Genomic DNA, 57,671 nt, shown 5'->3' on the forward strand with positions numbered 1-57,671 from the left:
AGCGGATGGCCGAAGAACTGACGGTGTATCTGAGCCGGATGGGAATCCGTTGCAACTACATTCATAGCGATGTGGATACCTTGGAACGTATTAAGATTATGGACGATTTGCGGAAGGGCTTGTTTGATGTACTGATTGGTGTGAACCTGCTGCGTGAAGGCTTAGACCTTCCCGAAGTATCTCTGGTTGCCATACTGGATGCAGACAAGGAGGGCTTTTTGCGCTCGCATCGCTCCCTGACCCAGACAGCTGGGCGTGCAGCCCGTAACATCAACGGAAAAGTAATCTTCTATGCCGATAAGATAACAGACAGCATGCGGCTGACGATGGATGAAACCACCCGTCGGCGCGAGAAGCAGCTGGCATACAACGAAAAGCACGGTATAACGCCTACGCAGGTTATGAAAGCGGGTGTATCTTTGGTGGCCGAAAAAGAAATGGCCGAAAGCCAACATGCTTATATAGAGCCGGAAGTAGGCTTGGTTGCAGACCCGATTGTACAGTATATGAGCCGTCCGCAACTGGAAAAAGCCATCGAACAAACCAAGAAGCAAATGATGGATGCCGCCAAGAAACTGGAGTTTATAGAAGCAGCTCAATACCGGGACGAATTAATCAAACTGGAGGATTTGCTGAATTTAAAATCATAAGCGCATGAGACAGACTATATTAATGGGGATCTACTTGTTGTTTGCCTGCTTGACACAAGGACAAGTTCAGCTAACGGATCGTATCTATACTAGCCCGGAAGACTGGGCGGTTTTCGACCGCTATCTTGCAGCCATGAAGGATAAGAAGTCTCTCCCAATGAACGAGTTGGTGGCCGAAACGACAAAATTCTTCCTAGGTACTCCCTATGTTGCCGCTACTCTGGAAGCCGAACCGGAAGGTTTGGTGGTTAATCTTCGGGAGATGGATTGCGCTACCCTGGTAGACAATGTGATAGCTCTGTCAAGAACCTTGAAGGAAACTGCTCCTTCCTTTGATAGCTTTTGCCGTAACTTACAGGAAATCCGCTATCGCAACGGCAAGCTGGATGGCTATACGAGTCGCTTGCATTATACGTCCGACTGGGTGTATGAAAACGACAAACGGCATATTGTACAGGATATCAGTAAAGAAGCGGGAGGTAGCCCTATCACATTCAGCCTGAATTTTATGTCTACCCATCCCGATAGCTATAAGCAGCTGAAAGCAACTCCGGCTCTCGTTGGAGAAATTGCCAAAAAAGAGGCGGAAATCAATGCCAGGAAGAACTATTACTATATTCCAGAGGCAGATATAGCACGTTGTGGCAATAATATGCAGTCGGGCGATATGGTTTGTTTCACTACTTCTATCAAGGGCTTGGATACATCGCATGTAGGCTTTATCTACCGGGATGGTAAGCGTCTGACGTTTATTCATGCTTCTTCACTTGAAAAGAAGGTGATTATTGATAAAGCAACATTAGACGAATACGTACGGAAGGGGAAAAGCCGCACCGGTATTATGCTGGCACGCCCGCTGGCTCCATGTCATTGAAATAGTTCGAAGGCAAAGCGAAAACCAAAACTCTGGTATTTATCCTTTTCAAAACCGGCAAAGATGGCAATATTGAAGATATGATTGCCCAATCCATAGCCTATTTCTGTGTAACTGGGTAGGGCAGGTGTCCATAGTTGGCTGAGGTACAGCCGTTCGCAAAACACATACTTGGAGATAGCTTTCCTATGGAAGCGCAGGAATATAAAGGGGCTTTGATACATAAAATGTGTCTGTAAATACTTGTCTGCCGCATTAAACCACTCCCTGCCCAACAGATTGAATATCCCGCCTATCTGGTCGTCCCAGGTATCGGGGAAGTTCCGCCGGGTAAAGTAACGGAAATCGGCAAAGTAAGTAGACTTCTGGCGCGTATACATACCGGAACTGATATGATAATTCAATTTACGTAGAAAACCTAGCGACACACTCTGATGTATATCGGCTTCTATCCGCTCAAAATCTCCTTCGCTCCTCCACACATTGGGGATGGCTTTGGCATATTCTATGGAGATGGTAGGATAGTACGAATGCAGGTATTCCTTCCGCTTTCCATCCATCCGGTAATACTGCCGGGGCGTGTAGGACAGGGCTATGGAAGGGGTGAAATCGTTGTATTCGCTGTTGATGATATCCGATACCTCTGGCGGGACATTCAGGTCGTATCTCTTTTCCGTAGGCCGGCGGTTGTTGTATGTAATACCAGTGGTGAGCAATAGGCCGTTGGCAATCTCTATTCTATTGTTCAATTCCCAGTAATAATGCTTAAAGTATTGCAGCCCGAGGTCGTCGTAGTCGAAGATGGAGTCTTTCAGCTGCTCATTGATGTTACTCATCATCTGGTGAGAGTAGGTCTGGTTTCCATTCCCTACCAAGAAGCTCAAGGTTCCCATTCTTTGGGGACAATATTCCCAGTCGGCTGTCAATTTAAAGTACACCTCTTTCCGCTTGAATACAAACCCTATTTCCGGACGTAGGCGTAGCTGGCTGTCGTTCTTGTATGTCTTGTAGAACCTGACACGCTGCCGATAGGTTATCCCGTTAAACTTAGAGTAACCAAGCTGGAAGGGATTCAGCAAGCCGGAATAGCGGAGACGTGCCGATTTGAAATTCAGGTTTATCGAACTGGTCAGCTTTTCCGTTAGTTTCAGATAGCGCTGTTCCTGATTGATGCTACTATCGGGATTGGCTGCTTGTAGCCTTTTATCGGTGACATTTTCGTATAGTTTGTTTTCTTCCGGGCTTAGCGGAATGTCGCGTTTGTGTTGCCAATAGGTGGTATCCACGATAATCGGAACGGTATCGGAAGAGAGCTTGAAGTGGTTGGTAAGGTCCAGGCTCGACTTTCTTCTCTTTTTGCTTTCAGGCTCTAAAGACCAGACGATGGATTTATAATTGAACTTGGAGTGATAGCTTGTAACAACGGCATTCCCCAGTATATGGTAGCGGATGAAAATATCGGCAGATTCCGGCAGGTTGAACCTGTTGAGCCCTCGTCCATAGGTCATTTCGAGGTTGAAATCGGCAAAGGCGAAGCGTCCGCTCATGTCTATCTTATCGATGGTCCATGCTTCGTCGATAACATAGAGGTCGCCACTTATTAATTTCTGACTTAAGTATTTGGGTAGGAAACGTATACGGTATATTTTCACACCTGTCGTATCTGCAACGTCCATCAGTTTAAAATCGTAATAATTGAAGGCGTTTTTAGCAACTGGCATAAGTATGGCGTCGTCGTAAGCGGTAGAAGCATAGACGTTCAGGTTCAGGAAGAGAAAGGCTTCCTGTTGCTTCTTGCTGTTGGGGATGCTGCTACCGTTGATAGCCTTGAAGTTATGAGAGAATAAATTAGGTGGTTCATATTTGGATTCGCTAACCATTTCGAATACCATATCACTTTGCCTTCTGTTCACCGGAAACAGGTGGTGTGCCAAGCGAATCAGTACATTTTGCTTCAATATTTCGGTACGTCCCTTAATGTATATTTCTGACTCAACACTTGAGAGTAAATTCTGGTATCTTTCCGCGTTTTGTATGACCATTCCCATAATAGAATCGGCCTGTTCACGAGTATGTTTCTGGTTTATGGCTTGCACAGAAATACTCATGAAGATAAAGAAAAGGACTAATATTGTTTTATTTTCTTTCAAAACGGTACTGCTTCTTCTTTACAAAATTAGTGAATAATCTGCTGAAAATGCCCTGAAGTTGCTTGAAATCTTGCTTAGACTGCTTTTTGTTGTGGGAATTGTTTCTTTATCTAAAGAAAAATAATATATTTGTGCTTCATAAGTATGTTATATAGCAGTAGACGTGGTAAAGCATCAGAAAGAAGAAATCGATATTTCTGCGAGTTTGGCAGAGGTTTGGCGAGTGTTGACTGACAAAGAGCGGGAAATACTCCGGAATAATGCATCAATCCAGCACTTCAAGCGGAATGAATTGATTTATTTTGAAGGTGACGAACCTAGTGATATGATGTGTTTACTGAAGGGAAAAGTTAAGATATTTAAAGAAGGAGTAGGTGGCAGAAGCCAGATAATAAGGATGATAAAGCCTATTCAGTATTTTGGTTACCGGGCTTATTTCGCTCAGGAAAATTACCTGACAAATGCTTCAGCTTTTGAAGCCTCTACTGTTTGTCTGATCCCTATGACTATTGTAATGGACCTGCTGAAAGGAAACTCCAATCTGGCTATGTTCTTTATTCGCCAGCTATCCGTAGACTTAGGAGTTGCCGATGAACGGACGGTTAATCTTACCCAAAAGCATATCCGTGGTCGCCTGGCAGAATCCTTGTTGTTCCTGAAAGACAGCTATGGACTGGAAGAAGACGGAGCAACCCTAAGTATTTATCTGGCGCGTGAAGACCTGGCCAACTTATCCAACATGACTACTTCCAATGCCATACGTACACTCTCTACTTTTGCCGCCGAGCGCATTATCGCCCTCGACGGACGAAAAATAAAGCTGATAGACGAAGACCGTTTACGCAAAATCAGTAAGCTTGGATAGCCTCCCTGATACGTACCAATTTAATCAATAAATTTTCCAGTAAATCAAGGCGTAGCATATTTGCTCCGTCTGATTTGGCTTTGCCTGGCTCAGGATGCGTTTCTATGAATAAGCCATCGGCACCAACAACAATAGCTGCTTTGGCAATAGTTTCTATCAATTCCGGTAGTCCGCCTGTTACACCGCTCGTTTGGTTAGGCTGTTGCAGCGAATGTGTGACATCCATAACCACCGGAAATCCAAATGTTTTCATCTGAGGGATTCCCCGGTAATCGACTACCAGGTCTGTGTAGCCGAATGTAGTTCCCCTTTCAGTAATCATTACATTTTTGTTTCCTGCATCCACCACTTTCTGAACGGCATACTGCATAGCTGCCGGAGCCAGGAATTGTCCTTTCTTTATGTTGACAATCTTATCTGTTTTGGCGGCAGCAATCAGCAGGTCAGTCTGCCTACACAGAAAGGCCGGTATCTGAAGTACATCTACGTATTCAGCTGCCATGGCCGCTTCCTGCGATTCGTGGATGTCCGTCACGGTAGGAATATGGAAGGTTTCGCTTACTTTGCGAAGTATTTTCAAGGCTTTTTCATCGCCGATACCTGTAAAAGAGTCGATGCGTGAACGGTTTGCTTTCCGGTACGAACCTTTAAAGATGAAAGGAATATCCAGTCGGCTTGTTATTTCTACTATTTTTTCTGCTATCTGCAAAGCCATCTCTTCACCTTCTATCACACATGGCCCTGCCATCAGAAAGAAGTTCTTATTATTCGTATAATTCTCTATTGTTATCATGGGTTTAATAATTTTTCGGTGAATGCTATTTTTTCTTCTGTGGGGAGGGTGGCGTCCATCCAGTGGATGGTGAAGCCGCGTCGTTCCATTCCCCGGAACCAGGTCATCTGCCGTTTGGCAAATTGGTGGATCGCTATTTCCAGTTGGGAAACCATATCTTCGTATGATAGTTTGCCTGTTACATATAGGGTGAGGTATTTGTATTCCAGTCCGTAGTAGATCAGGTCTTCCGGGTCTACGCCTGTTGCCAGGATGTTCCGGACTTCTTCTACCATCCCTTCGTCCAGCCTTGTGCGCAAACGCTTGGAAATCTTTTCGCGCCGGAGTTCACGGTCGATGTTGATCCCGATAATCAGGCTGTGGATCGGATCGTATTCGTTGATAGCCGGAGCTTCTTTTTTATAATATTCCTCTATCTCTATGGCGCGGATGGCTCGTTGAGCAGTGTCTACATCTGTCTTGTTGTGCAGCACCTTGTATCCGGCCAATATGGCTTCCAGCTCTTTCAGAGACTTATCTTTCAGGGATTGGCGTAATTCTGGATTTTCTGGAACATCCAACAGTTTGAATCCCTTCAGCACCGCTTCGATATACATACCGGTACCTCCGCACAGGATCGGCAGTTTAGCTTTCGCTTTTATCTCCTCATACACACGGAAGAAATCATGCTGAAACTCAAATACATTATACTTATCTCCCGGTTTGCGGATGTCTATCAGATGGTAGGGGATCTCTTTTCCGTCTACCGTATAATCAAACAGGTCTTTTCCGGTCCCTATATCCATACTTTGGTATACCTGCCGGGAGTCTGCACTGATGATCTCCGTATCCAGCCGGGCAGCCAAAGCCGTAGCAAAGGTTGTCTTGCCGGATGCCGTAGGGCCTAAAACCGTAATGAGTTGATATGCTTCCATCGGGAAGCAAAGATAGTAAATTCTACATAAAAAAGACAGTCAGGCTACGTGCTCCCTGGGCGCCCCGCACCATTACAGCTCCGATATCTGCTGTGGCAGAGGGGCCAAGCATGAAACAGCCATAGTTGTCTTTTTCCAGTTCAACACGTGTATAGGCTTCATACATGTCGCGAACCAGTTCTTCCGGCTTCAATAGGATGATAAGATGCTGTGACAGAAAACCCAATGCATTTACCACCAGGTCTTGTTCCCTAATCCAGACCATCCCGGTTTCTGATACACCGAAAGAGGCGCGGATGATACCTACGTCTACATCAGCTGTATCGTGCGGATCTGTTATCTTATTAATGTCTTTGTTTCCTTCTATTTCAGAGGTTGCAGAGCAGATAACCTTGGCTTCGGGATGTAGTTGCTTTATTCTTGTTTCAGCTTCCGAAGGGTTATCTATTTCATACCAAAGGCCAGCCGCAGCTTCCAGGTTTTCCTTGAATTCTTCCAGTATAGGCTTGTTACTCTTTGGAAAGGCTGGAATGGCGGGGTAGGGGTGTTTCCCGGTAGGCGTATTCTTCTTTATAGATGCCAGTATATATTCCTTTGTACTACTCATTTGTCTCTTCTTTTTTTCTGTTTTTCAAATACCATTCTCTGAATGTTTCTTTTGCGAATACAGGCATTGTTCTGCTTCTGCCCCACGGATTGATCATTTTATTGTACATCACAAAGTCGGGTATGACGGGGAGTACTTTTTCTGCCATTATTTCAGCAGTCCTGAATAATGGAGGATGAGCAAAGACTTTGCCTGCTGCTGAAAAAGCAAGCCTGCGTTCAATCGGCAGGTATTTCTTTTCTGCCATTATTTCCCGCCATTTGTAAATCTGATCTGCTATATCAATTTTTACAGGACATACCTCTGAACAAGAACCACATAAGGTGGAATGAAAGGGCAGCTCACTGTATCGGCGTGCATCGAAAGTAGGGTCCAGGATAATACCGATAGGCCCTGAGTAGGTCGCCTGATAGGCTAAACCTCCGCTACGGCGATATACCGGGCATGTGTTCATACAAGCTCCGCAACGAATACACTTTAATGAATGCCAGAAGTCTTTCATTCCGAGACGTTTGCTTCTCCCGTTATCTGTCAGTATGATATGCAATTCACCTCCTTTTCGCGGACCGCTAAAGTGAGATGTATATTGCGTGGCAACTGTTCCCAGAGCGCTTCGTGACAATAAACGGATAAAAATGCCCAAGTCTTCTACCTTTGGCAATATTTTTTCAATGCCAATACTGGCTATATGAAGCGGAGGGAGCGATGCCCCGATATCAGCATTCCCTTCGTTGGTGCAAACCACAAACGAACCTGTTTCTGCTATGGCAAAATTTGCTCCTGTCATTCCTGCACCGGCTCGTAGAAAGCGTTCGCGCGCATTGTTGCGCATTGCTTCCGTCAACGAATGAGGGTCTGTATCGTTCGGGTCTGTGCCGATTGTCCGGGCAAAAAGTGCAGCAATATCTTCTGTTGTTTTTTCGATGGCAGGCATGACGATATGTGCCGGAGCCTGATGATCGAGTTGCTGGATACGTTCTCCCAGGTCAGACTCGGTTACGATGATACCCCTGTCTTCCAGGAAAGGAACCATGCCGCATTCTTCCTGCAACATCGACTTACTTTTAATTACTTCCGTTATCCGCTTGTCCTGGAGGATACTATAAACGATTTGATTATGCTCGGCGGCATCCCTTGCCCAATGAACAATGGCTCCCCGCTTGGTAGCATTCTTTTCAAACATATCCAGGTAATAATCCAGGTGAGAGAGGGAATGTTCTTTAATTTGCGAAGCTATGTTTCTAAGCTCTTCCCATTCAGGAATTTCTGCGGCTATTTTATCTCGCTTAACCCTGGCATTCCAAAGGTTTTTATCATGCATTTTCTCATGAACATCATCTTTGTTAATGAAGTCTGACGAGTTTTTAACAATATCTACTTTTTTACTCATGCTTCCTGGGTTTTATAGGGTCCGCCATTTAATACTTGTGCTACATGTATAAATGGTAAACGGATAATGCCATTCTTAAGCGCAATGCCCTGCTGGTGCATCAGGCACGACATATCGGGGGATACAACATATTCGGCTCCATTGGCAATATAGTCTGATACTTTATCTTTTCCCATCTTGGCGCTTACGGCTTCGTCTGTTACACAAAATGTTCCGCCAAATCCGCAGCATTCGTCCGGGCGATCTAATTCTACAATTTGGATGCCTGCTACCATATTCAACAGATTCGCTGTTTTATTGAATGGTTTCCCCATTATTTCAGACGGTTTAGCGATGCCAAGTCCCCGAATAGAGCTACAACTGTTATGGATCGCTATTTTATATGGGAATTGGGTTTCCGGGAAAGATTTTACTTTTAATATGTCGTGCAGGAATTCTACCAGTTCGTAGGTGTTTTCTCTTACGTGTTTTACGTCTTCGTTCTGTTCCAGTTTGTCATAATGAACACGTACCTGCTTGGTGCAACTACCGGCGGGGCATACGATGTAATCGAAATTCTTGAAGTTGTCTACAAATAACATTTCTGCCTCTCGCGCACTCTTGTTATCGCCTTCGTTTGACATCGGTTGCCCACAACAGGTTTGTGTGAGTGGAAACCCCACATCAACGCCCAACTTCTCTAATAATTCTAATGTTGCAATACCTACTTCGGGATAAATTGCGTCGATGTAGCATGGTATAAATAGTCCTACTTTCATTGATATATATTGTTAGTATTATAGCCCTTAACGTTTTATATAAACAATAGTAGGAGGAAGAAAGTTTAAATTTGTGGCAGATAGCACAAAAAAAGGCTTCCCGAACCGGAAAGCCTTTTTTATTATTGTTTATCGGAAATTATCCGTTTACTTTTGACATGTGAGCGATCAAGTCAAGAACCTTGCTTGAATAACCCCATTCGTTGTCATACCAAGAAACAACTTTTACGAATTTGTCAGTCAAAGCGATACCTGCTTTAGCATCGAAGATAGATGTGCGAGCGTCGCCGATGAAGTCTGAAGAAACTACGTCATCTTCAGTGTATCCAAGGATACCTTTCAATTCGTTTTCAGAAGCTGATTTCATAGCTGCTTTGATTTCGTCGTAAGAAGCAGACTTAGCCAGGTTTACTGTCAAGTCAACTACAGAAACGTCCAAAGTAGGAACGCGGAAAGACATACCTGTCAATTTACCGTTCAATGCAGGGATTACTTTACCTACAGCTTTAGCAGCACCTGTAGAAGAAGGAATGATGTTACCTGCAGCAGCACGACCACCTCTCCAGTCTTTTACTGAAGGACCGTCAACTGTCTTCTGAGTAGCAGTTGTAGCGTGAACAGTTGTCATCAAACCGTCAGTGATACCGAACTTGTCGTTCAATACTTTAGCGATAGGAGCCAAACAGTTAGTAGTACAAGAAGCGTTAGAAACGAACTGAGTACCTTTAACATAAGCGTCCAGGTTCACACCGCAAACGAACATAGGGGTATCGTCTTTAGATGGAGCAGACATTACAACATATTTAGCGCCGGCGTCGATATGGCCTTGAGCTTTGTCTTTTGAAAGGAACAAACCAGTTGATTCTACAACGTATTCTGCACCTACAGCATTCCATTTCAAATCAGCAGGATTCTTTTCAGCAGTTACACGGATAGAATTACCGTTTACTACCAAGTTGCCATCCTTAATATCAATTGTGCCGTCGAACTGACCATGGATTGTGTCATATTTCAACATGTAAGCCATGTATTCAACACTGATCAGGTCATTGATACCAACTACCTGAATGTCATTTCTCTTCTGAGCAGCACGGAAAACCAAGCGTCCGATACGGCCGAAACCATTAATACCTACTTTAATCATTGTAATAAAACTTTTATTGGGTTTATTAAAAACATTAGTTAAATACTTATTTATCAACTCCACATATCAACATCCACAAGGGGTGGCACAAGAAACTAAAAACATCAACAGGAGAAAAAGAGTAATTAAAATCGTTGATCTATATTTCATCTTGCTTCATATTTACGCATGCAAATTTAAGTATGTTTTTTCTAAACTCCTTGTATTTGGACAGGAAAAATATGTTTTCTAACACAATTTAAATGTTAAAAATTACTTCTTGCCATTATTTTTCCCTTTTTTCTTCAAAAGACCATGGATTAGCATCGTCTGAATCTTGCCGATACCCCAGGTTACAAGTACCGGGCGGGCCAGGCTCCATAGGGTTGGCATCATACTTTTACCGATTGAAAGATAATCTGATAGGCTCAGACCGGGAGCCTCAGTTAAGGCCGGATTATTTGCGGATTGATTGTCTGTATCCAAACTTGTTTTGGTATGGGGGAATAATAGGGTAGAAACGCCCGACAAAAGCAGCCTTCCCGAATGTTCCTGCATGTATGCAAATGTTTCATTCAGCTTTTGTTCCTGTTCGAGGCATTGCCTTTTCAGCTCTTTTTTGTCAGCTGACAGCTTCTCCAGAGGGGTCTGTTTCTTTTGTGTCGTCATTGTTTTTATCCTCATTGGCCGTTAAAGCGGCTATTACTTCGTTCATCACTTTTCGGCGTATCTTGTGCCTGTTGGCTATAATGATCCATATCAGGATCATGTATACAATTGCGATGCATCCGAATCCCATCCCCAGCGAGTTAAACAGCTCGCCTAAAAAGAAACCGGCGGAAAGGAAAATAAATAGCAGGGCAAAAAAGGCCAGAAGTGTCAATATCAAGCCGTATGAGAGGACTGCCGAAACTTTGCCGGTGCCCTCATACGTGCTTAACTTGAACAGTTCAAATTTTAATTCCGCATACTTGATCGTATCATTTTTCAGTTCGCGGAATACTTGATTGGTATCTTTTTCCATTGCCGGGTTTATTCGGCGGTCAGATCGTCTACCTGGTTTGCCAGCTCTGCTTTTCCGGTTTTGTATTTGGAAACAGCCGTGTCAAAGCCTTCTTTTACTTTGCCTGCCACCTTGTTTAACTCGTCTAATATCTGTTCCTTTTTGTCCGTTGCGGCCAAATATCCAACAGCAGCGCCTACGGCGGCACCTACAACCAGGCCTAATAATAATTTAGAATCTACACTTTTCATAACTATATGGTTTAAATGTTTGTCTAAATATAACGCTTTTTACCCGGTGATAGTTTACTTCTGTGTTAACTTTTAGCGTTAAATAATGTTGTTATTTCTTCACTTTTATTGAAGCCCAGTTATTTCGCTCTGTGTGAGATACTAAAGAGAGCCCGTTTTGGGTGCAGGCAGCTTCAAGAGCGGGGATGTCTTCGGTGTAAAATCCGCTCATATAGAGGAGGGCTCCGGGCTTCATACAGGCGGCGTAGTGCGGTATGTCGTTCAATAGGATATTCCGGTTGATGTTGGCAAATACAATGTCAAAACTGCCGCAAGGCTGTATTTGTTCGGCTCCGCCCAGTAACACTTGTATGTCGTTTGTATTGTTCAGCCGGATGTTTTCCAGGGCATTGTTGTAGGCCCATTCGTCTATGTCAATGGCAACTACCCGTTTGGCTCCTTTCATGGCGGCAAGGATGGCCAGTACAGCGGTTCCACAGCCCATGTCGAGCAGCTCTTTACCCTCTAGGTCTAGCGCCAGCATCTCTTGCAGCATCAGGTAGGTTGTTTCATGATTACCGGTTCCGAAAGCCATCTTCGGATCTATCACAATGTCGTATGCATACGTTCCGGACACCTGATGGAAGGAGGCATGTATGATGCATTTCTCGTCGATGGCAATAGGTTTGAAGTAGTTTTTCTCCCATTCCTCGTTCCAGTCTTTGCTTTCAATCCGTTTTTCGGAGAAGTGGAACGACACATTTTCAAGCGGAAAGGCCGACAGCTTCTCTTCCAATGTAGCTTTATCATACAACTTTTCCTGAATATATGCCAGCAGGCCATTCTCTGTTTCCGTAAAGCTCTCAAAGCCAATCTCCCCCAGTTCAGCAGCCAATATGTCATTAATTATATCAGCTTGAGTAGGAGAGGTGTATGTAAATTCCAGTTCGTAATAATTCATCGCAACAGGTATTATGTTATTTTTATTCGGCAAAGGTAACTTAAATCTCCCTTATTCTTTCGCAGTTTCATCCCGATTACCCCTAAAAAAGATGCAGATATTAAGGGAAAAACAACCCCATTTAATTGTTTGCCGACATATGTCAGCAATTCTGCCGATAATTATCGACAATTCTGCCCATAACTATCAACAGGCTTGCCGATAATTATCGGCAACCAAAGGTGTCAAAACAAAAAAGAGACTTGAAAGCTTGTATATTACGAACAGAAGCTGTATTTTTGCACTCTGATTCCTTAAGGGTAAACAAGTTGATGTGAAAAAAGGAACATCCACCCCCGGAAATAACCTGTTAATAAAGAAAACAGATGTACGTAATTGTAGAGATTAACGGACAGCAATTCAAAGCTGAACAAGGCAAAAAGTTATTCGTTCACCACATTCAGAACGTAGAAGGTGGAGCCACTGTTGAATTTGAAAAAGTATTGTTGGTTGACAACAATGGAGCGGTAACTGTAGGTTTACCTACTATTGAAGGTGCGAAAGTAGTATGCGAAGTAGTATCTCCGCTGGTTAAAGGTGACAAAGTTTTGATCTTCCACAAAAAGAGAAGAAAAGGCTATCGTAAGTTAAACGGTCACCGTCAGCAGTTTACCGAAGTGAGAGTTAAAGAAATTGTTGCTTAACGTTTAAAGAAGTAGTAAAGAAATGGCACATAAAAAAGGTGTAGGTAGTTCAAAGAACGGCCGTGAATCACATAGCAAACGATTAGGAGTAAAGCTTTATGGAGGCGAGGTAGCCAAAGCTGGAAACATTCTTGTACGCCAGAGAGGTACCACTCATCACCCAGGTAAAAACGTAGGCATCGGTAAAGACCATACGTTATTTGCATTGGTAGACGGAGTAGTAACTTTCCGTAGAGGAAAAGAAAACAGATCATTTGTTTCTATCGAAGAAGTAGAGGCTCAAGCATAAGCCTTTAAACAGATATAATAAAGCAGGATTATCCTTCGAGGGTAATCCTGTTTTTTGTTTAGTGGAAAAGCCTTGTTATATTTATAGCCTGAAAAGACAATGTTATGAAGGAATTGGTTATTGAAACGAAGATTAGGGCATTTGCTGTTGCAGAGGTGCCGGAAGAGTATAAGATGTTATTACAGGCGGCGCTTGAGGCTACGGGGCGTGCGTATGCTCCGTATTCACGCTTTCAGGTGGGAGCGGCTGTTTTATTGTCGGATGGGAAGATTGTAGCGGGTAATAATCAAGAGAATGCGGCTTATCCGTCGGGACTTTGTGCAGAGCGGGTTGCCTTATTTAGTGCCGGAGCACAATATCCGGATCTTGCCGTAAAAGCTATTGCTATAGCTGCCGTTACGGAAGGAAGGCAAGTGGATATGATTACACCTTGCGGAGGCTGTCGGCAGGTGCTGCTGGAAGTAGAGAAGCGCTATCAGCACCCAGTAAACGTGTTGCTCTATGGCAAAGACACGGTTTATGTGGCTGATAGCGCTTCTGCTTTGCTTCCTCTCAGCTTTGATGGAAGCGATTTGCCGGAGCATTAAATCCAGCGAACGTATGCGAAGTCCATCCGGTGCGGCAGTTCCGGATTAACCGGATAGACACGGAGTCCTATTTTGTGGAAGCCGGCTTCCGGTGCAGAACATTTCAGTTCGAAATACAGCTTGTTGCCTTCTTCCTTTTTAAGAGTAAAGGGATGGACAGCAAATAATTCCTGGGCATTTGTTTCCGGATTATCTTTGGTTGCTACCATGTCGACACCTATCATTCCCCGGAGTTCTTTTTTGTCAATAACAACATTGCAGGTATATTCTTTTCCTACAAGCGGCAGGTTGACAGAGAAATCATCGTCTACAGCGATTGAGTCTACCTGGAAGCTGTCCCAATGTTCGGCCACTTCTTCTTTCCAGGCAGCAATCTCCCTTGCTTTAGAATAATTGTTATCCTTCAGGTGTGCCGAACGGGTTGCCAGTTTATTGTAGAATCGACTGATATAATCGTCCAGCATACGCTTCATGGTATAGTCGGGAGCAATCTGCGACATGGAGTTCTTGATATACTGAATCCACTCAGGAGAGAAGCCCTTGCTATTCTTTGCATAATAAAGAGGAATAATCTCATTCTCTAAGATATGGTAGATCGTTGCAGCGTCTAACTGGTCCTGATATTCCTGATTCTCGTAGGTACGTTTGTCAGTCAAGGCCCATCCGGCTCCTTCCTTGTAGCCTTCATACCACCAGCCGTCTAACACAGAAAAGTTCAGTACACCGTTCATTTCTGCTTTTTCTCCGGATGTACCGGATGCTTCCAGCGGGCGGGTAGGGGTGTTTAACCATACATCTACACCGGATATAAGGCGACGTGCCAGACGCATGTCATAATTTTCGAGGAATATGATTTTGCCTAAGAACTCGGGACGACGGGAAATCTCTACAATGTGCTTGATCAAGCCTTGTCCGCCACCATCTGCTGGGTGTGCTTTCCCTGTATAAATGAACTGTATCGGGTACTTTTCGTTGTTTACGATCTTAGACAGTCTCTCAAGGTCTGTAAACAGCAGATGTGCCCTTTTATAAGTAGCAAAGCGTCTGCCGAAACCGATCAGTAAGGCGTTGGGATTGATCTTATCTAGGATAGATACTACCTGTGAAGGATCTCCCTGGTTTTTCAACCAATTATCTCTGAAACGAATCTTGATATAATCTACCAGCTTATGTTTAAGAGCTTTGCGGATGTTCCATACTTCTTCGTCCGGGGCGCGTTGAATAGCTTCCCAGTAGTTTTTGTTTGATTGGTCTGAAATGAATTTAGGATCAAAGTGTTTGCTGAAGAAGCGCTTCCATTCCGTGGCAGCCCAGGTAGGCATGTGTACTCCGTTTGTAACCCAGCTAACGTGCAATTCATCGGGGAAGTATCCTTTCCAGACAGGGGCAAACATTTTCTGAGACACTTTCCCATGCAGCCAGCTAACGCCATTTGCTTCCTGACAGGTGTTCAATGCGAATACACTCATGGAGAACTTTTCGTTGGAGCCCGGGTTCTCGCGTCCCATGTCAATGAAGTCTTGCCAGCTGATTCCTAATTTAGCAGGAAACTCGCCCATGTATTTTCCAAACAGGCTTTCTTCAAAATAATCGTGCCCGGCAGGAACCGGGGTGTGTACCGTATATAAAGCAGAAGACCTTACTACTTCCAAGGCCTCGTTAAAGGACAGACCGTCTTCCTGTATGTAATCAACGAGTCGTTGCACGTTAATCAATGCAGCATGCCCTTCGTTGCAATGATAAATCTGTTTCTTTATACCCAGTTTCTTTAGCATCAGAATTCCGCCGATACCCAGCAGATATTCCTGTTTCATGCGGTTTTCCCAATCGCCGCCGTATAGCTGATGAGTGATTGAACGGTCCCATTCGCTGTTTTCTGGTATATCAGTATCCATCAGGTACAAAGAAATGCGTCCGACGCCTACTTTCCAGATGTGCGCATAAACGTTCCTTCCCGGATAGGGAACTTCCAGCAGCATAGGATCTCCTTTAGAGTCCATAACCTGAGTCAACGGAAGAGCGCCAAAGTTCTGAGCTTCGTAATTGGCAATCTGCTGTCCGTCCATAGACAAGGTTTGTGTAAAATAGCCATAGCGGTACAAGAAACCTACAGCCGTAAGGTCTATATTGCTGTCGCTGGCTTCTTTCAGATAGTCTCCGGCAAGTACGCCCAAGCCTCCTGAGTATATTTTAAGCACATTTGTCATTCCGTATTCCATACTAAAGTAGGCTACGGAAGGATGGGATTTATCTGGTTTTGTATCTATGTAATTTCTGAACTGGCTATATACGTCTTTTATTTCGGCCATCAGCTCTTTGTCTTTCAGTATTTCTTCCATTCGTTTAACTGAAAGGCTTTGAAGAAGAAGTACCGGATTACCTTCTGTTTTCTTCCAAAGGTTTTCATCTAGTTTACCAAACAATTTGGCTCCTTCATGATTCCAAACCCACCATATGTTAGCAGCTATTTCTCCCAGGGGTTCCAATTCTTTTGGAAGTGATGAGTGGGAGTATACTTCTTTCCATACAGGGCTGTTGGCATAATTCGCTTTAATTTTCATTATGAAGATTTTTATGTTTACTCTATTTGTTAATCAAAAAGTTGGAACAAAGATAGGATTATCTACTTAATGTGGGGAAAACTTTAACATTCTTTTCCCTACATTCTGTTCTTCGCATTTTTTAGCGCGATATCGAAAGCCTGTTGATAATGAGTGATAAATTTGCTCCATTCTGCCCGGAGTGCCAGCTTGTTGCAGCGCTCACGAATGGTCTTTAGCCCGGCTTTCTTCTCTCGGCATAATTCCAGGATGGATTGTTCGATAGCCTCGGCTACTTCAAAGTAATTGTAATCTGTCCGGTTGATAACCCGTACTCCCTGACTGATCTTTTCGCCTACCTTTTCTTTTCTGGCCCATAGCCCGAAACCGGCAAGATCTGTCGTTATGGTCGGTACGCCAAAGGCTACACTCTCCAGCGGCGTATAGCCCCACGGTTCGTAATAGGAAGGGTATATGGTTGCATCCATACCAATCAACAGGTCGTAGTAAGGCTTGTTGAAGATACCGTCGTTGCCGTTTAAATAACAGGGCACGAAGATAATCTTCATTTTGTCATCGGGATTATTCGTAAAGCCTTTTTGCTGTATGTAATTTAACACCTTGTCGCGTTCCATCTGGTTGAGCCAGTGAGTGCAGAAGGGCATCTGCATGGGCGTTTTCGTGTGTACGTCCAGTTCGATTGCAGCCTTCAGGTCTGCGCGAACGTCCTGTACCCAAGCCGGAACCATGATGAAAGCAATGACATCCCGTGTCAATTCTTCGGAGGTACGTAGTTTGTCCATTGCCTCGATAAACACGTCGATTCCCTTGTTTCTGTATTCATATCGTCCGCTGGTAGAAATCAGCAGGGCATTGGGGTGTATAGTCGTGCCTAGTAACTTTTCGGCAACGTTTATCAAGGTTTGCCGGGCTTCTTCCCGTTTGCTGGTATATTTGTCACCTTCCGGTACAAAGTCGCGCTCAAAGCCGTTGGGGGTAACAATGTCCGGAGCTTTGTCCAGCAGTTGTTTACATTCTATAGCTGTAATGTCACTTACTGTTGTAAAGCAATCTACATGTTTTGCGGCTTGTTTCTCCAGCGAATGCTTGGCTTCCATGTTTAGTTCCCTTGCCATCACGTCTCCGTTGTAGCTATCCATGTACGAGTAGAGCGGTTTGTCATTTCCGGCAATAGAGCGGCCAATGGATGTAGCATGCGTAGTAAAGATGGTGGCAACGGCAGGCAATTCCTTTTTCACGTATAAGGCTCCCATTCCCAGCATCCACTCGTTGAAAAGGGCTATCACCTTTTTGTCTTCCAGCTTATGGAATTTGTAGAAGCTCTCGATTACCTTTCCGGTAGCATAGGCAAACAGGCAGGAATCGTCGTAGTCGCCGTAAGCGCTCATGGAGTTTACGCCGAAGTGTTCCCACATTATATAATATAGCTCATTCCTTTTTTCAAGAAAGGGCTTAAAGTCTACTAATATCACAGGAGGAGTTCCCGGTATATCCCAGCGGCCGGTTTTAATCTCAAGCCCGTCTGCTTTTTGGGCATGCTTTCTCCAGGCGGCAAATATCTTTTTATCTTCAATAAAGTCAGGAGCCTTTACATCCCTCCATATATCCGGGCCAATAAAAATAACTTTGTCCGGGTATATTTCTTGCAAGGTCCGGGCTTTTGTAGATAAAACGGTGTAAATACCTCCCACTTTGTTACAAACCTCCCAGCTACTTTCAAAAATATACTCGGGAGCGACATTGATCTCTTTCATACAATTAATTTACATTTCGAGATTACAAATATAAGGCATCCCCGACAATTTTTAATGGTGAAATGACAAACAAAATGAAAATGCTTTTCCTGATATCGATATAATCTATAAAAATGTGTAGTTTTGTATGATATTTAAAAAATAAAATATGGCTAAGAGAAGAATATTAAAAAAGAATATAGGCTATATCACCGGTGATTTATACACCGAAGTATTGGTTTGTAAAATACTGCTGCCTGATGTTGACCAGGAAAAGGTGGAACAATTATTGAAAAGGATATCAGAAATGTATGAAACCTTTATCCGCCGTGCGCATCACCTGGACGCAAAAGATAATAAGGTACTGGTGAAGAAATATTACCAGAAGTTATTTTCAGACTTTGAAAAGGATACAGATTCTATTATAGAGGAAATAGAAGCCATGCGCAAGGAAAAGTCGGCATGAAGAAAGCATTGTGTAAATGGCTTTTGAACATAGCCGGCTGGAAAATAGGCTCTTTAGGAGAAGACGTTTCCAAATGTGTTATTTGCGTAGCTCCTCACACTAGCAACTGGGACTTTGTAATAGGGAAGCTTTTCTACGGTGCAGTAGAACGCAAGGCCTGTTTTCTGATTAAAAAAGAATGGTTCTTTTTCCCGTTTAATTTTCTTTTTGGCTCTATGGGAGGCATACCGGTAGACAGGAGAAAGAATACGTCGGTAACCGACCAGATGGCAGAAGAGTTTGCCAAACGGAAAACGTTTCACTTGGCCATTACTCCGGAAGGAACGAGAAAAAAAGCTTCCGACTGGAAAAAAGGCTTTTATTATATAGCAGTAAAAGCGGAGGTGCCGATTCTATTGGCTTACATCGACTATAAAAAGAAAGAAGTAGGTTTCGGACCACTTTTTCATCCTACGGGAGATGTAGATGCCGACATCGCAACGATCCGCTCCTTTTATAAAGGTGTAACGGCTCGTTTTCCTTCTAATTTTGCGGACACATAAAATATAATACCTTAAAACATACCATCATGGCAGATAATTTACGTATCAGTATGATCCAGTCTCATATTATATGGGAAGACAGGGATGAGAATCTTGGATATTATGGCGAGTTACTCCGTCGTGTAAAAGGAAAAACCGATCTGGCTGTATTGCCTGAAACCTTCTCTACGGGTTTTTCCATGAATGTGGAAAAACTGGCCGATACCATGGACGGTAAAACAGTACCCACCATCAAAGAATGGGCGAAGAAGTATAAAATGGCAGTTGCCGGTAGCTTTATTGTTAAAGAAGGCAACAAGTACTATAACCGGGGCTTCTTTATTACGCCGGATGGAGAGGAATATTATTATGACAAACGCCACTTATTCCGTATGTCAGGAGAAGACGAACATTACTCCCCGGGCACAAAACGATTGATAGTTCCTTACCTGGGCTGGAATATCTGTTTGCAAATATGTTATGACTTGCGCTTTCCGGTATGGAGCCGGAATGTGAATAACGAATACGACCTATTGCTCTATGTAGCCAACTGGCCGGAAGTACGTAAAAAGGTTTGGCGTTCGTTACTGCAGGCGCGTGCGATTGAAAACATGGCATACGTATGTGGTGTAAACCGCGTAGGTATAGATGGTAAAGGATTCCCGTATCGCGGTGATTCTATGGTTTATACTCCCAAAGGAAAGAAGCTGGCAGATTGTGGCAAACGGGAAGAAGTCACGAGAACCTGTGTCTTGTTCAAAGAAGAAGTAAAAGACCTGAGGACGAAGTTCCCGGCATGGAAAGACGCAGACACATTTGCTATTGACTTATGAAACGCTCTAAGCCTTGGGCCTGGATTCCTTCCCTGTATTTTGCGGAAGGACTGCCTTATGTTGCCGTAATGACAGTGTCTGTCATTATGTACAAGAACCTGGGAATTTCCAATACAGACATAGCATTCTACACCAGTTGGCTCTACCTGCCCTGGGTAATCAAGCCATTGTGGAGTCCCTTTATAGACCTGATCAAAACGAAGCGTTGGTGGGTATATTCCATGCAACTATTGATAGGCGGAGGGATGGCCGGAATTGCTTTCACTATTCCGGCAGATTTTTATTTTCAGGCAACGCTTGCTTTTTTCTGGCTGATGGCTTTTAGCTCGGCTACGCATGACATTGCGGCCGATGGCTTTTATATGCTGGGGCTTTCGGAAGATCAACAGGCCTTTTTTATTGGCATCCGTAATACGTTTTACCGGATAGCCATGCTGACCGGACAGGGCTTGCTTGTGATGCTGGCCGGTTTGCTGGAGAAGAGTACCGGACACATCCCCTTTGCCTGGAGTATTATCTTCTTTATATTGGCAGGTGCATTTGTCGGACTTTCTTTGTGGCACAAATTTATATTGCCTTACCCTAAGGCGGATGCTCAGCGCAAGGATGTAACAGCCCGTACCATACTAAATGAATTTGGGAAGACGTTTGTCAGCTTTTTCCGGAAGAAAGGAGTCATTCCGGCTTTGTTGTTTATGCTGACGTATCGCTTGGGAGAATCCCAATTGGTGAAGTTGGCTTCTCCTTTCCTGCTAGATAAACACGAAGCCGGAGGCTTGCAACTGGAAACGGCTCAGGTAGGTTTTGCCTATGGCACGGTAGGGGTTATTTCTCTTCTGCTGGGCGGTATCCTTGGGGGGATTGCCATTTCAAAGAATGGCTTAAAAACCTGGCTTTGGCCGATGGCTTTGGCTATATCGCTGCCTAACCTTGTTTATTTGTATATGGCCTATGCCTTGCCGGACAGTATTGTTGTGATAAACGCCTGCGTAGGCATTGAACAATTCGGCTATGGTTTTGGCTTTACCGCCTATACGATGTACCTGATGCTCTTTTCCGATGGAGAATACAAAACGTCCCACTATGCATTGTGTACCGGCTTTATGGCTTTAGGTATGATGCTACCGGGCATGACGTCGGGATGGATTCAGGAAATGATCGGCTATCAGCAGTTTTTCATCTGGGTGATGATCTGTTGTATTCCTGCCTTCCTGGTTATACCTTTCCTGAAGATAAAGAAGGGCTAACGTCCCGATAGAATTAGCTCGTGAGCAAAAATAAATAGCTCACGAGCGAAAATAAACGGGATGCGACCCAATATAGCCGGCTAAGGTGTGCTTTGTACCGGCTCTGTTCCGTATTTATTTTTCATAATCTCCTGAAAGGGCACCAATGTGAGGCGGCTTTCAACCCAAGACGGGAAATCAAAAACACTGAGTATCTGCTGTTCGTATTTATCCTCTCTTATTTCTTCTATTACTTTTTCGGTTTTACTCCATAACATATTCCGTATTTTCTCGTATTTGGGAATGGGGCATAGCGTCACGAATTTAAGGATAAGTTGCTCTGTTTTATACGCATGTTTCTCGTTTCGTATGGCTCGTTTGATGGAACGGATTTCATTTTCCAGCTCATATTCGCCCGATTCTATATTGATTAGCAGGTTTAAGATACGTGCCGTTCTGTAAATGGAGAATACCTGAAAGAGCTTGCCTTCCATGATAACTTGCTTCATACACCTCTTGGCTTTGGGCATATCGTTACTGCATAAATATATAATAGATAAGGATATGTAAAGCCTTAGCTGATCTTCTAAGTTGAGAAGCCTGACCTTTTTCAACAGTTTCTCATAGTATTCTTCACAAAGCTGCCGGGCTTCATATAGGCGTCCTGTGCGGATAAAAAGCTCCGATTGTGAGTAGAACAGGAGCCATTTTACCTTTAACTGAAAGTCTACCGGGAAATCACTCTTGTCTAATGCCTTTAGTTTCTCAATGAACAAGGGAGCCTCACGATAGATCTCGACAGTAAACAAACTGTTGATAATCCCGCCTATTGTAGACAAATAGTAAATAGGTGGGTTCTGCTTGAGGTGTTCATACTCATCAAAAACCTCCAATAGTTCCGTATAATACCGGATAGCCGATTTATAACTGCCGGTATTCAGGTAATAGGATGCCTGAAACATCAGGTGTAACTTTGTAGACTCAAATCCCTGATAATAGTTGTTCGACATCAAATTTAGTTCACTCAACACCAAATCGTTCATCATTTCTTTTTGTTTGTTCGACCGGGCTTTTCCCAGATAGTATAAACGATAGTTCAAGGTAGAAAAGAGCGAGATGTGCATATTTGTGCTCCGGGTATATTTCAGGCACTCGTTTAGCTTGGTTTGTTTGCTTACCAGCTCTTTTTCAGTTAAGTCCGGGAAATTATTTTCTGTAACGTACATAATCTCAATCCGCCGGATCAGTAATAATAGGATGTCTTGTTCAAAATCTCGGGCCAGTTGTTTTGCTTTTGAGAGCTTTTGTAATGCTTCTTTCACGAATCTTCTTTCATACAGCAGGGTAGCCTGCGATATATAGTGGAAGATGTGATTTTGTATGTTGTTCTTGCTGTTTAAATAAACCAGACAGTTTAGTAACTGCTCGAACAGATAGGCGCTGGAAGTCTCTAGGCGTTTTTTTCCGTATTTGCGTATAAAGGATTTACAAACCTCTTCAGGAGAGTCGCAGTTTTCCAGCTTATCATACAAGAACAGATATTCTTTATTCCCTTTTTGTAAGTTGCATTGCAACCTGAAGTGTCTTTTCTCCGCTTTCGACATACTATTAATTAATAGTGAAAGTTGCTCTATTTTTTTCATTTCAGTGAATTTTTATATCCTTTTAATTTAAGGTATTACGTGACAAATGTAAATAAAAAAAGCATTTGGGATTATTTTTCCGGCGGAATAATGGATTGTAACCATTGGATATTGTAAATACATTTGATACATCAACAAAAAGGTCGTTAAGAAAACAATACTTATTATGAAAGAAAAAGAGGAAAATATCGTCCCTAAGAAACTACTAGTTGTAGGCAGTAGCAATACTGACATGGTGATAAAAGCTACCCACCTTCCCAGGCCGGGTGAGACGGTGTTGGGCGGAACATTTTTTATGAATCCGGGTGGAAAAGGAGCCAACCAGGCTGTTGCTGCTGCGCGTCTGGGAGTTTCTGTTACGTTTATATGTAAGACGGGGAACGACATCTTCGGGCATCAGGCTAACCAGCTATTGGAAGAAGAAGGCATCGACACTTCGTATGTGTTCTCTGATATAAAAACTCCCTCGGGAGTGGCATTGATAACGGTTGATGCCAAAGCTGAAAATTGTATCGTCGTAGCTTCGGGCGCTAATGCGAACCTGACATCGGCAGACCTGAAGAAAGCAGAAGAGGCCATTAACGCTTCCGATATCGTACTGATGCAATTGGAAATACCTCTTGAGACGGTAGAACACGTAGCCAACGTAGCTTCGTCCAAAGCAAAGAAAGTGATACTTAATCCGGCACCTGCCTGTCCTTTATCCAAGGAGTTATTATCACACCTCTACCTGATAACCCCAAACGAAACCGAGGCAGAAATGCTGTCAGGCATCAAGATTGTAGATTTGGCGACAGCCAAAGAGGCAGCGATCGAGATCTGTAAACTAGGGGTAGAGAATGTCGTGATAACCTTAGGCTCCAAAGGAGCTTTGGTATACGGAGACGGCGCCTTTAATGTAGTGGACGCTTTTAAAGTGGAAGCTGTCGACACTACAGCAGCAGGCGATGTATTTAACGGTGCCTTGTGTGCGGCATTGCTGGAGGGGCATGCACTTGTAGATGCGGTACGTTTTGCCTGTAAAGCGGCTTCGATATCTGTTACCCGGAACGGAGCGCAGGAGTCTGCACCTTACCGGAACGAAATAGGATTAGTGATTAATTTAAAATAGTACTATTATGTTTATTGTTCAAAGTTACACCTTAGCCATTGTTTTCTGTTTCATAACCATGCTCTGTTGGGGCTCATGGGGAAACACACAGAAGTTAGCCTCTAAAACGTGGCGTTATGAGTTTTTTTACTGGGATTATGTGATTGGCGTATTGCTGTTTTCTATTATTTCGGCATTTACCCTGGGGAGCTTCGGCGCTGAAGGACGTAGCTTTATGGACGACCTGGCGCAGGCAGATATAATGAACATAGGAAGCGCTTTCCTGGGAGGGATAATCTTTAATGCTTCTAATATTCTTTTGTCGGCAGCCATCGCCATCGGCGGTTTGTCGGTAGCATTTCCGGTAGGCGTAGGATTGGCATTGGTACTGGGGGTGTTGATCAATTATTTCGGGGCAGCCAAAGGAGAACCTATGTTTATATTTATAGGTGTATTGCTGATTACGATAGCTATTATCTTAAACAGTGTAGCGTATAAAAAAGCACAGGTTGGCAAGCGAAACGTATCGTCTAAAGGGATAGGTATTGCCATTGCGGCGGGAATCATCATGGCATTCTTCTACCGCTTTGTGGCGGCTTCCATAGACTTAAGCAATTTTGCAAACCCGGCAGCCGGTAAGCTGACGCCTTATACTGCCGTTTTCATCTTTGCCCTTGGTGTTTTTGCCAGTAATTTTCTGTTTAATACGATAGCTATGAAGCGTCCGGTGGAGGGTGAACCGGTATCCATCTCGGGTTATTTCAAAGGAAAGCCTATCACACACTTGGTAGGTATCCTGGGCGGTGTAATCTGGTGTGTGGGACAATCATTCAGCATGATTGCCTCAGAAAAAGCAGGAGCAGCCATTTCCTATGGATTAGGACAAGGCGCCACCTTGGTGTCGGCCTTGTGGGGAATACTAATCTGGAAAGAATTTAAAGGCGCTCCTAAAATATCTTCTTATTTGAATTTGGGTATGTTTATCTTATTTATTATCGGATTAGGATTCCTGATATATGCAGGAGCATAAATAGAAAAACTCCGTTTGATTTAAACCGTTTATTGTATATAACGATGAAGAAAAAATCGCAGCCATGCGATCTGCAAAACGCATGGCTGCAATTCCAAAAACGCATGCATGCATTTTGAGAAAAGGATACATGCGATTTTTACTTTGTTGTAATCTATTGATTTTTATAGGTCTTAATTGAATTTTAGATCTGATACGTGAAATGGTATGTTGAACCTAAAAAATATATGCTTATGGAATAACCTTTAGTAAAAACAAATCGGGAAATGATATTTCATTTTCCGATCTATTCTACATTTTAGTTAACCACTCTTTCGTGTGTCTGGAAAACAAAAACGAAAGAATCATTTTAATTATAAAACATTCAAAAGTATGAAAAAAAAATCAGATGATGGTTGGATACTGTTAATGAAAATAACACACATTATGAAATTCACATCCATCCTAATCCTATTTTCTACAATTTCTGTATTCGCTGAAGCATCCCTGAAGAGCGATGAAATAAGCCAACAAACAAAAGCTATATCAGGGAAGGTAACCGGCACAAATGATGAGGCAATAATTGGCGCAAATGTTACAGTAAGAGGAACTACGACTGGTACTATTACAGACATAGATGGGAATTTTACCTTAAATGTTCCCCCTAATTCCGTTTTAGTGGTCTCGTATATAGGCTATATTACGCAGGAAATTCCTGTAGGTAGCAGCACCAATATCTTTATTATATTAAAGGAAGACACACAGGCCTTAGATGAAATAGTTGTAGTAGGCTATGGTGTACAACGAAAGATAAGTGTAACCAATGCTATAAGCAGTATCGATTCTAAAGATATCTCCGAACGTAATTCTACAAATACTACGCAGGCATTGCAAGGTAAACTACCCGGGCTGACAGTAATAGACAGGGGAGGGGCTCCAGGAGAAGAGGAACTAACGTTACGAATCAGAGGGGTTACGTCATTAAATGACAATAATCCGCTGGTATTAATAGACGGTGTTCCCGGGAGTTTATCTCAGGTTAATCCGGTAGATATTGAATCTGTATCTGTTTTAAAAGACGCAGCTTCCGCTGCTATTTATGGTTCGAGAGCTGCTGCCGGCGTTGTGCTGGTAACAACCAAAGCTCCTAAAGAAGGAAAGCTTACGATATCATATGATGGCTATGTAGGCTTTGCCCGTTCAAATAACTTACCGGAACATATGGATGCTGTTACTTACATGAAGCATCAAAACACGGCTTATATGAATACGTACGGATACAAATTCTACACAGATGAATACATTCAGCAATGGCCTGCGAATCATGCGAAGGATCCGGAAAGTTATCCGGAACCTAATACTTGGGCCGATGCCTTGTTTAGTACAGCTCCGCAACATAGTCATACGCTAACGCTAAGCGGTGGTAATGAGAAAATCACAAACCGTATCTCCGTCAGATACATGGATCAGGAAGGAGTTCTCCCTAATTATGAATTCAATATTTCGGAGTTAAGATCAAGAAATGAATTCAAAGTAAATAAAAGACTTACCCTTAGCTCGAATATAAATGTTCGCCTGACCGAACGTAAAGGTCCTTATAGCGAGTGGGAGTCTTATAACCGGATGTGGCAAAACAGCCAGTGGGGTGTTCCTGTGTACAAGGACGGATCATACGGACTGTCTGTTGATAGCTATAGCCCGCTTATCAATGCCAAAGAGAGAGGAACCTCAAAAACAAAGAGAGCATACATTATGGGAGTCTTCAGGGGTGATCTTCAGATATTTGACTGGGTAAAACTTAATGCACAATATTCGGCTCAGCTTTACTATACGAATCGTAAATCATTTAACAATAAGTACGATTTTACAGATAAACTCTATCCTGAAAGAAGGACGTTTAATACGATAAACCGAATGACGGACAGGAGAGATTTCTCTCGTGAAGATCAGATTGATTTGCAGCTGATATTTAACAAGAAATTTAAAAAGCATGTATTAAGCGGTATATTGGGATATTCGGAAATACATTATGAAGGAGATAACCTGGAAGGTTACAGGCAGAACTTCTACAATAATGAATTACAAACCATCTCTATGGGGGCTAATGATGCAACCCGGAATGCCACAGGCGGGTATTCGGAATGGGGTTTGCGCTCTTATTTTGCTCGTGCTAACTATGACTATGACGGCAGGTATCTTTTAGAAGTTAATGCCAGATATGATGGATCTTCCCGATTTGCAAAAGATCATCAGTTTGGCTTTTTCCCCTCTTTCTCTGCAGGATGGCGTATTTCGGGAGAAGAATTCTGGGAACCATTAAAAGCAACAGTTAATGAATTAAAGCTAAGAGGCTCGTGGGGAGAAGTGGGTAGCCAACAGGTAGGTCTCTATTCGTTTATGAAGACCTATAATCAGAATAACTATATCTTTAATGAGCAATTAGCTACAGGTTATAGAATTGTGGATCTGGCAAGTGAAGAAATATCCTGGGAAACCACACGACAATTAAACTTCGGTTTGGATGCTTATTTATTGGATAGTAAAATAAACCTTTCACTAGATTATTATAAAAAGAGAACGGAAGACATTTTACTTAGAGCCCCTATCCCCACCGTTATGGGACTTAACCCGACAAATACGAATGCCGGGATTGTAGAGAATAAAGGGTGGGAGTTTTTAGTTGGCTTCCGTCAGCCCTTTGGCGATTTTGGAGTAGAAATGAACTTCAATGCTAACTACAATAAGAATGAAGTTATTAGCCTTGCCGGAACAGGCCCTCATATTTCTGCCTTTGGTAATAGCGATTATCGAACGATAACGACTGAAGGAAAACCGATCAATTCCTTCTATGGATTTGAAACAGATGGTTTCTTCCAGACACAGGAAGAGGTAGATAATTATGCCAAGTGGGACGGTTCTGTAGGCCCCGGGGATATAAAGTATGTAGACCAAAACATGGACGGGGAGCTAACTCCCGAGGATTTTGTCATATTTGGAAACGAAATGCCGGATTGGACATTTTCTTCTAATATGTCTGTTTCGTGGAAGGGCTTGAGACTGGATTTATTCTGGCAAGGGGTAGCCGGATCAGATAAACTGATGACCGGAGCTATCTTGGAACACGGTATATGGGGTGGCTTTACCCATAAGGTATGGGCGGATTACTGGACGCCTGAAAATCCCAATGCTAAATACCCGCGTCCCACGAAATATACCATGAAGAATGCTCAGATTTCAGATTTTTCAATGTTGAATGGTAACTACTTACGCTTGAAAAACATCCGGCTTTCTTATGATATCCCGAAAAAGCTATGTGAGCGGATAAGTATTGATGCAGTAAATGTATATGTGTCGGCAACAAACTTACTGACATTCTCTGCATTAAATAAATATAATATAGACCCGGAGATGATAGAAAGAGGGCAGGAGTCAAGATTCCCTCAGACTTCAGTTACTACAATAGGTCTTAATATAAACTTTTAAATCTGAAGAATATGAAAGCTTATAAAATAATATGTATTAGTCTCTTGGCAATGATAGCTGTATCATGTACCGAAGATTTATTAAACCCGTTACCCAAAGACAGATTAGCCAGTGATTTGTTTTGGAAAACTACAGAAGATGCCGTTTATGCATCAAATGGAGTTTATTCGATACTTGGCGGACAATGGCGATATTCAATGATGGATGCGTACTCGGATCTGTCACATATCATCTTGCAATGGAGATCTGAATCACAGATAGAGAAACATACATTTGATGCCAGTAGCAACGTGGTTGCCGATGAATGGAGCCATTATTACCGGATCGTTCAGGCTGCGAATAACTTCCTGGAGAACGTAGACTTGGTTGAAGAAATAGACAATGGACTTAAAAATCGCCTGAAAGCTGAGGTAAAATCTTTGCGTGCTTTTGCATATATTAATTTAGTTATGCTATACGGGGATGTTCCTTTGTCTACAACAAGTTTGAGTATTCAGGAAGCGAAAGAAATTACCCGGACTCCGGCAAAAGATGTTTGGGATTTTATTTCTGAAGAGTTAACTGCGGCATCGAATGATTTACCTGCAGTACAGGAAGAACGTGGCAGGGTAACTAAAGGGGTAGCCCTTGCTCTGAAAGCCAGAGCTATGTTATATGCCGGAAGGTATCAGGAAGCTAAATCGGCTGCGAAAGCAGTAATGGACTTAGGTGTGCATAAGATATATGATTCCTATGCTGATCTGTTTGACTATGAAGGGGAATCATCCTCCGAAATAATGTTTGCCAGACAGTATACCAAGAATATAAGTCGCCATGATATCTTTAACTTTTACACTCCAAATAGCTTATATACCCAGCGGTGTCAGGCTGTTCCTACCAAACGCTTGGTTGATGCTTATGCCATGAAAACGACAGGTTTGCCTATTGAAGATCCGGCAAGCGGATTTAATCCCAAAGATCCTTATAAAGATAGAGATCCTCGTTTAAGTCATACGATTTATGTGACCGGCGATGTGTTACCTGACGGAAATATATTAAATACCTTGCCGGGTAACGGATCGGGAGATGATATAACAATCTCAGCAGAAAATGTTACACCTACGGGTTGGTATTTCAAGAAATATGTCAGCAATGCCGATTATGCAGATCCTGGGAATTGTGGAGTAAACCTAATATATTTGCGTTATGCCGAAGTGTTGTTGACTTATGCTGAAGCCTGTATTGAACTTGGAGGGGCAGACCTGAACCAATCTGTATTGGATGCTTTAAATGAGATAAGAAAACGTTCGGATGTGAATATGCCGGCTGTAACTACTTTGAGTCAGGCAGAGTTGAGAAAAATAGTCAGACGGGAAAGGGTAGTTGAACTAGCTATGGAAGGACTCCGCCTCTACGACATCAGAAGGTGGCGTATAGGAGAAGAAGTTATCCCCGGAACAGTAAAAGGTATGACGTATGAAAATGCCAGCGGAGCATTAGTGACAGTAGAACTCTCCGGTTATGTTAAAGAATTCAAGGCTGATCGGCACTATCTATGGCCGGTTCCGTTTAGGGAAATAGACTTGAATAATAATCTTACACAGAATCCTAATTATTAAAGAAAAAGAATATTTAATTTAAATTTCAGGTTATGAATAAAACGTTATTTGCAACGATTCTGGTTGTATTTTCATTATCAGTTGCTTGTGCACAGAAGAAATCAGACGCCAAGCAAACAAGAGTGCCTGCTGAAGTAACACTGTCTAAAGCCACATTATTGGACAAGATAAAAGGTGGCTGGGCCGGACAAACCATTGGCTGTACGTATGGAGGTCCTACTGAGTTCCGTTTTAATGGAACGATGATTCAAGACTATGTTCCGATCGAATGGCCGGACAGTTATATTGATTGGTATATGGATAATGTTCCGGGCCTTTACGATGATGTATATATGGATTTAACATTTGTGGAAATATTTGATCGCCTGGGGTTAGATGCTCCTATAGATTCATTTGCTATGGCCTTTGCTACAGCAAAATATCCCCTATGGCATGCTAATCAGGCAGCTCGTTATAATATCTTGCAAGGCATAATGCCTCCGCAATCTGGACATTGGCTGAATAATCCGCATGCAGATGACATCGACTATCAGATTGAAGCAGACTTTGCCGGACTAATGGCTCCGGGAATGCCGAATGCAGCTTCTGAAGTTTCGGATAAAATAGGACATATTATGAACTATGGCGATGGCTGGTATGGAGGTGTTTATGTAGGTGCCATGTACTCGCTGGCATTTGTATCGGACGATGTAGAATTCATTGTAACAGAAGCATTGAAGACAATTCCGGAACGGAGTGTATTCTACCAATGTATGAATGATGTGATAAAATGGCACAAACAATATCCCAATGACTGGAAAAGCACTTGGTTTGAATGTGAGAAAAAGTGGAGCCAGGATATAGGTTGTCCTGATGGTGTATTTGCTCCGTTTAATATTGATGCTGTTATCAATAGTGCTTATATTATTATTGGTCTGTTGTATGGAGAAGGCGATTTCTACAAAACAATCGATATTTCTACACGTTGCGGACAGGACTCGGATTGTAACCCGGCATCATCCGGTGGCATATTAGGTACAATGTTAGGATACAGCAAGATTCCGGAAAAATGGATGAAGAACATCAGAGAAGTAGAAGATAAAGACTTCGCTTATACTACAATGTCCCTGAATGATACGTATAAAATGAGTTATGATCAGGCATTGCAGATGATAGAACGTTATAAAGGCAAAATAAGCGGCAATGATGTAACTATTAAATATCAACAACCCGTAGCAGTACGTTATGAAAAAGCTTTTGAAGGCCATTACCCGGTAAAAGAAATTAGGCTCAATAAGCAAATAGCTGACGTTGGCGAAGTTTCCTTCGACGGTATCGGCGTAGTATTTGGTGGTGGCATACGTTCAAAAGATAATGACTATGTAGCTAAAGTTGAGGCATACATTGATGGCAAATTGGTCGAAACAGTAAACCTTCCAGCTTCCAGCTTAGAGCGTAGGCATGATATCTTCTGGAAATATCAACTCCCCAAAGGCAATCATAAAGTTACTTTCAAATGGCTCAATCCAACCAAAGAAGCAAGTATACATTTTAGCAATGTGCTGATTTATAGCGACGACCCGACATTATAATCCCATATTGCAATCTAAATAAAAAGGGCTGCCGGAATCTCTGGTAGCCCTTTTAACTATTAGTTAGGGTGTGTCTTACTTCACTTCTTCGAAAGAAATGATATGTGAATATCAGTAGGTTATGGTTTTATGGTACAAATACGATACTGATGCTGGATGTACAAATCATCGGTTACATTGTCGTTTTTAATCGTTTGGGTTCATTTTCAACTGCCGTTCATTGTCAATGAACACGCAAGGATAGTGAACATACTCTCTAGTCATACTCCATTCTTCTTTCTCGAAATTCATTTATTTCTCCGCAATCACATAATCTGAAATTGATATCGTAATGCCGTTCTAATTTATGTTCATGAAAATGTCCATAATACCAATCTATTATGTTTTTTTGTCGCTCTTGCAGCTTTGCGAATATAAGATCCATTGTTGCTCGCTCCTGATCAATGACTTGCTCTAAGCCTTCATCCTCTTTTAGCCAAGAACCAATACCCTGTTTGGTGGTTGGATAAGCAAAAGAAGGAATCGTATGCGTTGCCACAATGTCAATATCGTTAGGAAATACACGATTGATTTCGTTTAGCCTTTCCTCATCAAAATAAGGCAATTCAGCGGCACCCCAATAGGTTTTCTTTCCTGTTTGTTGCTCTCTTTCTATCCTATATGTACGGTCAATAGAAGTTGCACCTCCGACACACAAAACATTTGTTGCTCCAACTTGTACAATACTGTAATCCTCTAACAAGTGAATGTGTTTATGCTTTTTGAAACTGCCATTGAAAAAATCAGGGTCATCATGATTCCCTCGAAACATTACTAAGTGATTATTCTTTTTTGATAACCGAAGATTCAGTTTGCGGAATAAAGTCAAATAGTATTCATTTTTATAAAATCCCATGCCAATATCTCCACAGACTATCAGAACAGCATTGTCATATTGATTTAGCTTATAGACAATCGTTTCAAACTCTCCGTGGATATCTCCACAAAAAAGCAATGCATCTATATTTTCAAACCGTATATTATTAAGCATTTCTATCCTGTTGAAATTATCCGACATTTATCCGACACATCTAACGCCAAACCGACATTTCCGCTAATATGCATTTGCCTCATTTGTTGTTGCTCGCTTATGCCAATTTGTCTGTGAACCGATTGATGCAATTATTGTGCAATCGCCGTGCAATTTGTGCAATTATTGTGCAATCAACTCATAGATGCTTCCTGCCCCTTGACCCTTGTTAATCAGAATGCCAAATTCATTCTCTAACTCTTTTAATTCACTGCTTGCCGTGTTTCTTGATACTTCATTCATTTCTTGATACTCCTTATTAGTGATTTTTCCTCTTTCTTTCACATGCTGAACTGCCTTTATCTGTCTTGCATTAAGCCCAAGTTTAACTAATTGTTCTTTAGTAAGATTATCCTTAAAGAGAGTAACTAAGAATCCGCCATCACGCTCAGTCAGTTCGGGTTCAGGAAGCCCTGCCTCCTTGCAGGTCTCAATGATACGAACTGTGCCACGTCCCCAAGAATCAATAAGTCCCCCTTTGAAACAAACATCAGCAATCAACGGATTACGGGGATAGGACGAGTGAACGTGTTTGAGTGACTCCAACGTAATCTCTTCAGGTAGCGTACCATCGTTCCAAATAGTTATCTTATCATCATATACTCGTATCTGAATAAATGAACCCATATATTTACGGTGTACCAGTGCATTGAGAAGCATTTCACGAAGTGCCGGAATAGGATATTCACTATGCTCCAAACGAAGCATGCCCTTAAACTCAATGGAACGAGTAAGGTATTTATGGTCTAACCGCTCCAGTACGTTTTTCAGTAAAACGATTAAATTCCCTTCTTCAACATCTTGAAATCGCAAATCTGCATCTCCTTTAAAACGTCCAATCTTCACAAAGGCATTCGTAGAGAAGCGTCTTGGGTCTTTACCAAAAAGGATTATTGCGGCACGTGTGAGCTCTCCGTTTTTAGTCAGACGTAACTTATCGAAAATCTCTTCCATTGTTAGTCCTTCCACATTCGGCAAACGGTCTTTCTCTTTTGACATTTCCAAATACATTCGGAAAGATCTTTCATCAATATCATCAAAGGTTGCTCTTGGCTCTGTAACTTCATCCCAAGTTAAACCGGAGCGCTTGAGGAGAAACTCATTGAGTGAGGTTCCGGTCAGTTCTTGTTTTACGCTTCCACTACGATAATAATATCTTCCTCGCAATGAGATAGGAACAGAATAAGGCTGAACAACTATTTCAATGTAATGCTTGTCATCTTCTTGTAGAAGATTAACTTCGGCAGTTATTCCCATATTGTTCTTAATCTTATTAGGGATTTCATCCATCAGCTTCTTATAATCTTCCACATCAACAACGTTACCAACATCGTCCTTGCCTATGTAGATCTGTCCGCCTTGTGCGTTGGCAAAGCCGCATATCCATTTCAGATAGTCGTCATGCCAAGAGGACTTGTATTCTATATTTTGTTGTTCGGGCATACTATGTTTGTTTACAGTTTCTAATCCATTTTACATATAAAATGCGTACCTAATTTGCGGCTTGTCTGCTTCGCTTAAATATTTCATAATTTCCCCGACTTTTCGTGCACAAGCAATAGTAATAGGATACTTACCATCAAACTGGGTATTATTCCAATTCATTTTTGATAATGCCAAAACTTCTTCACAAATAACATTTGGCGAAGAATCAAACTCAACAGTTCTTATTTCCAAAGGACTTGGAATGTAAAGTCCGGGGTATGTTTTATAATAATCTACCGACCCTCGTGTATATAAAATATGTGAAGTTTCCGACAAAGAAAACATTGAACCTCTTTGTGGTGGATAAAAACCATCTCTAAAAAAGCGAATATCAGTTTCTTTGATTGTAACAAAATCATAAGAACTTATTCCAGCATCGTTAATGGCTTTTCTAAATCCATCTAACTCATCAATACTGTATTTAGATGACTTGTGCAACACCAACCTTGCTGGTTGAGTGTCTAATGCAAATTTATACTCTTTTAATGCAGATAATAGCAAATCATATGCTTGTTTGTCTGATAAATGTGGTTGCCTATCCTTTTTATCAATTTCTACAGGAGTACCTCGCAATATTACGCCGTTTCCTTTTTCGTTAAAAATTTGTGCTAAACTTGTTTGGATTGACTTTTTATCACGACTTCGATAAAAACTAATTCCAACATAGCAAACCATTGGCAGGTTTATATCTCTTTTTAGTTTCCAAGGAACAGTTTGCATTGCTTTATAGTAAAGCGCAGTACAAAAATTCCACGCTTTTGTTGCTTCGTCTTGCCCTTTGCTTGGATTAGACAATGAGTATTCTCTAATCAACTGTAAAGGTTTTCCCAAAAACATTGTTGAGGCTTTTAGTGCTCTGCGGAAGTTAATCTCTAATTCGGGCTTTTCCTCTGCATCTAACCTTTCTTCGATTTCTTCTTCTGTCTTTTTCTCAATAACAATTTTGTTTTCAAAAGATTTGGGTACAATACAAACTATTAAATCAACCAATTTGTTTTGAGCAATAAACCTTATATGGTCAGAAAATAATTCAACTGCCTGCGTTACACATTCGTTTCTATTCTTAATTTTCAATATTTCTCGAATATCTGTGTTGTTTATAACTCGTGTTATTTCCGTTGAAGTAATAAATTTAGAACGGAAACCGGTGTTTTCGTTAAATCCACAAAAAGAAGTAAATAATTGTGGTTGTTTAGTGTTTGCCTTTGAGGGAATAAAACTTTTGCATCTTTCAAGCCAAGCATTCAATTTTTCAACATCTTCGCTTATGCCAACAATTCCAATAAGTATTTCGGTTTTACGTGCAGTAAATTTTGTGTCATAGACATCATAATTGGCAATACCTTGCCGAGGACAAAAATGCTCATCTTTGCCAAACTCTAAAAGCGGTTCTTCTATAAAGTGGTACTTCATCAGCCAAATAGTGTATTTACTGTATCAAAATCTTCTTTTATTTTGTTGCTTTCATTGTTCAACCAATTTTTTTCCGACAATGCAGGATATATTTGTTCTTTTATTAATTCTTTGAAATGCAAAAATTTATAATTAAATGGTTGTTGCTCAAATAGAGTTGCGTGTTTTTGTGTAATAAGTTGATAAACAATAAATCTTAAATGAGAATATACTTGAGCGTTTTTCTCTTTCCTTTTCAAAAAACTTATTTGTTCAAAACCATAATATGATTTTTTTGAGCCATTGCGAGAAATGAACCATTCTGGATTTATGGACATATACCATTGATTGTCAAATAAATAAAAATTAGCCTTAAAAGCAAAGTGTTTGCAATAAGATATTTTTTCTGGATTTTTCTTTTGCATTTTTACTTCAAAAACCGTTCGAGTTGCTTCTACTTTTCCTTTCCACTTCTCTATTCTTGTCGCTAATTCGTTATGTGAAGTATAAACATATAATTTTTCGTCTTTATACCACCTAACTCCTAAATGGTGCATTTTTCGGGAGAGACATCTACGAAGTAAATTTTTAAATACATTTAGATGGTCATCATTCGTATTGTAGAAATCAAAGGTGTCATATTCTTCAACTGTTCCCAGATCTACTAATTGAGAAAGTCCCAAAGTTCTTTCGCTTAAATCGTGAAACGAAATAATAGAATTTTCAAACAAAATCCAATCATTTGGAACTTTTAATCCATATTGGTGTATGGCTGAGATAACTACATCAAACTGCGTAGCACTTTTCTTTAACCATTTTTCCGTTGTTTTTGAGCCGTCTATAATTGCTTTTCTATCAATGTTTAATTCTGCACGATATAACTTACTCGGAAATTCAACAGACAGAAGGTTGCTGTAAACAGTTTCCGTTGAGCTACTTTTTGCGTAATTTTGTTCCTCTATGTACTGTTTGTAAGATTTTGCTATTTCATCTTCCAGCTCAAAGGCATTATTTACAATTTTCCAAAATCGCTGTGAACCTGCTTTTTCTGCAAATTTGGCTTGTTTTGGTTCTTTTGCATAAGTAGTATTGTAAACAAATATCGGTTTATTTTCCTTGTATGCGGTATCATATTCCAATTCAGTAATTGAAATACCATTTTCAAGTTCCCAACCGTATCTTCCTCCCAAAATCAATATGTAAAAATCGGCCTTTTTCACTTCATCTATGCAAGCATAAACCGAAGGCTTATTTACAGCATTCATAGTGAACTCAGACATAACAGGAATTGCCTGAAGCTTTTCGACCGCTCGTTTTGCTGCTTCCCTTTCATTTGGCAAGTCTTTTACGGTAGAACTTATGAATATGTTGGGTTTAAGATATTTCATTTTGCTTAGAGTATTAAGATGTAGGATTCAACAAAACATGAAGTTGCTCTACGGTTTGTATTGCATCTTTTAATTCCTGTTCATAAAGAGGCATTGAATTTCCATGAGATCCCGGATTAAGAATTCTCTTTTTTATACTTTCTAATTCGTTCAATATTAGCTTTGCATTATTATTTCTCTTATTTTCTTCAACTGCAAACTTCAACAATTCATTTTTCAAGGCGCGTAATCGCCCTTTAGTGTTTACGTCAATAGTGGCGTCGTTTTCAAAATCATTAACCAATTTATCAATATCTAATCCTTGTTTGTGAGCAATTTTCTGAAATCTATAAAATTGTTTATGTTCAACTTGTGTTCTCGCTTGATTGATTAACTGGGAGAGCGATTCAAATTCACTCTCAATTCCAGTCAAATCTTTATTTAGGTAGCGTTTCAAAATTGTTTCAGCTTCTTTTCGTAGATAATTAGCACAGGCGTCAAATTCACGTTGTTCAAAAAAATCTTCTGCTTTTTTTAGATATGATTTATTAGTTACTACTTCAGGTTTTGAACCAATCATTTTTTCGTCTTTGTAAAATTCCAAATATTCCCATTCTGAAGAGTCTGTTTTAGACTTTAGTATATCAAAGAATCCTTTATCATGTGTAAGAATGATTTTTTGAAAATCAGAAAGGTCGTTGTCTTCTAGAATGATTTTTGAGATTATCATTCTGTTCGACATATCTAAACTAATAAGCATATCATCTAAAACAAGTATTTTCCAATCGCTTTGAGAAAGACGAGTTAGTAATGCTCCTAAGCGAATAGAAATGGCAATTCGTGTTAGAGCTGCTTCATTTAAAAATGACTGAGGCCTATGATTAGGAATAAAACCACCATTTTTTTTCACATTAATATACATCTTTATAGAAGGGATATTGAAACGTCCAGACCAAGTCAACTTTTCAATATACTCCAACTTAATTAGAATGTCATGTATATCAAACTTTTCTCTTAAAACTTTGTTTGCCTGCATTGTGATTTTCCCAATCAGCTCCTCAACTTTAGTGTTAAATGAGGATATTTTAGATAGAAATGTTGAATACCCTCGTGTTCTACCATCATACTGAACATTTGATTCAATATCATCCAACCACTCTAAATATGTCTTGTTATTCTCTGAAAAATAAGGAAATATGTCGTGCTTGAAAACGCTCCAAATATTCAATTGACTTTTATGTGTTGAATTATAGAAATTATGCAATAGTTTATAGTTGATAAAATCACTCGCTTTGTTGGCTTCTTTTACATTTGCAGTTTGCGTAGCTCCGATATTTCCGTGAGCTATTCTGATTGGCGGTTCGCCTTGTAATTCTATTTCTATGAAGGAGTCGGGTTCTTGTGAAAAGATATTGCGCAGGCTTTCAAATGTTCTATCATTTGTCTCATCATATACGACAAAATAATCGTTTACCCGTGCAACTGTTTTTTCACAGCTTTGCAACAGAGTGTATAAAGCCCAATATAAGGACGATTTACCCGAACCATTATTGCCATAAATGAGCAAGTTTTTCCCTTTCAAATCGAATTCCTGAAATTCGGGAAATGCTTTGAAATTCTGAATCCTTATTTTGTCTATTTTCTTCATTAGTTCATCGACTTGATAATTTGTGCTACACTTTCACTCCGTGTTTCCTGTAAAATGATTCGGTTACGGACTTCGTTTTTATAATCGTTCCATTCCTCGAACAAGCGGATAATTTGCTGTTCAATTGGCAAGTCGGCAACTTTGTCTATCGACTGCCCGATAAGCTCCAACACGTCCACTTGCTGTTGTTTTATTTCTTCCTCGAAATAAAGTTCGTAAACGCAGGCATCAACTACTTTCTCGAAATAAGACGCGATAATTTCATTACTGCCTATTTCTGAAACTACTGAGTTCTCTTTATTTTTGAGATAAAGAAGGTAGTTTACAATGGAGATTATAGATTGTTTTATATTGGTGCTTTTTATTGGCAACTGTTCTATCTCATAACCTCCGACATGGTTGTTGGAGCTTGTTTTTCTAAAATACCAATCTAGCAATTTTGAATTTAAAATACCAAGAACAAATAAATTATCTTTTTGATTTTTCAGAAGGATTTTATTTACAGTATGTCCAAATAGAAATGATTTTTTTATATCAGTTACAGCAAAATGCAAACGCCATTTATCAACAGTTCCTGTAACTTCTTGACAAACGATATAATGATTGGTTGCGTTTTTTTCTAAATTTTCCTTTTTGAAATCTTGTTTCACATATTCATCAACTGAATAGTCAATATAAAATTTAGAAATATTCCTTCCCCTTAATAGTATTGTATCAGTTTTATAATTAACAATATGGGATTTTGAAATAGTGAGGTTTAAATCCCCTTGCGAAACCTCAGTTATTATAGTTTTTAATGGAATAGATATTCTTTGCATTTTGCTAACAATTTCAAATTCACCTGCTTTAACTAATGGGATAAAAAATCCATTTGGATAAAAATCAAGTATTTTTCTTTGCGATATTGATTCATATATCATTGAAAAAATAGTCATCACATCATTTCCTATTGAAACCTTAAAAAGTCGGTCACTATTCGGTATTTTGCGTTTAAAACGGTATATGCAAGTTCCTTGTAAAACGCTTTCAAAAACCTGTCCATTTTTTGTGGGAGCTATTTTTGGAAATTCAATGACCTCATCTATTTCTGTTTTTGTTAAAAGTAATTCCCGTGTGAACTGCGAAGACAAATCACACATTAAACTGCTTTGTACGATCATTGTCGCAAAGCCATTTTCTTTGGCAAGATTATATGAGGCTTCAACAAATAATTTATAGAGATTTTGTTTGCCCTTATCTTTTCCTTCGGAATACGGGAATAGCTCTTTACTATAAACTCCCTTTGACACTTGTTTATACGGCGGATTTCCAATCACAATATCAAAACCATCTTTTACATCAAACATCCATTCGGCATCAAACCATCTTGCATAATCATTTTGGTCGTAAGGATTCCATGCCGCAATTTTTTCGGCAGTATCGTTGCTAAATCCGATTTCTTTCAGTTTTTCGGCTATTTTGGTGCGCAGCTCGTAGTCTCTATCACGATACTTGCGTTTTGTATCGGGTGTTCGTGCGCTAAAATGCTTATGGCGTACTGTGGCAAGTTGTTCTTCAAGCGGATCTATCAAATCCATTCCCAGTGCTCTTTGCTTTGGTTTTTCAAGTCCTATCAGCGTGTTTGCCGCTACAAATTTGGTTTCTAAATTAGGCAGAGGACGTATTCCCAAATTCGGCTTTTCAGGATTGGGAGTTTGCTCACAAATAAGCGAAATAAAGAAACGAAGTTTTGAAATTTGCACAGCAATCGGCTGAATATCAATTCCGAAAATGCAGTTTTCAATCAAAAACAATTTCCGTCCATAATCAAGTGCATTGTTTTCAAAAGCTTCTTCAATATTGTTAATGGCAGCTTCTCGTGCTCGCTCGTCTTCTATTTTTCCTGCAATATCAAGTTGGCGTTGTTTCCAAAGTTCATTTTTAGGGTCAAGCTTTTGTAGAATTTGCACCATTCTAAGCAGAATTCCCATCGGAAAAGCTCCCGATCCGCAAGCAGGGTCAAGGATTTTTACATCATTGAGAGCAGAAATTGTACGGATATTATTTTCCCAATCATCTCCTACTTTTTCTTGCAAATAAGCAGCCAAACTTTCATTTACCATATAATCTACGATTTCTCGTGGCGTATAAAAAGAACCTGTTTGCTTGCGAGCGGTGGTTTGTGTTTCAGGATTGAAACTTGCCAACAAATTTTCAAATACTTTTCCCAGTAATTCGGGATCAAGAGCTACTTCTACATCAGTCGGCGTGTTTTCTTCAATGGTAAAATTATAGGTTTTAAGTATATCAATTAACCCACGTACCTTGTAATTTTTGCCTTTAGTGTCGTAGAATTTGTTTAAATCAACTGTTTCTTCTTCCGAAAAAAACAGAAAATCTGGAACTTTTAACAAAAGTTCCTTGCTCGGTCTATTTGAAAAACAGTCAATTCGTATCTCGTTTTCTTCTCCCACATTTTTGTCGAGATTCTCAAATAATCCACCATTTAGAAAAGGTATATCTTTGGTTAGTTCGATAAAGCGTTCTTTGTTTTTAAAAAAACGTTCGTATCGGTAAAAACCTTGAATACCAGCTTGGCGATTGACAAACTTTCGTTTATCGCTCATTTCGGTGTTGAGCGTAGCAAAAAAGAGGTTCTGAAGAATGGCTTTATAAAATGTACTTCCTGTTTTATCATTATAGTTGAGTATTTTATCAAGCTCCTGTGTGTTGAAAAGTTCATCTTTAATCAAGTTTTTTTGCTTCAAGAACCAAACAAACATCAAGCGGGTAATCAAGCGAATGACAGAAGTGGAATTGCGAAGTTCAGTCAATTTCTTTTCTTCGTCATTCCGTTTATCCACATCTATTTTTATTAGTTTCAACTTATCCAAGTCATCGGGGAAAACCACATTCTGCAATGCCCAAAAATACCAATTGGACAGTTCATTATAAAATTCTTTGGTAAGCGTTTCGACCGAAAAAGCATTTTTAATATCTTCCAACGAAGTATTTCCGCGTTTGTCGGCAATCATTTTCAGACGGTCGGCGGGTGTTTTTGTTTTTTCGTTTTCGCCAAGCACATATGTAAATCGCTTCGGCGGAGTGTTTTCTATGCTGAAATTTCCGTTCGCGTCAATGGTCGGCTCGCTACTGATAAAGGAAAGACGATATTGGGTTTGTGATTTGTCTTCGCTATGATAAAACGCTAAGATACCGTGGTAGCGGGCGTGGTCGATAAGTTTTACAAGCGACTTGTTTAATCCAATTCGATTACGGGCAATTTGAACGCTTGCTTGCGTTTCGATATCCAACACAGCAAGATTTTTGCCATCGGCAAGCTTTATGGAAGCAAAACGGTGTATAGATTTCAGTTGCTCTTTGTCTATTTCAATCTTTTCGGCTTGTGTCTCGAATTGTACTTGAGAACCGAAAATATCTTGCAACCAAATATGCCAATCTTGGCGATTATATGCTTTTTTAAGTTCTTGCTGTGTCATAATTGTTTCTACTTAAAGCTTTCGCTGATAATTATTTCAGGTACAAAGTTTTTATTTTCCTTTGGTTTTTCTGTCTCTAGTTTATCTTCGTTTTCCTGCAAAGGATAATTTTGAGCTATTTTTAGTATCGCTTCAAGCTGTTTTACAGGCAGCATTGAAACTTTTTTAATATTTTTGTATAGAGCGCTGATTTCTTTTGAAAGTTTTTGAAATTTCCCCAAACTAACAGCTTCTTTTGTCAATATCAACAATTCTTCTTCGCGTTTATCTGCAAGTTGAAGTTTTATTATTGCATCCAGATAGCTCAATGCTTGTTTCTCGGCAGGACTCTGTGAGATAACAATAGTACGCTCTGCTTGTTTTTCTGCTTCTAATTGCTGTCTAAAAAGAGTAATGCTCTTTTCCACTTGTGCATGGTGATTTTCTGTAAGTGGTAGAGGCTTCTCTTCTTTATGAGCGCGATAAATTTCTTCTGCCTGCAAAAATGTAAGTTCTTGCGGTTCATCGTTTTCTTTAACTAACAAGAACGAATTACGCTTCTCACTACGAATAAAGGCAATAGTAGTATCATGTAGTTCTTTATCTTCACGGCCGGTACGTGCCCGAAGCGTCATGTTTTTTATTTTCTTGAAAAGCTCGGGATTTTCTTCTTTGAACTTACGAAGTTCAAGTAGAATCTTTAACTTTTCATCTTTTTCTTCTTGTGCCATTTTATCAAAAAGCCCAAAACTTTCAACAATTTCTTCATCAGAATAAATCTGACTATCTTCGCCTAAGGCACTATGAAATGCCTGTAGTTTAAGAATTGCCTTCTTTTGCAGTTCAATATCATTTTCAACTTTTGTAGTAGGGAAAAAGTTGAAAACATGAACTTCCTTTGCTGTACTTCCAATACGATTTACGCGCCCAATGCGTTGCATGAGACGTGTTGAGTTCCAAGGTGTATCATAGTTCACAATGACATTTGCACGGTGCATATTCACTCCTTCCGCCAGCACTTCGGTAGAAATCACTATATCATAGTCGTTTTTCTGCAACTCTTTTTTGAGATTTGCGTCAAAATTTTCTCTAAGAAGTGGAAATTTATCTTTACGATTTTTGCTGTTTACAGCCAATATTTTATCAAAACCTTCTTTTTTTAACTCCTCATACAGATAATTAGTCGTTTCTTGCGACTCAGAAAACACAACCAACTTCCCTTCTTTGTTTATTCGAGAGGATAGAAGTTTGTTCCTCAAATAATCTTTAAAGATATCCAACTTTGGATCCGTTTTAACTTTCTTCCATTCTTTGACAAGATTTTGTAAAATGTCAAAATCGCTTTTCAATCCCTCAACAAATCCATCTTCAAAATCAGTAGCAGTGCATATCTCAATGCTTGGGTCTGTATCTTGCAAATTGACAAGCAGTTGTAGAAGTTCTTCTTCGCGGTCTTCTTCAATGTATTTGTTTACATCAAGGTTTGGGGCTATAAAAACAAGATTATCATCAAACATCTTAACCATATTTGCTGTAGCCTGAGCAAAGCGTTCGAGCGAAGAACGAAAAGCAAAAAAACTACTATCAAGTCGCTTCACCAACAAAGTCTTCATAATAAATTTCAACTGCAATGAAGCTAATTCGGCATTTTTATATTTCTTTTTCTTTTCAGGGATAAGAAATTTTATAGTCTGGTACCGATAGTAAGTCAGTTCATCTCGTAATATCTTTATCGTTTTGTCGTAAAGCATTTCCAAATCGTAGTCAAGCTGATAGAGTATTTTTATGGGTTGTTTTACCACGGGAAATGTAATTCCTTGTTCGCGTAAATCTTTAGCGTATTCTTCATTTTCAAGTAAGTCTGTGCGAGTTCGGCGAACAGTAAGTGGTTCAACCACGTATTTACGAATTTCTTCGTACAGTGCTTTCACCTCTTTTGCCATTTTCTTGACATTACTTTCTTTCTTTAATTCTTTATACTTTTTTATTTTCGGAGCAAAAAAGTGTTGTAAGTTGCTTATTTCAAGCGTTGAGTCTTTTTTGTCTTGAAATAGATAAACCTGATTTGCAATGTCTTCAGGACGATTGTTGAGCGGAGTCGCGGATACTAGCATTATCTTTTTCTGCGTTCCTCTGCGGGTTGGCGTTTTGCAGATTTTCTGCAAAGCATTATACATTTCCGCTGAATCGTTACGGAATTTATGCGCCTCATCAACAATTACCAAATCGTAATTTCGGGCATTGCGGATTTTATGCAAACTTCCATTGGTGTGAATTTTGTAATCGTTTATACCGAATTTGTCAAATGTTTCTTGCCAGTTGTCGTACAAAGCAGGAGGACAGATTACTAACGTTTTTGAAAGATAATCAGGAAAACCATTGTGATAGAAGAAGTTTTTGGCAATTTGCGCTGCCACCACCGTTTTTCCCAAACCTACGACATCTGAAAGAAAGAAACCATTGTGTTTTTCTAATTTAGCATAACCGTCATTTACAGCATCTGCCTGATATGAAAGTTTCTTGTATTCCTTGGGTAAGTCCCGTAATGAATTAGGATCGTACTCAACGCTCTTCCCAAAGTATTCAATCAAAAACTTATAATAGATTTCAAAAGGAGTAAACGAGTCGTTTAAATAAGTCTCTGTTTTTAATTTTTCAACAAAATCCTTCTCAATCTCTATACTTTGCTCCCAAAGCCGTTCGAAAGTTTCAGTGGCAAAATCAATATCTGCATCATCTCGCAATTCAACATTAAATTCAAAATTGTGTTGTAGTCCGTTATCGGTCAAGTTGCTCGATCCCGTAATAACTGAACCATAACCATGAGTGTGTTTTTCTACTTCTCGGAAGATATATATTTTAGCATGTAGGTTTTGTTTCGGGTAAACCCTTATACTCACCTTCTTCTCGATCAAGTCCTGAATAAACTGTAGCATTCCATCCTCGATTGTCTTGTCATATTTTGCTGATTGAATGTCTTTTTTCAAATTTTCAATGTAAGTGTCAATGCTTTTGTCTTCATTACCTGTAAAGAGTAATCCCTTGTTGTTTGCATCGTAAACAGCCTCGTCAATGTTGATTCCAACTAAAACGCGAATTTCGGCTGCCTTATCAACAAAAGGGCGTACCTGAAAATAACCTGAAGCTCTGAAATAGCCAACAAGTGCATCGAAAAAATGAATGTTTTTATGTTCAAAAATACCTTTGATTTTATTGAGCAAGGTGTTTTCATTCTCGTTTGTGAAAAATTTAGAAGACATATCTATTTTTTTATGCTCTGTTCAACAATACTCAATGCATCTAAAGCCAATTCTTTTTCTTCGACCACAGTTGCATTGATTTTATCAGCAAGCCAAAGGACTAGTAATGCCTTGGAGTCAACCGCAAAAAGCTGAGCTAACTTAACCACTTGCTCCCTCTTTGCAAGACGATCTCCACGCTCAATCTTACAATATAAAGCATTATCTATTTCAAGAGCAGCGGAAACCTGCCTCTGTAATAACTGCTTATCTTCACGTAGCTGACGAATTTTCTCTGCAAACAACATCGTTGATAGTATTTGACTTGACATACTTCGACAAATTTACTAAATATTTGAGAAACAGCATTTGTATGTGGCAAAAAAGTTATAAACATCATATACGTGCATAAGCATTTTTCTTGTTTTTACGGGCAAAAACAGGAATGATTTCAATAAAACTTTCCTGTTATAAGATATAGGATACGATGATACAATACAGATAAACAGCCCTATATAGACATGACCGCATATTTTCTCCTTTAACATTTTGTAAACACCTCTTCTATGGAAAGAATAAATAAGGCAACACTTTTACGGAAAATACTACCCGAAGCGTAGCGTAGGTGTGGAGATTTCGCGTAAAACCGATTGCGGCTTGGTGTTGGCGTTTTATTCTTGGAATATACCTTTGTATACCAAATGAAAAAGGAGTTCATTATCCCATTCTTCTGCCTTTTTTCTTTTTCTTGGGTTTTCTCAATGGTTGTCCATCTTCTGGATTGGGATTACCAACATCTGCAGCGGTGGGGAGTATGGAAAATAAGGAAGAGAGAATATTTTTTCCGCTAATGCTATCGCTTAATTGATTAATCGATTTAGCGGCTGGCTGGCTGTTTGGCTGGTCATACGTTTGAACGTTTGGCTGCATGTCCGTACCAACATTGGTGCGGTGTTGCTTTTCATTCGGTTCTATTTCAGACACTAAAGGATTTGAGGATTGTTTTAATTCTTGCTCCTGCATTTGCAATTTCTCTTTTATACTGCCGTTTTTCATCGTATTACAGTACATAAATGTTTCTTGTAAATCCCGTTGATAGCCGAAAAGCTTATCAAAACCTGTTTCTGCCTGCTGAAACAAGTTCGTTCTATCAAAACCGCCTTTTATTGCTCCCTTCTTTGTGTTTTTGTGGTTGGTTAGTGGCGACAACTTCTTTTTATTCGATTGGTCTTTCCGGCTGACAATCAAATGGCAGTGCATATTCAGCTCATTATCTGACCTGTTGCGGTCAAAATGAATTTTGCCATAGAACTTTATATCTTCGGCGGATAATTCTTTGTTGAAGTTCTTGGCGTATTCTGGGATAAAGACTTCCCGAATGTATCGTTTCATGGCTTCGGCTTGCTCCTGTTCGGTATTTCCCATCGTTTTCAGCTCTTTTTCTGAGGGATTAACGTGGATGGCGTAGAACTTGGCATCCGTTTTCAAGAGTTGACCGATATTTGTATCAATGTCTTCAATAATCTGAGCTTTATACAGATTGTCTTCCGTCAGATTGAAAAATCCTTCGGTATAAATTCCTTTCTCCATACGTTCTAAATCCTCATGCTCGAGGTAATTTGCCAACTGTCGGCAACCTCCGGCATTGTTGTATGTTCCTTTGGAGGGCGGTGGGAAGTCAATATTCATGCTCATACTCGTTTGTCAACTTGATAATCTCAGCCTTGAGGTTATCTTTTCGTTTGCCATCCATTACTCCACACGTTGCCAGTTCTGAATAGAGGCTAATCAGATTTAATAATTTCTGATTATCTCGCTTTTGTTTCTCATCAATAGATGACAATCGCTTGGTCTGACCATTTATAATCTCAGCGTGGCGTCCGAAGGTATCACTGATTTTTTGTAAGACACCCGAATTCTTTTCCCACATTACCTCAATCTCCAATTTAATCATCTCCTCCAAGGTTTTTACTACTCCATCGAAGCGGGCAGCTATCGAATGTGTTGCCCGAATCATCGGATTCAGTTCCTTTTCTTCAAAGTGGCGGATAAAACGAATCAGGTCATCCTGCCGCTTATTGATCTTTGCCAGTTCTGTTTTGACAGATTCGGGAGGTTCGGACGGATTGATACAAGCCTTATCCATATACTCGAATGCGAGCTTCACAATCTCTCCTTTTTTCAGATTGTATCGCTTGCAAAGTTTATCTATCTGGCGATTGGTGTTATGGTCAATTCCAATCGTCGTTAATGCTGTTTTATTCTTATTTTGTGCCATATTATAACTTTTTTATAAGAATTCATTTTATTAATAGCCTAATCAACAGGATATTAGCGATTTTATTTATACGAGTCTTTATAAAACTCGTTTTTAATATCTTGCTGATTAACAGCAAGTAACCCCGTAGGGCAAGAGGATAGAACAGGATTTGTCCAGTTCCCTCTTGCTACATTGCTCGCGAATAGTGAGCCATTGGAATGAAAGCTTAAACTCGACGGCTTTCACCATTTAAAGTGATAAAATTGAACATCACTTTGAGGCGGTCGCCAATCATGCCACCATAGAACTCATCGGACGCAAGTGTAGCAAAAGTGAAGTTCGTGGTGCCATGTGTTACGACTCCAACGTCACTTCTCAAACTTAACAATTCGGAAATAGGTCGGCTGACGTTTCCATAATCCTGAACTGTTTTGGATTCACGCCCAAACTCATCAATAATTAATGGTCGCCTGGCAAAAACACTTGCCGACTGCTTTACAATTTGCTCCTGCAATTCCACAGACTTGATAAACGTAAACAGAGGCTGATTCAGGAAAAAACTTCTCGAAATATGATTGTGAAGCAATGAATAAGTTTCAAGAAGAATTGTTTTGCCACAACCATATTTGCCTTGCAGCATGATGCCCTTATTCAGATCACCGGAGAAAGCAGAATTATTGGTTATGTAGCAATAGAGCTGCTCTATCATAGGTTCATTGTTTTTGTCAATGACAAAATTCTTAGCCTGATTGCGGTTGTGCAAACAAATTGTGCCAAATTCACAAAACAAACTCCGAAAGTCAGCATAAGCCAATGGCAGAGGTAAACGTAGCTTCCTAATCTTCTCTTTTTCATGGGCGACCATCTCTTGAGCATCTTTCTGCAATGCCTGAAAGAATTGTTGATTAGTCGAAATCACTTCCCGTAAAGACTGAGCCTTTCCTTTTTCCATAAGAATTTGTATTAGAGTTTTTGTCTTTAGTCTTTATATTGTAGGGCGGGAGTTTAAGGTCGGACTTAGGTGCTAAAATCTGATACTTAGTTTTAACTCTATGTCCACCTCCAGAAGCATAATCCAACAAACCGGCTGCTTTTAATCGGTCGCGAGAAGATTTCAGAACATCCAAAGATATATTCGCATTAGCTGCCAATCGTTTATTGGAACACTCTATCCATCCCGCCCAATAGGAACGGTTAGCCAAATGAATCAAGAAGAAATACAATCTGGTATCGTTGCCGCTGAAGTTCTCCTGTTCATCTACTCGCCAGAAATTGGCCAATAAGTCGAACAGGTTCATCTTTGTATGTTTTTACGCTTATTATATTCCGCCTCTGCTTCGGATTCTATCTCCTGAATGGTTTTCTTTTTGCCTTTGGAGATCCATTCCAGTAGTTCGTCTTCAAAGAAATAGAGTTTCTTGCCATTCTTATAACAAGGAATTAGCCGCTTGCGAACAAGAGCGTACACGGTAGGTTTCGCTTTGCCGATAATCCGGCAAGCTTCTTCAATGTCAATCGGGATTCGCTTCTGAGGGACAACAGGTGTTTGCCCCTTTTCAACTAAAGATTTGATCTCAGCCAGTTCGCTGACTAAATGTGCTACTGCCTTGGGCAGATTTTCAAAAGAAACTTCATTTGCTTCCATAAATAATCGTTTTATGATTTATGGTGCAAATAAAATCAGTGTTTCTGCGGTGTCTGGGCGACACTGGAGAAACACTTAGGAAACACTACAGTTGGCAATAAATGATACTCATTAGCGTAATAAAATGTATAAAACAGATAGTAGCAAACCTCAAAGATACATCGTTTTTCATGCATATAATTTAGGATTATCCTCTTAATTAAATAAAACAACTATCTTTGCTGCTGAATCAATATAACGACTCAAAATCATGACATTACAGCAGTTTTATCAAGAAATAGAGACCCTATTGCCAGTAAAAAGAGAAAGTGATGACTTTAGAGCAGACCTAAGCAAAGCTCTTTCCATATATTCTAAGACAATAAAGAATATAGATCCCAATATTCTTTCTCAAATCCCTGATTGGGCAACAACAGAAAAGCGAATTGAAAAATTAATTGATGCCATAAAACTATCAGTTAAACATTATTATGAAGGGATGTATAGCACTGCTTTTTCTGTCATGCGGAATCAATTGCTAGGGCATGGCGATACTATAGAGGGTATCATGGACACCATTGGATTACATACGGTACGTACAGATGAAGATTTTTATCGCGGAAGAACTTTTGAGAATAATCGACATAAGACTCATGATGATATGTTCCATATAAAGCTTCAAGAACGAGGTAAAATAACCACTCAAAGGTATAGTGCTCCAGGATATCCTTGCCTTTATCTTGGTTCGACTATATTTGCCTGTTGGGAAGAATTGGGAGAACCTAGATTCGATGACTTGATGATATCTGCTTATAAAGCAACTCGCAATTTTAAACTGTTTGACTTGAGAATACCTAAAGAAATTGAATATACTCACGATAACTTAAGAAACACATTATTACGATTGCCTCTTATCATTGCGTGTTCATTTGTGCTTAGAGATAAAGATAAACAAGCAAATTTTAAGCCAGAGTATATTATTCCTCATTTACTTATAGAGCTAATAATTAAAAGAAGCAGAGAAGATAGGAAGGCTAAGCAAATTGAAGAATTAATTTTAGGAGTCATATTCACATCTACTCATATAAGCAATGAGTTTATGTTTCCAAAACGAGTGTTTGACAATATTGCTATACCTGCTTTGGATGTATCTTCTTCAGACGGATATTGTAACATTCTTTCATGGAGTTTCAAGCTAACAGACCCTACATGTTATGAATATGAAGAGATAAAGAGTGATTTTGGGATAGATGCTGGACACTTCGGACTAACAGAAGAGGAGCAACTTGAAGAAAATTATATACTTTCCAAAATGGGGCGTTTGGAAGAAAGGCTAAAAAACACGTTTGAGTATAAGCAATTTCCATATGTTATTCCTGTGCAAACCACAATTACAATACCAGCCGATGGAGGAAGTACGTCTTTGGAAATACTTTCTAATACCGATTGGGAGATAAAAACCGATTAGTTTTTTTGAAACTTTCCACTATCTTAATCATCCCCTTCAACTCATCATCTTTCAAGTGACTTTTTATAGTTTCTGCTGTTACATCCTTGAAAACATCAGGGAAGACTATTTTCAGTAAGTAAGCAATGTCCATCTGATTTCTTGGCTTGAAATAGTTCCAGATATTCCACCCGAAGTGGCGGAGGTCCAGGGCTGTCAGTTCTTTGACTTTAACCGGCTTCAATTCTTTTTCATCCAACCTGTTCATGTATGCACGGATATTCCGGCAAAGAATATCAAGATCTTCATCGGAAAGGTAAAGTGCAAAGGATTTTCGAGTATAGTCCAGAGCAACATTTAGAATCTCTTCCTGTTCTTTGACTATGTTTTGTTGCTGCTCGTTCCGAATATCCTCCAAAGACACAGTTGACTCCGTCATATCAGTCTCAGCGTCCTTTTCTTCTACCGGTGACTCAACAGCAACAGGAAGAACTTGTCTTTGCTCAATCTTCTTACGGAAATAAGAAATCTTAGCCAATCCGTTACCAATCCACGGGAGCATCAGGTTTTGCAATACCACATGAATACTCAGATACACTATCACTTGGATAGCCAACACAACCAAGAAAACTATGAACGCCGTAAAGCTATCAAATCCCATTGACACAGCGAATATACGAGCCAATGTTGCAATAACCACCGCTGCACAGGCTACAATCACGTATAATATAATGTATTCTAAAATGTTGTTTTTCATGACTCGGTATCTTTAAGGGTGTTCAACTGAATCGCTTGTGCTGCTTTGCTCTTCTTCTCATCTACAACTTTTGCATAAATCTGGGTGGTTTTCACATTGGTATGTCCGAGCATCTTGCTGACGGTGTAAATATCTGTGCCACTGGATAATTGAAGGGTCGCATATGTGTGCCGAAAGCAATGAAATGTGATCCGCTTCGTAATACCGGCAGCTTCTATCCATCGTTTCAATGGTTTGGAAATCCATGCAGGATCGGGTAAATCTTCGAAAACAAGTTGCTCCGGCTCACGAGGTTCGCCACACAAATCAAGTGCCTGTTGCGAAATAGGTATATATTCCACACCTTTTGTTTTCTGCTGTGTGAAGTGAAGCTGGGCTTGATCGCCATTCATGCTAATTTCTTTCCATCGTAATTTCTGAATATCACAATGTCGTAATCCGGTAAGAGCAGAAAACAATGCTGCGCGTTTAAGAACATCGCGTTCACATGGTGTACCTGCAAGAATGTTAAGTTCTTCAACGGTCAAATATTCACGTCTTGACTCCTGTTCCGGTATGCCTTTGATTTTTGCCGATAAATCAGTTGTCAGGTATCCATCAATAAAGGCCTGTTTTAATGCTGCTTTGAAAATGGAGAAGTAGGTAACGGCAGTATTGCGAGAAATAGTTCCGCTTTTATTACCTCCACATGGAGCAGACAAAAGATATAACTTAAAATCTTCGGCAAAGCGATTGTCTATTTTAGAAAAAGGCAATGTGTCTCCAGCGAAGAGCTTTATTAATTCGTAGGTTCGTTTCCAGTTTACACGGATAGAATCGGAACTTTGTGCATGACGTTTCTTTGCTGTAGCATTAAAATACTCTACGAAATTCTGCTGCGCACGCTCCTTTTGTTCAACCTGCGCACTTTCTGTATCACTATATAGATCAGTATTGTCGTATTCTCGTTGGCGAAGCTTACGAATCCCATCAGCATATAGCATAGTTTCTTGGTCCTTTTCGCTTCGGCAAACGATTATTCCATTATCATCACGTTTGGGTTTGTAGGTTTTTGTTCCGGCTGCATCGGTTCGGGCGGTACGTTTTTTATCCCACTCCACAGTAGTAATGCAACGATTCAAATATTCACGAACACGTTGCGGAGTTTGCTTGCCGGGAACATTTACCGGATAACTTTCAATATAAACATACCACTCTTTGCGGTCTTCCGCCTTGCGAAGCCGAACAGTTACTTTTGTATTGGAGAGTTGTTTCATGTGGTATATTGTTATTGATTATACAAATTATCTATTTCAGTTTTTGGAGCGTAAACATAGTTACCAATCTGTCGAGTTGGAATAGAATATTTACGGATATGCTTATATACCGTGCTATCCGATATTCCAAACTTTTTGGAAATTTCGCCGATTGTATAACAATCTTGTGGTTCAAGACTATAAAGCTTTGCTGTCGGCTTCTCTTTTTTAAGGGATGTTTGGCGAATAGGAAACATTTCCTCTATCGCTGCTCGGTCAATCCGAACAAGACGAGTACCTAAATTGATAGCAGGAATTCGCTTTTGCCGAATAAGGCGATAGAGTGTACTCTTGGCAACGCCGAAAAGCGCAATTGCTTCTGGCACGGAAATATATAAACGGTCGACAGAAATCTTATCAATAATTGCTTGTTGTTTCTCTTCCTTTTTCTTTTGGGCTTTCTTTTTCCGATATGCTGCTCCGCCACACTTTTTCGAGCAATAAACAGAATCGACTGTCTTTGGAATGAAAGCCTGCCCACACACTTCACATTGTTTCTGAATCTTATTCATCGGTATCTTTATCGCTATTTAAGTACTCATTAATAGTCATAAGTGCTCATAAGTTCCACTTCATCACTAATTAAGTTCCGGTACAATAATGGTACAAATGTATGATAAAAAACTATCAAAACCAATAGCTATCTACAAATTCATAAAAATAAAAATCCCCGCAAACTATTTGTTTACAGGGATTTTCTGTTATTTATTGATTATTGCTAATCGCCTTTTACTTCACTTCTTCGAAATCAACATCGGTTACACCTCCGTCTTGTTTATTGTCGGTTGTATTGCCGCCGGGCTGTTGGTTGAAGTCTGGGCCTGGTTGGGCGCCGCCTGCGTTTTGTGCATTGTATATGTCTTGGCTGGCGGCCTGGAATACGTTGTTCAATTCTGCGGTTGCGGCATCTATACCTGCAATATCTTGTGCTTTCTGAGCTTCTTTCAGCTTGTTCAAAGCTGCTTCGATAGGAGCTTTTTTGTCAGCAGGGAGTTTGTCGCCCAAGTCATTCAGTTGCTTTTCAGTCTGGAAGATCAGGCTGTCGGCATGATTCAACTTGTCGATGCGTTCCTTTTCTTTCTTGTCAGCCTCTGCATTGGCAGCAGCTTCATCCTTCATACGTTTTACTTCATCATCACTCAAGCCGCTGGATGCTTCAATACGGATGCTTTGTTGTTTGCCGGTTCCTTTATCTTTTGCTGATACATTCAGGATACCATTTGCATCGATATCAAATGTAACTTCAATCTGAGGTGTGCCACGCATTGCAGGTGGAATACCGTCTAAGTGGAAGCGTCCGATTGATTTGTTATCTTTTGCCAAAGAACGTTCTCCTTGCAAGATATGTATTTCTACCGAGGGTTGATTATCGGCTGCCGTGGTGAATGTTTCCGACTTCTTGGTCGGGATGGTGGTATTGGCTTCAATCAGCCTGGTTGTAACGCCACCCATTGTTTCGATACCTAAAGAAAGTGGAGTAACATCCAGTAATAATACATCTTTCACTTCTCCTGTCAATACACCTCCTTGAATAGCTGCTCCAACAGCTACTACTTCGTCGGGGTTTACACCTTTTGAAGGAGCTTTTCCGAAGAATTTTTCAACCACATCCTGTATCGCCGGAATACGTGTAGATCCACCTACCAATATTACTTCGTCAATATCGGAAGTACTCATGCCTGCATCTTTCAAAGACTGGCGGCATGGTTCTATACAAGCCTGGATCAGGCTGTCAGCCAACTGCTCGAATTTAGCACGTGTCAACGTTTTTACCAAGTGCTTTGGAATACCGTTTACAGGCATGATATATGGTAAGTTGATCTCTGTACTTGTTGTACTTGACAACTCGATTTTAGCTTTTTCTGCAGCTTCTTTCAAACGCTGCAGAGCCATAGGGTCTTTACGTAAATCGATGCCTTCTTCTCTTTCAAATTCTTCAGCCAACCAGTCTATGATTACATGGTCAAAGTCGTCTCCTCCCAAGTGTGTATCACCGTTGGTAGATTTTACTTCAAATACGCCATCACCTAATTCGAGGATAGAGATATCGAATGTACCTCCCCCTAAGTCGAATACGGCAATTTTCATGTCTTTGTTTGTCTTGTCCAAGCCATAGGCCAGTGATGCGGCTGTCGGTTCGTTTACAATACGGCGTACGTTTAATCCTGCGATTTCTCCGGCTTCTTTTGTAGCCTGACGTTGTGCATCACTAAAGTATGCCGGAACCGTAATAACGGCTTCTGTTACTTCCTGCCCAAGATAATCTTCAGCTGTTTTCTTCATTTTTTGAAGAACCATAGCTGAAATTTCCTGCGGGGTATACAAACGTCCGTCAATATCTACGCGAGGGGTATTATTGTCTCCACGTACTACTTTGTATGGTACGCGGTTGATTTCTTTCTGTACCTGATCGTAGGTTTCACCCATGAAACGTTTGATAGAAAATATCGTTTTTTCAGGATTGGTGATTGCCTGACGTTTTGCCGGGTCACCTACCTTACGTTCGCCTCCTTCTACAAATGCAACAACAGAAGGTGTTGTTCTTTTACCTTCACTGTTTGTGATTACAACCGGCTCATTTCCTTCCAATACGGACACGCATGAGTTGGTTGTTCCTAAGTCAATTCCTATTATTTTTCCCATTTCTTTATATATTGATTAAATTATTATCTTTTTTATGTTCTCTCGTTTTCTTCTATTATTACAAATAGTATGCCAAAAAGTTCATTTGTCTGATGTGAAAAATGTTTGTCAGAAAAGAATGACAATACGTCAGGGGATAAGAAAAAAGAGTTCCGGTCTGCACCGAAACTCTTTTTTTACTTGATTTCTTTTTCTTCTTTCATGTCTAACTCATTCTTTTCAAGATCATAGAATTTGTATTCCAGAAAGGCCAGACTTTGGTCGGGGATTACTTTCAGTCCTTGTGTGTACTTGAGTTTCCACTTCCATTTTAAAGAAATAATACCTTTGTTTACATAAGCTGCAACATAAGGATGTAGGTGTAGGGTGAATTTCTTCACATGATGTTTATTTACCAGGCAATCTATTTTTCCTTCCAGACTGTCGGTAAATAAGATGGATGGTTTTGCAATGCCGGTTCCAAAGCAGGTAGGACAATTCTCCGATGTATTTACGTCCATTGCAGGACGAACCCTTTGGCGGGTAATTTGCATCAGGCCAAACTTACTTAAAGGTAGGATGTTGTGTTTGGCTCTGTCGGTTGCCATAGCTTTCGACATATGTTCAAAAAGCTTTTGCCTGTTGGAGGCTTCTGCCATATCGATAAAGTCGATCACGATAATACCTCCCATATCGCGTAAGCGAAGTTGTCGGGCAATTTCGTCGGCAGCTGCATTGTTTACGTCAATAGCTGTTTTTTCCTGGGCGTCACTTCCTTTGGAACGGTTGCCACTGTTTACATCTATAACGTGCATAGCCTCGGTATGCTCAATAATCAGATAAGCTCCACTTTTATAGGTAACGGTACGTCCGAATAGCGATTTGATTTGTTTGGTTATTCCGAAATTGTCAAAGATAGGAAGTTCTCCTGTGTATAATTTAACAATATCTTCTCTTCCCGGAGCAATCAAACTAACGTAATCACGTACACTGTTGTAAACGTCTTTATCGTTTACATGAATGTTTTGGAATGAAGGGTTGAATATATCCCGTAAAAGAGCAACGGTACGTGCTGTTTCTTCGTAAATAACAGCTGGTACTTTTGCTTTTGTTACTTTTGTAATATTGTCTTCCCAACGTTTAACTAATGTCTTTAACTCATGATCGAGTTCTGCAACGCGCTTGCCTTCTGAGGATGTGCGAACAATCACACTAAAATTTTTAGGCTTAATACTTTGGATTAATTGGCGTAAACGGGCGCGTTCTTCGTTCGATTTGATTTTTGTGGAGACGGAAACTTTATCTGCAAAAGGTATTAATACGATATATCTTCCGGCAAAAGAAAGCTCGGACGTTAATCGGGGACCTTTTGTTGAGATAGGCTCTTTGGCTATTTGAACCAACACCTCTTCTCCCACTTTCAGCACATTGCTGATACTGCCATCCTTATCTATTTCAGGAAGGATTTGCATTTTAGAAATGGTTGGCAGTTTTTTCTTGTCACTAAGTGACTGCTTGAGGAATTTTTGTTGGGTGTTGAAGTTCGGACCTAAGTCCTGATAGTGAAGAAATGCATCCTTTTTATATCCTACATCAATGAAAGCAGCGTTTAACCCGGGCATCAGTTTTTTTACTTTACCAAGATAAATATCACCGACGGCAAATGAAACATTGCGTGCTTCTTTCTGAAGTTCCACAAGGTTTTTGTCTTCCAATACGGCAATAGCTACCTCTTTGGGTTGTACATCTACTACTAATTCACTAATCACAATATAAAAAGAGGTTTTTAAAAACTGGGGACCTTGTTCATATAACGTAAAGAACAAACTTAAAAGTCCACTGATTAAGTTTGTTCTTTATTTTTTTGTCTGAGAAAATAGACTTATTTCTTTTTATGTCTGTTTTTCTTCAGTCTTTTTTTGCGCTTATGCGTAGACATCTTATGTCTTTTTCTTTTTTTTCCGCTAGGCATAATTTAAATTGATTTTATTGTTACTGATTGGTTTCTTATTTTTTTACCTTTTCATGGAATACCTTAGCCGGCTTAAAAGACGGAATGTTGTGTTCCGGAATAATGATAGTTGTGTTCTTAGAAATGTTACGAGCTGTTTTTTGAGCTCTTTTCTTCACAATGAAACTACCAAACCCTCTCAGGTACACATTTTCTCCCTCAGCCAAAGAGTCTTTTACAAGCTCCATAAATGATTCTACACTGGCCAACACCGTTTGTTTATCAATACCGGTATTCTTCGAAATTTCGCGAACGATATCTGCTTTAGTCATGTCTATAATAAATTAATGTATAATCCTATTAATTTTTTGGAATGCAAATATATAGCTTTTTCTTAAGCGAAAAAAATTATCTTCCATTTTTTTAAAGAAAGTGCTGTTTATACC

General features: G+C 40.3%; 49 protein-coding genes (1 of these 49 only partly in view). 16 read left to right on the top strand and 33 right to left on the bottom strand.

Translation table 11 applies throughout. The features are described 5' to 3' along the window. A protein-coding gene (gene uvrB / locus M2470_RS03740) for an excinuclease ABC subunit UvrB (RefSeq protein ID WP_280743895.1) crosses the window boundary here: on the top strand, window positions 1-650 show its 3' portion. Its footprint begins 1,369 nt before the window's first position; only the last 650 of its 2,019 coding nucleotides appear in the window; its start codon lies off the left edge, out of view; the stop codon is at window positions 648-650. Between the two features lie 4 nt (window positions 651-654). Next, window positions 655-1,524 carry an N-acetylmuramoyl-L-alanine amidase-like domain-containing protein gene (locus M2470_RS03745; protein ID WP_280743894.1) on the top strand — a complete coding sequence of 290 codons (870 nt, stop codon included), beginning with the start codon at window positions 655-657 and terminating at the stop codon, window positions 1,522-1,524. On the opposite strand, the gene M2470_RS03750 is transcribed toward M2470_RS03745, so the two are convergent. Continuing rightward, window positions 1,518-3,632, bottom strand: coding sequence for a DUF5686 family protein (locus M2470_RS03750; protein ID WP_348524626.1), 2,115 nt, complete (start codon window positions 3,630-3,632; stop codon window positions 1,518-1,520). The genes M2470_RS03745 and M2470_RS03750 overlap by 7 nt on opposite strands. 205 nt (window positions 3,633-3,837) lie before the next feature. Between M2470_RS03750 and M2470_RS03755 the strand changes: the two genes are divergently transcribed. Beyond that, entirely contained in the window at window positions 3,838-4,539 is a 702-nt protein-coding gene (locus tag M2470_RS03755) for a Crp/Fnr family transcriptional regulator (protein ID WP_280743892.1), read from the top strand. On the opposite strand, the gene kdsA is transcribed toward M2470_RS03755, so the two are convergent. The 10 genes from kdsA to prmA all read right to left on the bottom strand — a co-directional run bounded on the left by kdsA (window position 4,523) and on the right by prmA (window position 12,318). Next, the gene (kdsA, locus tag M2470_RS03760; protein WP_280743891.1) at window positions 4,523-5,332 is read right to left on the bottom strand and encodes a 3-deoxy-8-phosphooctulonate synthase; all 810 of its coding nucleotides are present in this window, start codon (window positions 5,330-5,332) and stop codon (window positions 4,523-4,525) included. The two genes, M2470_RS03755 and kdsA, sit on opposite strands and share 17 nt — an antisense overlap. Continuing rightward, a complete protein-coding gene (gene miaA / locus M2470_RS03765; RefSeq protein WP_280743890.1) occupies window positions 5,329-6,246 on the bottom strand; it encodes a tRNA (adenosine(37)-N6)-dimethylallyltransferase MiaA in 918 nt (305 codons plus the stop codon). The genes kdsA and miaA overlap by 4 nt, the downstream gene beginning before the upstream one ends. Window positions 6,247-6,268: 22 nt before the next feature. Next, window positions 6,269-6,853, bottom strand: coding sequence for an LUD domain-containing protein (locus tag M2470_RS03770; RefSeq protein WP_280743889.1), 585 nt, complete (start codon window positions 6,851-6,853; stop codon window positions 6,269-6,271). Continuing rightward, on the bottom strand, window positions 6,846-8,243 hold the full coding sequence (locus M2470_RS03775) for a lactate utilization protein B (RefSeq protein WP_280743888.1): 1,398 nt from the start codon (window positions 8,241-8,243) through the stop codon (window positions 6,846-6,848). The genes M2470_RS03770 and M2470_RS03775 overlap by 8 nt, the downstream gene beginning before the upstream one ends. Further along, the gene (locus tag M2470_RS03780; protein WP_280743887.1) at window positions 8,240-9,001 is read right to left on the bottom strand and encodes a (Fe-S)-binding protein; all 762 of its coding nucleotides are present in this window, start codon (window positions 8,999-9,001) and stop codon (window positions 8,240-8,242) included. The genes M2470_RS03775 and M2470_RS03780 overlap by 4 nt, the downstream gene beginning before the upstream one ends. A 139-nt stretch (window positions 9,002-9,140) precedes the next feature. Next, window positions 9,141-10,145, bottom strand: a complete 1,005-nt coding sequence (gap, locus tag M2470_RS03785; protein ID WP_280743886.1) for a type I glyceraldehyde-3-phosphate dehydrogenase — start codon at window positions 10,143-10,145, stop codon at window positions 9,141-9,143. Between the two features lie 252 nt (window positions 10,146-10,397). Then, window positions 10,398-10,808: a hypothetical protein gene (locus tag M2470_RS03790; RefSeq protein WP_280743885.1), complete on the bottom strand. Its 411-nt coding sequence runs from the start codon at window positions 10,806-10,808 to the stop codon at window positions 10,398-10,400. Then, window positions 10,747-11,148 (bottom strand): hypothetical protein, encoded by a 402-nt coding sequence (locus M2470_RS03795; protein ID WP_280743884.1) that lies wholly within the window; start codon window positions 11,146-11,148, stop codon window positions 10,747-10,749. Before M2470_RS03795 ends, M2470_RS03790 begins: the two co-directional genes overlap by 62 nt. An 8-nt stretch (window positions 11,149-11,156) precedes the next feature. Beyond that, window positions 11,157-11,378: a hypothetical protein gene (locus M2470_RS03800; RefSeq protein WP_280743883.1), complete on the bottom strand. Its 222-nt coding sequence runs from the start codon at window positions 11,376-11,378 to the stop codon at window positions 11,157-11,159. Between the two features lie 91 nt (window positions 11,379-11,469). Next, window positions 11,470-12,318: a 50S ribosomal protein L11 methyltransferase gene (gene prmA, locus M2470_RS03805; protein WP_280743882.1), complete on the bottom strand. Its 849-nt coding sequence runs from the start codon at window positions 12,316-12,318 to the stop codon at window positions 11,470-11,472. Between the two features lie 365 nt (window positions 12,319-12,683). Here prmA and rplU point away from each other — a divergent pair, with 365 nt between their 5' ends. The 3 genes from rplU (at window position 12,684) to cdd (ending at window position 13,877) form a co-directional block, all read left to right on the top strand. Continuing rightward, window positions 12,684-13,001 (top strand): 50S ribosomal protein L21, encoded by a 318-nt coding sequence (gene rplU / locus M2470_RS03810; protein WP_280743881.1) that lies wholly within the window; start codon window positions 12,684-12,686, stop codon window positions 12,999-13,001. 22 nt (window positions 13,002-13,023) lie between these two features. After that, complete coding sequence (gene rpmA, locus M2470_RS03815) at window positions 13,024-13,290, top strand: 50S ribosomal protein L27 (RefSeq protein ID WP_280743880.1); 267 nt, start codon at window positions 13,024-13,026, stop codon at window positions 13,288-13,290. A gap of 104 nt (window positions 13,291-13,394) precedes the next feature. Further along, window positions 13,395-13,877, top strand: coding sequence for a cytidine deaminase (gene cdd / locus M2470_RS03820; RefSeq protein WP_280743879.1), 483 nt, complete (start codon window positions 13,395-13,397; stop codon window positions 13,875-13,877). Here cdd and glgP read toward each other — a convergent pair. Both glgP and M2470_RS03830 read right to left on the bottom strand, forming a co-directional pair. Beyond that, on the bottom strand, window positions 13,874-16,438 hold the full coding sequence (glgP, locus tag M2470_RS03825) for an alpha-glucan family phosphorylase (protein WP_280743878.1): 2,565 nt from the start codon (window positions 16,436-16,438) through the stop codon (window positions 13,874-13,876). The two genes, cdd and glgP, sit on opposite strands and share 4 nt — an antisense overlap. 98 nt (window positions 16,439-16,536) lie before the next feature. After that, the gene (locus tag M2470_RS03830; protein ID WP_280743877.1) at window positions 16,537-18,192 is read right to left on the bottom strand and encodes a glycosyltransferase; all 1,656 of its coding nucleotides are present in this window, start codon (window positions 18,190-18,192) and stop codon (window positions 16,537-16,539) included. Window positions 18,193-18,340: 148 nt separating this feature from the next. On the opposite strand from M2470_RS03830, the gene M2470_RS03835 reads away from it, so the two are divergent. The 4 genes from M2470_RS03835 to M2470_RS03850 are packed head-to-tail and all read left to right on the top strand — an operon-like array spanning window position 18,341 to window position 21,238. Beyond that, window positions 18,341-18,637 (top strand): hypothetical protein, encoded by a 297-nt coding sequence (locus M2470_RS03835; protein ID WP_280743876.1) that lies wholly within the window; start codon window positions 18,341-18,343, stop codon window positions 18,635-18,637. After that, complete coding sequence (locus M2470_RS03840; protein ID WP_280743875.1) at window positions 18,634-19,179, top strand: 1-acyl-sn-glycerol-3-phosphate acyltransferase; 546 nt, start codon at window positions 18,634-18,636, stop codon at window positions 19,177-19,179. Before M2470_RS03835 ends, M2470_RS03840 begins: the two co-directional genes overlap by 4 nt. A 26-nt stretch (window positions 19,180-19,205) precedes the next feature. After that, window positions 19,206-19,991: an amidohydrolase gene (locus M2470_RS03845; protein WP_280743874.1), complete on the top strand. Its 786-nt coding sequence runs from the start codon at window positions 19,206-19,208 to the stop codon at window positions 19,989-19,991. Next, the gene (locus M2470_RS03850) at window positions 19,988-21,238 is read left to right on the top strand and encodes an MFS transporter (protein WP_280743873.1); all 1,251 of its coding nucleotides are present in this window, start codon (window positions 19,988-19,990) and stop codon (window positions 21,236-21,238) included. Before M2470_RS03845 ends, M2470_RS03850 begins: the two co-directional genes overlap by 4 nt. Window positions 21,239-21,318: 80 nt before the next feature. On the opposite strand, the gene M2470_RS03855 is transcribed toward M2470_RS03850, so the two are convergent. Further along, the gene (locus M2470_RS03855) at window positions 21,319-22,860 is read right to left on the bottom strand and encodes a hypothetical protein (RefSeq protein WP_280743872.1); all 1,542 of its coding nucleotides are present in this window, start codon (window positions 22,858-22,860) and stop codon (window positions 21,319-21,321) included. Window positions 22,861-23,026: 166 nt separating this feature from the next. Here M2470_RS03855 and rbsK point away from each other — a divergent pair, with 166 nt between their 5' ends. From rbsK to M2470_RS03880, 5 genes are all read left to right on the top strand, one after another. Next, window positions 23,027-23,971: a ribokinase gene (rbsK, locus tag M2470_RS03860; RefSeq protein WP_280743871.1), complete on the top strand. Its 945-nt coding sequence runs from the start codon at window positions 23,027-23,029 to the stop codon at window positions 23,969-23,971. Window positions 23,972-23,978: 7 nt separating this feature from the next. Next, window positions 23,979-24,980, top strand: a complete 1,002-nt coding sequence (locus M2470_RS03865; RefSeq protein ID WP_280743870.1) for a GRP family sugar transporter — start codon at window positions 23,979-23,981, stop codon at window positions 24,978-24,980. 372 nt (window positions 24,981-25,352) lie between these two features. Then, a complete protein-coding gene (locus tag M2470_RS03870; RefSeq protein WP_280743869.1) occupies window positions 25,353-28,442 on the top strand; it encodes a TonB-dependent receptor in 3,090 nt (1,029 codons plus the stop codon). Window positions 28,443-28,453: 11 nt separating this feature from the next. Further along, window positions 28,454-30,040: a RagB/SusD family nutrient uptake outer membrane protein gene (locus M2470_RS03875; RefSeq protein WP_280743868.1), complete on the top strand. Its 1,587-nt coding sequence runs from the start codon at window positions 28,454-28,456 to the stop codon at window positions 30,038-30,040. A gap of 32 nt (window positions 30,041-30,072) precedes the next feature. Continuing rightward, entirely contained in the window at window positions 30,073-31,611 is a 1,539-nt protein-coding gene (locus M2470_RS03880) for an ADP-ribosylglycohydrolase family protein (RefSeq protein ID WP_280743867.1), read from the top strand. 256 nt (window positions 31,612-31,867) lie between these two features. Here the strand turns inward: M2470_RS03880 and M2470_RS03885 are convergent, their stop codons facing one another. The 13 genes from M2470_RS03885 to M2470_RS03945 all read right to left on the bottom strand — a co-directional run bounded on the left by M2470_RS03885 (window position 31,868) and on the right by M2470_RS03945 (window position 49,174). Continuing rightward, the gene (locus M2470_RS03885) at window positions 31,868-32,668 is read right to left on the bottom strand and encodes a metallophosphoesterase (protein ID WP_280743866.1); all 801 of its coding nucleotides are present in this window, start codon (window positions 32,666-32,668) and stop codon (window positions 31,868-31,870) included. Window positions 32,669-32,803: 135 nt separating this feature from the next. Next, window positions 32,804-34,123: an ATP-binding protein gene (locus M2470_RS03890; RefSeq protein ID WP_280743865.1), complete on the bottom strand. Its 1,320-nt coding sequence runs from the start codon at window positions 34,121-34,123 to the stop codon at window positions 32,804-32,806. Window positions 34,124-34,153: 30 nt separating this feature from the next. After that, window positions 34,154-35,578 carry a hypothetical protein gene (locus M2470_RS03895; protein WP_280743864.1) on the bottom strand — a complete coding sequence of 475 codons (1,425 nt, stop codon included), beginning with the start codon at window positions 35,576-35,578 and terminating at the stop codon, window positions 34,154-34,156. Continuing rightward, the gene (locus tag M2470_RS03900; protein ID WP_280743863.1) at window positions 35,578-36,945 is read right to left on the bottom strand and encodes a DUF4062 domain-containing protein; all 1,368 of its coding nucleotides are present in this window, start codon (window positions 36,943-36,945) and stop codon (window positions 35,578-35,580) included. The genes M2470_RS03895 and M2470_RS03900 overlap by 1 nt, the downstream gene beginning before the upstream one ends. 13 nt (window positions 36,946-36,958) lie before the next feature. Beyond that, window positions 36,959-38,572, bottom strand: coding sequence for an AAA family ATPase (locus tag M2470_RS03905; RefSeq protein ID WP_280743862.1), 1,614 nt, complete (start codon window positions 38,570-38,572; stop codon window positions 36,959-36,961). Further along, a complete protein-coding gene (locus M2470_RS03910; protein ID WP_280743861.1) occupies window positions 38,572-42,051 on the bottom strand; it encodes an N-6 DNA methylase in 3,480 nt (1,159 codons plus the stop codon). The genes M2470_RS03905 and M2470_RS03910 overlap by 1 nt, the downstream gene beginning before the upstream one ends. Before the next feature lie 8 nt (window positions 42,052-42,059). Continuing rightward, window positions 42,060-45,290: a helicase-related protein gene (locus tag M2470_RS03915; protein ID WP_280743860.1), complete on the bottom strand. Its 3,231-nt coding sequence runs from the start codon at window positions 45,288-45,290 to the stop codon at window positions 42,060-42,062. Window positions 45,291-45,292: 2 nt separating this feature from the next. Beyond that, window positions 45,293-45,601: a helix-turn-helix transcriptional regulator gene (locus M2470_RS03920; RefSeq protein WP_348524207.1), complete on the bottom strand. Its 309-nt coding sequence runs from the start codon at window positions 45,599-45,601 to the stop codon at window positions 45,293-45,295. Window positions 45,602-45,986: 385 nt separating this feature from the next. After that, window positions 45,987-46,958, bottom strand: coding sequence for a DUF5712 family protein (locus M2470_RS03925; protein WP_280743859.1), 972 nt, complete (start codon window positions 46,956-46,958; stop codon window positions 45,987-45,989). Beyond that, window positions 46,948-47,547, bottom strand: a complete 600-nt coding sequence (locus M2470_RS03930; RefSeq protein ID WP_280743858.1) for a BfmA/BtgA family mobilization protein — start codon at window positions 47,545-47,547, stop codon at window positions 46,948-46,950. The genes M2470_RS03925 and M2470_RS03930 overlap by 11 nt, the downstream gene beginning before the upstream one ends. A gap of 208 nt (window positions 47,548-47,755) precedes the next feature. Continuing rightward, window positions 47,756-48,481 carry a hypothetical protein gene (locus M2470_RS03935; protein ID WP_280743857.1) on the bottom strand — a complete coding sequence of 242 codons (726 nt, stop codon included), beginning with the start codon at window positions 48,479-48,481 and terminating at the stop codon, window positions 47,756-47,758. After that, complete coding sequence (locus M2470_RS03940; RefSeq protein WP_280743856.1) at window positions 48,435-48,827, bottom strand: hypothetical protein; 393 nt, start codon at window positions 48,825-48,827, stop codon at window positions 48,435-48,437. The genes M2470_RS03935 and M2470_RS03940 overlap by 47 nt, the downstream gene beginning before the upstream one ends. Continuing rightward, window positions 48,824-49,174 carry a helix-turn-helix domain-containing protein gene (locus tag M2470_RS03945; RefSeq protein ID WP_280743855.1) on the bottom strand — a complete coding sequence of 117 codons (351 nt, stop codon included), beginning with the start codon at window positions 49,172-49,174 and terminating at the stop codon, window positions 48,824-48,826. Before M2470_RS03945 ends, M2470_RS03940 begins: the two co-directional genes overlap by 4 nt. Before the next feature lie 250 nt (window positions 49,175-49,424). Between M2470_RS03945 and M2470_RS03950 the strand changes: the two genes are divergently transcribed. Then, complete coding sequence (locus M2470_RS03950; protein WP_280743854.1) at window positions 49,425-50,621, top strand: hypothetical protein; 1,197 nt, start codon at window positions 49,425-49,427, stop codon at window positions 50,619-50,621. Here M2470_RS03950 and M2470_RS03955 read toward each other — a convergent pair. The 6 genes from M2470_RS03955 to M2470_RS03980 form a co-directional block, all read right to left on the bottom strand. Continuing rightward, window positions 50,590-51,357: a hypothetical protein gene (locus M2470_RS03955; RefSeq protein ID WP_280743853.1), complete on the bottom strand. Its 768-nt coding sequence runs from the start codon at window positions 51,355-51,357 to the stop codon at window positions 50,590-50,592. The genes M2470_RS03950 and M2470_RS03955 overlap by 32 nt on opposite strands. After that, a complete protein-coding gene (locus tag M2470_RS03960; RefSeq protein WP_280743852.1) occupies window positions 51,354-52,613 on the bottom strand; it encodes a site-specific integrase in 1,260 nt (419 codons plus the stop codon). The genes M2470_RS03955 and M2470_RS03960 overlap by 4 nt, the downstream gene beginning before the upstream one ends. Before the next feature lie 11 nt (window positions 52,614-52,624). Next, entirely contained in the window at window positions 52,625-53,164 is a 540-nt protein-coding gene (locus M2470_RS03965) for a helix-turn-helix domain-containing protein (protein WP_280743851.1), read from the bottom strand. A gap of 217 nt (window positions 53,165-53,381) precedes the next feature. Continuing rightward, entirely contained in the window at window positions 53,382-55,295 is a 1,914-nt protein-coding gene (dnaK, locus tag M2470_RS03970; protein WP_280743850.1) for a molecular chaperone DnaK, read from the bottom strand. A 176-nt stretch (window positions 55,296-55,471) separates the two neighbouring features. Then, window positions 55,472-57,043, bottom strand: coding sequence for an Rne/Rng family ribonuclease (locus tag M2470_RS03975; protein WP_280743849.1), 1,572 nt, complete (start codon window positions 57,041-57,043; stop codon window positions 55,472-55,474). 238 nt (window positions 57,044-57,281) lie between these two features. Further along, window positions 57,282-57,557, bottom strand: a complete 276-nt coding sequence (locus M2470_RS03980) for an HU family DNA-binding protein (RefSeq protein WP_280743848.1) — start codon at window positions 57,555-57,557, stop codon at window positions 57,282-57,284. Window positions 57,558-57,671 lie beyond the last annotated feature (114 nt).

The sequence above is a fragment of the Parabacteroides sp. PH5-46 genome (genome assembly GCF_029892785.1).
Lineage (GTDB): Bacteria > Bacteroidota > Bacteroidia > Bacteroidales > Tannerellaceae > DFXE01.

What these genes read in the sequence shown, in the direction of transcription:
- M2470_RS03745 (WP_280743894.1), top strand. Translation starts at nt 655, where the DNA reads ATGAGACAGACTATATTAATGGGGATCTACTTGTTGTTTGCCTGCTTG.
- M2470_RS03750 (WP_348524626.1), bottom strand. Translation starts at nt 3,632, where the DNA reads ATGAGTATTTCTGTGCAAGCCATAAACCAGAAACATACTCGTGAACAG.
- kdsA (WP_280743891.1), bottom strand. Translation starts at nt 5,332, where the DNA reads ATGATAACAATAGAGAATTATACGAATAATAAGAACTTCTTTCTGATG.
- miaA (WP_280743890.1), bottom strand. Translation starts at nt 6,246, where the DNA reads ATGGAAGCATATCAACTCATTACGGTTTTAGGCCCTACGGCATCCGGC.
- M2470_RS03770 (WP_280743889.1), bottom strand. Translation starts at nt 6,853, where the DNA reads ATGAGTAGTACAAAGGAATATATACTGGCATCTATAAAGAAGAATACG.
- M2470_RS03775 (WP_280743888.1), bottom strand. Translation starts at nt 8,243, where the DNA reads ATGAGTAAAAAAGTAGATATTGTTAAAAACTCGTCAGACTTCATTAAC.
- M2470_RS03780 (WP_280743887.1), bottom strand. Translation starts at nt 9,001, where the DNA reads ATGAAAGTAGGACTATTTATACCATGCTACATCGACGCAATTTATCCC.
- gap (WP_280743886.1), bottom strand. Translation starts at nt 10,145, where the DNA reads ATGATTAAAGTAGGTATTAATGGTTTCGGCCGTATCGGACGCTTGGTT.
- M2470_RS03790 (WP_280743885.1), bottom strand. Translation starts at nt 10,808, where the DNA reads ATGAGGATAAAAACAATGACGACACAAAAGAAACAGACCCCTCTGGAG.
- M2470_RS03795 (WP_280743884.1), bottom strand. Translation starts at nt 11,148, where the DNA reads ATGGAAAAAGATACCAATCAAGTATTCCGCGAACTGAAAAATGATACG.
- M2470_RS03800 (WP_280743883.1), bottom strand. Translation starts at nt 11,378, where the DNA reads ATGAAAAGTGTAGATTCTAAATTATTATTAGGCCTGGTTGTAGGTGCC.
- prmA (WP_280743882.1), bottom strand. Translation starts at nt 12,318, where the DNA reads ATGAATTATTACGAACTGGAATTTACATACACCTCTCCTACTCAAGCT.
- rplU (WP_280743881.1), top strand. Translation starts at nt 12,684, where the DNA reads ATGTACGTAATTGTAGAGATTAACGGACAGCAATTCAAAGCTGAACAA.
- rpmA (WP_280743880.1), top strand. Translation starts at nt 13,024, where the DNA reads ATGGCACATAAAAAAGGTGTAGGTAGTTCAAAGAACGGCCGTGAATCA.
- cdd (WP_280743879.1), top strand. Translation starts at nt 13,395, where the DNA reads ATGAAGGAATTGGTTATTGAAACGAAGATTAGGGCATTTGCTGTTGCA.
- glgP (WP_280743878.1), bottom strand. Translation starts at nt 16,438, where the DNA reads ATGAAAATTAAAGCGAATTATGCCAACAGCCCTGTATGGAAAGAAGTA.
- M2470_RS03830 (WP_280743877.1), bottom strand. Translation starts at nt 18,192, where the DNA reads ATGAAAGAGATCAATGTCGCTCCCGAGTATATTTTTGAAAGTAGCTGG.
- M2470_RS03835 (WP_280743876.1), top strand. Translation starts at nt 18,341, where the DNA reads ATGGCTAAGAGAAGAATATTAAAAAAGAATATAGGCTATATCACCGGT.
- M2470_RS03840 (WP_280743875.1), top strand. Translation starts at nt 18,634, where the DNA reads ATGAAGAAAGCATTGTGTAAATGGCTTTTGAACATAGCCGGCTGGAAA.
- M2470_RS03845 (WP_280743874.1), top strand. Translation starts at nt 19,206, where the DNA reads ATGGCAGATAATTTACGTATCAGTATGATCCAGTCTCATATTATATGG.
- M2470_RS03850 (WP_280743873.1), top strand. Translation starts at nt 19,988, where the DNA reads ATGAAACGCTCTAAGCCTTGGGCCTGGATTCCTTCCCTGTATTTTGCG.
- M2470_RS03855 (WP_280743872.1), bottom strand. Translation starts at nt 22,860, where the DNA reads ATGAAAAAAATAGAGCAACTTTCACTATTAATTAATAGTATGTCGAAA.
- rbsK (WP_280743871.1), top strand. Translation starts at nt 23,027, where the DNA reads ATGAAAGAAAAAGAGGAAAATATCGTCCCTAAGAAACTACTAGTTGTA.
- M2470_RS03865 (WP_280743870.1), top strand. Translation starts at nt 23,979, where the DNA reads ATGTTTATTGTTCAAAGTTACACCTTAGCCATTGTTTTCTGTTTCATA.
- M2470_RS03870 (WP_280743869.1), top strand. Translation starts at nt 25,353, where the DNA reads ATGAAAAAAAAATCAGATGATGGTTGGATACTGTTAATGAAAATAACA.
- M2470_RS03875 (WP_280743868.1), top strand. Translation starts at nt 28,454, where the DNA reads ATGAAAGCTTATAAAATAATATGTATTAGTCTCTTGGCAATGATAGCT.
- M2470_RS03880 (WP_280743867.1), top strand. Translation starts at nt 30,073, where the DNA reads ATGAATAAAACGTTATTTGCAACGATTCTGGTTGTATTTTCATTATCA.
- M2470_RS03885 (WP_280743866.1), bottom strand. Translation starts at nt 32,668, where the DNA reads ATGTCGGATAATTTCAACAGGATAGAAATGCTTAATAATATACGGTTT.
- M2470_RS03890 (WP_280743865.1), bottom strand. Translation starts at nt 34,123, where the DNA reads ATGCCCGAACAACAAAATATAGAATACAAGTCCTCTTGGCATGACGAC.
- M2470_RS03895 (WP_280743864.1), bottom strand. Translation starts at nt 35,578, where the DNA reads ATGAAGTACCACTTTATAGAAGAACCGCTTTTAGAGTTTGGCAAAGAT.
- M2470_RS03900 (WP_280743863.1), bottom strand. Translation starts at nt 36,945, where the DNA reads ATGAAATATCTTAAACCCAACATATTCATAAGTTCTACCGTAAAAGAC.
- M2470_RS03905 (WP_280743862.1), bottom strand. Translation starts at nt 38,572, where the DNA reads ATGAAGAAAATAGACAAAATAAGGATTCAGAATTTCAAAGCATTTCCC.
- M2470_RS03910 (WP_280743861.1), bottom strand. Translation starts at nt 42,051, where the DNA reads ATGACACAGCAAGAACTTAAAAAAGCATATAATCGCCAAGATTGGCAT.
- M2470_RS03915 (WP_280743860.1), bottom strand. Translation starts at nt 45,290, where the DNA reads ATGTCTTCTAAATTTTTCACAAACGAGAATGAAAACACCTTGCTCAAT.
- M2470_RS03920 (WP_348524207.1), bottom strand. Translation starts at nt 45,601, where the DNA reads ATGTCAAGTCAAATACTATCAACGATGTTGTTTGCAGAGAAAATTCGT.
- M2470_RS03925 (WP_280743859.1), bottom strand. Translation starts at nt 46,958, where the DNA reads ATGAATATTGACTTCCCACCGCCCTCCAAAGGAACATACAACAATGCC.
- M2470_RS03930 (WP_280743858.1), bottom strand. Translation starts at nt 47,547, where the DNA reads ATGGCACAAAATAAGAATAAAACAGCATTAACGACGATTGGAATTGAC.
- M2470_RS03935 (WP_280743857.1), bottom strand. Translation starts at nt 48,481, where the DNA reads ATGGAAAAAGGAAAGGCTCAGTCTTTACGGGAAGTGATTTCGACTAAT.
- M2470_RS03940 (WP_280743856.1), bottom strand. Translation starts at nt 48,827, where the DNA reads ATGAACCTGTTCGACTTATTGGCCAATTTCTGGCGAGTAGATGAACAG.
- M2470_RS03945 (WP_280743855.1), bottom strand. Translation starts at nt 49,174, where the DNA reads ATGGAAGCAAATGAAGTTTCTTTTGAAAATCTGCCCAAGGCAGTAGCA.
- M2470_RS03950 (WP_280743854.1), top strand. Translation starts at nt 49,425, where the DNA reads ATGACATTACAGCAGTTTTATCAAGAAATAGAGACCCTATTGCCAGTA.
- M2470_RS03955 (WP_280743853.1), bottom strand. Translation starts at nt 51,357, where the DNA reads ATGAAAAACAACATTTTAGAATACATTATATTATACGTGATTGTAGCC.
- M2470_RS03960 (WP_280743852.1), bottom strand. Translation starts at nt 52,613, where the DNA reads ATGAAACAACTCTCCAATACAAAAGTAACTGTTCGGCTTCGCAAGGCG.
- M2470_RS03965 (WP_280743851.1), bottom strand. Translation starts at nt 53,164, where the DNA reads ATGAATAAGATTCAGAAACAATGTGAAGTGTGTGGGCAGGCTTTCATT.
- dnaK (WP_280743850.1), bottom strand. Translation starts at nt 55,295, where the DNA reads ATGGGAAAAATAATAGGAATTGACTTAGGAACAACCAACTCATGCGTG.
- M2470_RS03980 (WP_280743848.1), bottom strand. Translation starts at nt 57,557, where the DNA reads ATGACTAAAGCAGATATCGTTCGCGAAATTTCGAAGAATACCGGTATT.